This window comes from Streptomyces sp. NBC_00328 (assembly GCF_036139655.1).
In the GTDB taxonomy this organism is placed as follows: Bacteria; Actinomycetota; Actinomycetes; order Streptomycetales; family Streptomycetaceae; genus Streptomyces.
In genome coordinates this window covers 5,740,857-5,798,302 of sequence record NZ_CP108013.1, presented here as the reverse complement: position 1 = coordinate 5,798,302, position 57,446 = coordinate 5,740,857, and the positions used below count along the sequence as shown (strand labels likewise).

The 57,446-nt window shown below is 71.3% G+C and carries 49 protein-coding genes and 1 riboswitch (2 of these 50 cut by a window edge); of the genes, 26 read left to right on the top strand and 23 right to left on the bottom strand.

The genetic code is table 11. The features are described 5' to 3' along the window. The 4 genes in view from OG485_RS25455 to OG485_RS25440 are tightly spaced (each overlapping or abutting the next) and all read right to left on the bottom strand, a layout consistent with a single transcriptional unit that may run on beyond the window. Window positions 1-887: the 5' portion of a complex I subunit 1/NuoH family protein gene (locus OG485_RS25455; protein ID WP_328670861.1), read on the bottom strand. The gene continues 82 nt to the left of window position 1, outside the view; 887 of the gene's 969 nt are visible here — the first part of the coding sequence; its start codon is at window positions 885-887; the stop codon falls past the left edge of the window. Continuing rightward, window positions 884-2,197, bottom strand: coding sequence for an NADH-quinone oxidoreductase subunit C (locus OG485_RS25450; RefSeq protein WP_328670860.1), 1,314 nt, complete (start codon window positions 2,195-2,197; stop codon window positions 884-886). Before OG485_RS25450 ends, OG485_RS25455 begins: the two co-directional genes overlap by 4 nt. After that, window positions 2,194-2,841 carry an NADH-quinone oxidoreductase subunit B gene (locus OG485_RS25445; RefSeq protein ID WP_328670859.1) on the bottom strand — a complete coding sequence of 216 codons (648 nt, stop codon included), beginning with the start codon at window positions 2,839-2,841 and terminating at the stop codon, window positions 2,194-2,196. The genes OG485_RS25450 and OG485_RS25445 overlap by 4 nt, the downstream gene beginning before the upstream one ends. Beyond that, window positions 2,832-3,245 carry an NADH-quinone oxidoreductase subunit A gene (locus OG485_RS25440; RefSeq protein ID WP_326786120.1) on the bottom strand — a complete coding sequence of 138 codons (414 nt, stop codon included), beginning with the start codon at window positions 3,243-3,245 and terminating at the stop codon, window positions 2,832-2,834. The genes OG485_RS25445 and OG485_RS25440 overlap by 10 nt, the downstream gene beginning before the upstream one ends. A gap of 337 nt (window positions 3,246-3,582) precedes the next feature. Here OG485_RS25440 and OG485_RS25435 point away from each other — a divergent pair, with 337 nt between their 5' ends. The 5 genes from OG485_RS25435 (at window position 3,583) to OG485_RS25415 (ending at window position 10,660) form a co-directional block, all read left to right on the top strand. Continuing rightward, window positions 3,583-4,779, top strand: a complete 1,197-nt coding sequence (locus OG485_RS25435) for a sensor histidine kinase (RefSeq protein ID WP_328670858.1) — start codon at window positions 3,583-3,585, stop codon at window positions 4,777-4,779. Between the two features lie 175 nt (window positions 4,780-4,954). Further along, window positions 4,955-6,310: a sensor histidine kinase gene (locus OG485_RS25430; RefSeq protein ID WP_328670857.1), complete on the top strand. Its 1,356-nt coding sequence runs from the start codon at window positions 4,955-4,957 to the stop codon at window positions 6,308-6,310. 438 nt (window positions 6,311-6,748) lie between these two features. Continuing rightward, window positions 6,749-7,408 (top strand): response regulator transcription factor, encoded by a 660-nt coding sequence (locus OG485_RS25425; RefSeq protein ID WP_276313648.1) that lies wholly within the window; start codon window positions 6,749-6,751, stop codon window positions 7,406-7,408. 236 nt (window positions 7,409-7,644) lie between these two features. Next, window positions 7,645-9,588, top strand: a complete 1,944-nt coding sequence (locus tag OG485_RS25420; protein WP_328670856.1) for a 2-oxoacid:acceptor oxidoreductase subunit alpha — start codon at window positions 7,645-7,647, stop codon at window positions 9,586-9,588. Further along, window positions 9,581-10,660: a 2-oxoacid:ferredoxin oxidoreductase subunit beta gene (locus tag OG485_RS25415; protein WP_328670855.1), complete on the top strand. Its 1,080-nt coding sequence runs from the start codon at window positions 9,581-9,583 to the stop codon at window positions 10,658-10,660. Before OG485_RS25420 ends, OG485_RS25415 begins: the two co-directional genes overlap by 8 nt. Window positions 10,661-10,679: 19 nt before the next feature. Here OG485_RS25415 and OG485_RS25410 read toward each other — a convergent pair whose 3' ends face one another. Then, window positions 10,680-11,096, bottom strand: coding sequence for a winged helix-turn-helix transcriptional regulator (locus tag OG485_RS25410; RefSeq protein ID WP_328670854.1), 417 nt, complete (start codon window positions 11,094-11,096; stop codon window positions 10,680-10,682). A gap of 130 nt (window positions 11,097-11,226) precedes the next feature. Between OG485_RS25410 and OG485_RS25405 the strand changes: the two genes are divergently transcribed. The 3 genes from OG485_RS25405 (at window position 11,227) to OG485_RS25395 (ending at window position 13,983) form a co-directional block, all read left to right on the top strand. Further along, window positions 11,227-12,081 carry an SDR family oxidoreductase gene (locus tag OG485_RS25405; RefSeq protein WP_328670853.1) on the top strand — a complete coding sequence of 285 codons (855 nt, stop codon included), beginning with the start codon at window positions 11,227-11,229 and terminating at the stop codon, window positions 12,079-12,081. Window positions 12,082-12,270: 189 nt separating this feature from the next. Further along, a complete protein-coding gene (gene rarD / locus OG485_RS25400) occupies window positions 12,271-13,371 on the top strand; it encodes an EamA family transporter RarD (RefSeq protein WP_328670852.1) in 1,101 nt (366 codons plus the stop codon). A gap of 135 nt (window positions 13,372-13,506) precedes the next feature. Further along, window positions 13,507-13,983 carry a VOC family protein gene (locus OG485_RS25395; protein WP_328670851.1) on the top strand — a complete coding sequence of 159 codons (477 nt, stop codon included), beginning with the start codon at window positions 13,507-13,509 and terminating at the stop codon, window positions 13,981-13,983. Window positions 13,984-14,020: 37 nt separating this feature from the next. Here the strand turns inward: OG485_RS25395 and OG485_RS25390 are convergent, their stop codons facing one another. From OG485_RS25390 to OG485_RS25380, 3 genes are read right to left on the bottom strand one after another with little or no spacing between them, the layout of a single operon-like run. Then, window positions 14,021-16,075 (bottom strand): hypothetical protein, encoded by a 2,055-nt coding sequence (locus tag OG485_RS25390; protein WP_328670850.1) that lies wholly within the window; start codon window positions 16,073-16,075, stop codon window positions 14,021-14,023. Window positions 16,076-16,083: 8 nt separating this feature from the next. Beyond that, window positions 16,084-16,839: a hypothetical protein gene (locus tag OG485_RS25385; RefSeq protein ID WP_328670849.1), complete on the bottom strand. Its 756-nt coding sequence runs from the start codon at window positions 16,837-16,839 to the stop codon at window positions 16,084-16,086. A 14-nt stretch (window positions 16,840-16,853) separates the two neighbouring features. Then, window positions 16,854-17,888 (bottom strand): peptidoglycan DD-metalloendopeptidase family protein, encoded by a 1,035-nt coding sequence (locus OG485_RS25380; protein ID WP_328670848.1) that lies wholly within the window; start codon window positions 17,886-17,888, stop codon window positions 16,854-16,856. A gap of 266 nt (window positions 17,889-18,154) precedes the next feature. Here OG485_RS25380 and OG485_RS25375 point away from each other — a divergent pair, with 266 nt between their 5' ends. The 11 genes from OG485_RS25375 (at window position 18,155) to OG485_RS25325 (ending at window position 28,694) form a co-directional block, all read left to right on the top strand. Further along, window positions 18,155-18,682 carry a DUF6668 family protein gene (locus OG485_RS25375; protein ID WP_328674622.1) on the top strand — a complete coding sequence of 176 codons (528 nt, stop codon included), beginning with the start codon at window positions 18,155-18,157 and terminating at the stop codon, window positions 18,680-18,682. Then, entirely contained in the window at window positions 18,679-18,936 is a 258-nt protein-coding gene (locus OG485_RS25370) for a hypothetical protein (RefSeq protein WP_328670847.1), read from the top strand. The genes OG485_RS25375 and OG485_RS25370 overlap by 4 nt, the downstream gene beginning before the upstream one ends. Before the next feature lie 539 nt (window positions 18,937-19,475). After that, window positions 19,476-19,775 (top strand): hypothetical protein, encoded by a 300-nt coding sequence (locus OG485_RS25365; protein WP_103548357.1) that lies wholly within the window; start codon window positions 19,476-19,478, stop codon window positions 19,773-19,775. A gap of 39 nt (window positions 19,776-19,814) precedes the next feature. Further along, a complete protein-coding gene (locus tag OG485_RS25360; RefSeq protein WP_328670846.1) occupies window positions 19,815-20,585 on the top strand; it encodes a hypothetical protein in 771 nt (256 codons plus the stop codon). Between the two features lies 1 nt (window position 20,586). After that, window positions 20,587-21,726, top strand: a complete 1,140-nt coding sequence (locus OG485_RS25355; protein WP_328670845.1) for a hypothetical protein — start codon at window positions 20,587-20,589, stop codon at window positions 21,724-21,726. 67 nt (window positions 21,727-21,793) lie between these two features. After that, window positions 21,794-23,287, top strand: a complete 1,494-nt coding sequence (locus OG485_RS25350; protein ID WP_328670844.1) for an SCO6880 family protein — start codon at window positions 21,794-21,796, stop codon at window positions 23,285-23,287. Between the two features lie 50 nt (window positions 23,288-23,337). Beyond that, window positions 23,338-24,834 carry an ATP/GTP-binding protein gene (locus tag OG485_RS25345; RefSeq protein ID WP_328674621.1) on the top strand — a complete coding sequence of 499 codons (1,497 nt, stop codon included), beginning with the start codon at window positions 23,338-23,340 and terminating at the stop codon, window positions 24,832-24,834. Window positions 24,835-24,966: 132 nt separating this feature from the next. Further along, the gene (locus OG485_RS25340; RefSeq protein ID WP_328670843.1) at window positions 24,967-26,724 is read left to right on the top strand and encodes a type IV secretory system conjugative DNA transfer family protein; all 1,758 of its coding nucleotides are present in this window, start codon (window positions 24,967-24,969) and stop codon (window positions 26,722-26,724) included. A gap of 70 nt (window positions 26,725-26,794) precedes the next feature. Further along, window positions 26,795-27,244, top strand: a complete 450-nt coding sequence (locus OG485_RS25335; protein WP_328670842.1) for a DUF4913 domain-containing protein — start codon at window positions 26,795-26,797, stop codon at window positions 27,242-27,244. A 17-nt stretch (window positions 27,245-27,261) separates the two neighbouring features. Next, entirely contained in the window at window positions 27,262-27,573 is a 312-nt protein-coding gene (locus OG485_RS25330) for a hypothetical protein (protein WP_328670841.1), read from the top strand. Then, entirely contained in the window at window positions 27,570-28,694 is a 1,125-nt protein-coding gene (locus OG485_RS25325; protein ID WP_328670840.1) for a zeta toxin family protein, read from the top strand. Before OG485_RS25330 ends, OG485_RS25325 begins: the two co-directional genes overlap by 4 nt. A 68-nt stretch (window positions 28,695-28,762) precedes the next feature. Here the strand turns inward: OG485_RS25325 and OG485_RS25320 are convergent, their stop codons facing one another. Next, the gene (locus OG485_RS25320; RefSeq protein ID WP_328670839.1) at window positions 28,763-29,320 is read right to left on the bottom strand and encodes a hypothetical protein; all 558 of its coding nucleotides are present in this window, start codon (window positions 29,318-29,320) and stop codon (window positions 28,763-28,765) included. 406 nt (window positions 29,321-29,726) lie between these two features. On the opposite strand from OG485_RS25320, the gene OG485_RS25315 reads away from it, so the two are divergent. Then, window positions 29,727-32,174, top strand: a complete 2,448-nt coding sequence (locus tag OG485_RS25315) for a hypothetical protein (protein WP_328670838.1) — start codon at window positions 29,727-29,729, stop codon at window positions 32,172-32,174. 430 nt (window positions 32,175-32,604) lie between these two features. Continuing rightward, window positions 32,605-33,189: a flavodoxin family protein gene (locus OG485_RS25310; protein ID WP_328670837.1), complete on the top strand. Its 585-nt coding sequence runs from the start codon at window positions 32,605-32,607 to the stop codon at window positions 33,187-33,189. A 9-nt stretch (window positions 33,190-33,198) separates the two neighbouring features. Here the strand turns inward: OG485_RS25310 and OG485_RS25305 are convergent, their stop codons facing one another. The 3 genes from OG485_RS25305 to OG485_RS25295 are packed head-to-tail and all read right to left on the bottom strand — an operon-like array spanning window position 33,199 to window position 36,588. Further along, window positions 33,199-34,260 carry an ABC transporter permease gene (locus OG485_RS25305; protein ID WP_443048756.1) on the bottom strand — a complete coding sequence of 354 codons (1,062 nt, stop codon included), beginning with the start codon at window positions 34,258-34,260 and terminating at the stop codon, window positions 33,199-33,201. Further along, entirely contained in the window at window positions 34,247-35,290 is a 1,044-nt protein-coding gene (locus OG485_RS25300) for an ABC transporter ATP-binding protein (RefSeq protein WP_328670836.1), read from the bottom strand. The genes OG485_RS25305 and OG485_RS25300 overlap by 14 nt, the downstream gene beginning before the upstream one ends. A 32-nt stretch (window positions 35,291-35,322) precedes the next feature. After that, window positions 35,323-36,588 (bottom strand): LolA family protein, encoded by a 1,266-nt coding sequence (locus OG485_RS25295; protein WP_328670835.1) that lies wholly within the window; start codon window positions 36,586-36,588, stop codon window positions 35,323-35,325. A 367-nt stretch (window positions 36,589-36,955) separates the two neighbouring features. Here OG485_RS25295 and OG485_RS25290 point away from each other — a divergent pair, with 367 nt between their 5' ends. Next, complete coding sequence (locus OG485_RS25290; RefSeq protein WP_328670834.1) at window positions 36,956-37,543, top strand: hypothetical protein; 588 nt, start codon at window positions 36,956-36,958, stop codon at window positions 37,541-37,543. Window positions 37,544-37,746: 203 nt separating this feature from the next. Here OG485_RS25290 and OG485_RS25285 read toward each other — a convergent pair whose 3' ends face one another. Beyond that, complete coding sequence (locus OG485_RS25285) at window positions 37,747-38,757, bottom strand: polyprenyl synthetase family protein (protein ID WP_326786148.1); 1,011 nt, start codon at window positions 38,755-38,757, stop codon at window positions 37,747-37,749. 345 nt (window positions 38,758-39,102) lie between these two features. On the opposite strand from OG485_RS25285, the gene OG485_RS25280 reads away from it, so the two are divergent. Together OG485_RS25280 and OG485_RS25275 are read left to right on the top strand one after the other, a co-directional pair. After that, window positions 39,103-41,100, top strand: a complete 1,998-nt coding sequence (locus OG485_RS25280) for a CocE/NonD family hydrolase (protein WP_328670833.1) — start codon at window positions 39,103-39,105, stop codon at window positions 41,098-41,100. A gap of 659 nt (window positions 41,101-41,759) precedes the next feature. Continuing rightward, window positions 41,760-41,920, top strand: a riboswitch (cyclic di-AMP (ydaO/yuaA leader). A 3-nt stretch (window positions 41,921-41,923) separates the two neighbouring features. Then, entirely contained in the window at window positions 41,924-42,679 is a 756-nt protein-coding gene (locus OG485_RS25275) for a transglycosylase SLT domain-containing protein (protein WP_328670832.1), read from the top strand. Window positions 42,680-43,085: 406 nt separating this feature from the next. Here the strand turns inward: OG485_RS25275 and OG485_RS25270 are convergent, their stop codons facing one another. Further along, window positions 43,086-43,895, bottom strand: a complete 810-nt coding sequence (locus OG485_RS25270) for an HAD family hydrolase (RefSeq protein WP_326786150.1) — start codon at window positions 43,893-43,895, stop codon at window positions 43,086-43,088. Between the two features lie 610 nt (window positions 43,896-44,505). Here OG485_RS25270 and fahA point away from each other — a divergent pair. After that, complete coding sequence (gene fahA / locus OG485_RS25265; RefSeq protein WP_328670831.1) at window positions 44,506-45,735, top strand: fumarylacetoacetase; 1,230 nt, start codon at window positions 44,506-44,508, stop codon at window positions 45,733-45,735. A 264-nt stretch (window positions 45,736-45,999) separates the two neighbouring features. On the opposite strand, the gene recQ is transcribed toward fahA, so the two are convergent. Beyond that, on the bottom strand, window positions 46,000-48,009 hold the full coding sequence (gene recQ, locus OG485_RS25260; protein ID WP_328674619.1) for a DNA helicase RecQ: 2,010 nt from the start codon (window positions 48,007-48,009) through the stop codon (window positions 46,000-46,002). Window positions 48,010-48,299: 290 nt separating this feature from the next. On the opposite strand from recQ, the gene OG485_RS25255 reads away from it, so the two are divergent. Next, window positions 48,300-48,962: a hypothetical protein gene (locus OG485_RS25255; protein WP_328670830.1), complete on the top strand. Its 663-nt coding sequence runs from the start codon at window positions 48,300-48,302 to the stop codon at window positions 48,960-48,962. Window positions 48,963-49,022: 60 nt separating this feature from the next. Here the strand turns inward: OG485_RS25255 and nuoN are convergent, their stop codons facing one another. The 8 genes in view from nuoN to OG485_RS25215 are tightly spaced (at most 14 nt apart) and all read right to left on the bottom strand, a layout consistent with a single transcriptional unit that may run on beyond the window. Next, the gene (gene nuoN / locus OG485_RS25250) at window positions 49,023-50,681 is read right to left on the bottom strand and encodes an NADH-quinone oxidoreductase subunit NuoN (protein ID WP_328670829.1); all 1,659 of its coding nucleotides are present in this window, start codon (window positions 50,679-50,681) and stop codon (window positions 49,023-49,025) included. Further along, window positions 50,678-52,249, bottom strand: a complete 1,572-nt coding sequence (locus OG485_RS25245) for an NADH-quinone oxidoreductase subunit M (RefSeq protein WP_328670828.1) — start codon at window positions 52,247-52,249, stop codon at window positions 50,678-50,680. Before OG485_RS25245 ends, nuoN begins: the two co-directional genes overlap by 4 nt. Before the next feature lie 5 nt (window positions 52,250-52,254). After that, window positions 52,255-54,168 (bottom strand): NADH-quinone oxidoreductase subunit L, encoded by a 1,914-nt coding sequence (nuoL, locus tag OG485_RS25240; RefSeq protein WP_328670827.1) that lies wholly within the window; start codon window positions 54,166-54,168, stop codon window positions 52,255-52,257. A gap of 14 nt (window positions 54,169-54,182) precedes the next feature. Continuing rightward, entirely contained in the window at window positions 54,183-54,482 is a 300-nt protein-coding gene (gene nuoK / locus OG485_RS25235; RefSeq protein ID WP_009190046.1) for an NADH-quinone oxidoreductase subunit NuoK, read from the bottom strand. Further along, entirely contained in the window at window positions 54,479-55,294 is an 816-nt protein-coding gene (locus OG485_RS25230; protein WP_328670826.1) for an NADH-quinone oxidoreductase subunit J, read from the bottom strand. The genes nuoK and OG485_RS25230 overlap by 4 nt, the downstream gene beginning before the upstream one ends. After that, a complete protein-coding gene (nuoI, locus tag OG485_RS25225) occupies window positions 55,291-55,920 on the bottom strand; it encodes an NADH-quinone oxidoreductase subunit NuoI (RefSeq protein WP_328670825.1) in 630 nt (209 codons plus the stop codon). The genes OG485_RS25230 and nuoI overlap by 4 nt, the downstream gene beginning before the upstream one ends. After that, window positions 55,913-57,292, bottom strand: coding sequence for an NADH-quinone oxidoreductase subunit NuoH (gene nuoH, locus OG485_RS25220; RefSeq protein ID WP_328670824.1), 1,380 nt, complete (start codon window positions 57,290-57,292; stop codon window positions 55,913-55,915). The genes nuoI and nuoH overlap by 8 nt, the downstream gene beginning before the upstream one ends. Continuing rightward, window positions 57,289-57,446, bottom strand: partial view of an NADH-quinone oxidoreductase subunit G gene (locus OG485_RS25215; protein WP_328670823.1) — the 3' end only. The gene runs 2,347 nt beyond the window's last position; the window shows 158 of its 2,505 coding nt (coding positions 2,348-2,505); the start codon falls outside the window, past its right edge; it ends in the stop codon at window positions 57,289-57,291. Before OG485_RS25215 ends, nuoH begins: the two co-directional genes overlap by 4 nt.

Genomic DNA, 57,446 nt, shown 5'->3' with positions numbered 1-57,446 from the left:
TGGAGCTGGTCCTCGCGCAGGCGGGGGTAGGTGACGCGGAGCCAGATGACGACGAAGGCGAGGATCGCGGCCTTGAGGAGCGTCCAGACCCAGCCGAGGCCGTCGGCACCCCAGGGACCGTGCCAGCCGCCCAGGAAGAGGACGGTGGTCAGACCGCACAGGACGACGATTCCCGCGTACTCGGCGAGCAGGAACAGGGCGAAACGCAGGCCCGTGTACTCGGTGTACGCGCCGAAGATGATCTCGGAGTCGGCGACGGGCATGTCGAAGGGAGGCCGTTGGAGTTCGGCGAGACCGGCGACGAAGAACACGATCGCGCCGACGATCTGCCAGGGCAGCCACCACCACCGGAAGGCGTCCACGATGCCCGGGAGCGAGACCGTGCCGGCCGCCATCGCGACCGAGGCGGCGGTCAGAAGCATCGGGAGCTCGTACGCGAGGAGCTGGGCGGCGGTGCGCAGGCCTCCGAGGAGGGAGAACTTGTTGGCCGACGCCCAGCCCGCCATGAGCGAGCCGAGGACGCCCACGCCCATGACGGCGAGGACGAAGAAGATGCCCGCGTCGACGACCTCGCCGACCGCGCCCTCACCCGGGCCGATCGGGATGACGAGGAGGACCAGGAGGTACGGGAGGAGGGCCACCGCGGGGGCGAGCTGGAAGATGCGCCGGTCCGCGCCCGTGGGGACGATGTCCTCCTTCTGCGCGAACTTCACACCGTCCGCGACGAGCTGGGCCCAGCCGTGGAAGCCGCCCGCGTACATCGGGCCGAGCCGGCCCTGCATGTGGGCCATCACCTTGTGTTCGGTCTGACCGACGATCAGGGGGAACGTCAGGAACACGACGAAGACGACGAGGAGGCGTAGGGCGACGTCGAGAGCGTCGTTCACTGCGTACCTCCGGAGGGGTCGTCGGGGCTGAGTGGCTTCGGCCCGGGGGCCGGAGCGGGAGTGGCCTCGGGCTTCGGCTCGGGGGCCGGGGCCGGAGTGGCCTCGGACTCCGGCGTCGGCTCGGGCTTCGGAGCCTGTTCCGGCTCGGGCTTCGCGGCTTGTTCCGGCTTCGGCTCCGCGTCGTCGAACGCGGGCTTCGGCTGGTGCCACGGCGCATCGGAGCTGCGCGGTGCGGCTGGCCTTCTGACCGGCTTCGTCGCCGAGTCGGGCTCGGCTGCCGGCGAGGCGCTCGCCGGAGCGGCCGGTTCGGAGGAAGCGGCCGGTTCCGTGGCAGCCGCCGGTTCCGTCGCGGCCGTCGGCTCGTTCGCGGCCCCCGGTTCCGTCGCGATCGTCGGCTCGTTCGCGGGCGTCGGTTGCGGGGTGGGCGTCGGGGGCGGAGGGGGCGTCTCCTGGGCACGTTGGCTGGCGGAGCCCTGGCTCACGCTGCGCGATCGGCGTGCGGGGCGCGCGGCTTCGGCACCGGAGGTGGCGGCCGCGCCGGCGGCGGCCGCCGCGTCCGCTCCCGCAGCACCTGCGGACCCCGTCGCGGACGCCGCGGTGTCCGCGCCGGCAGAGGCCGCAGGTCCGGCAGGGGCGGTGGGCGTCTGGCCGGCCGAGCCCTCCCCCGCCGTACGGGCCCTGCGGACCGGACGGTCGCCGGCGGGGCGGGCCGCGCCACGGGCCGGGCGGGACGGAGCCGGGGGGAGCTGGCCCTTGAGAGGGCCCCACTCGTTGGGGTCGGGAACGCCGGGCGGGAGCATCTGGCGGCGCTTGGGGCCACCGTGCTCGGACTCGCCTGGCTCCTTCGCGCCCGGCCAGGCCTTGGCGACGCGGGCGGCCAGGACGAAGTCCTTGCGGAGAGGGTGGCCTTCGAAGCCCTCCGGCAGAAGCAGGGGGTCGAGACCGGGGTGACCCTCGAACGTCACGCCGAACATTTCGTGCGTCTCGCGCTCGTGCCAGGCGGCACCCGCGTAGACGGTGACCGCCGACGGGAGCGCCGGGGCGGTGTGCGGGACCGTCGTACGGACGAGGAGGCGGCGTACCGGGGACAGGGCCACGACGTGGGCCGAGACGAGAAAGCCGGTGCCGGGTTCGTCGACGGCGCTCAGCCAGTCGAAGTAGGTGCAGCCGAGGGTGTCGCGGGCCGTCTCCAGGGCCTCGATCCAGGACGCCGGCGGTACGTCGACCGTCAGGACCTCGTACGACTCCTCGGCCGTGGCGTCGGGGCCGAAGAGTTCCCCGGCGGGACCGGGAAGCCAGCCGACGGTCATCGGTCCTCCTCACCGGGGGCGGCCGCATCCGTCCCCGGAGCGCTCGTCACCGCAGGGGCCGGTGGCTTCACCAGGCCGCTCTGGAGCGCGGCGGTCGACGGGCGCGGCGCGTCGGACCCGTAGCGCTCCCCCAGCGATTCCCGGGCGATCTTCTCCTGGAGCTTGAGGATGCCCTGGAGCAGCGCCTCGGGGCGCGGCGGGCACCCGGGGACGTAGACGTCGACGGGGATGATCTGGTCGACGCCCTTGGTGACGGAGTAGGAGTCCCAGTACGGGCCGCCGCAGTTGGAGCAGGCGCCGAAGGAGATGACGTACTTCGGCTCGGGCATCTGCTCGTACAGGCGCTTGACGGCGGGCGCCATCTTGTCCGTGACCGTGCCCGACACCACCATCAGGTCGGCCTGACGGGGGCCCGGCGCGAACGGGATCACGCCGAGGCGGATGAAGTCGTGGCGGGCCATCGACGCGGCGATGAACTCGATCGCGCAGCAGGCGAGGCCGAAGTTGAAGACCCAGAGCGAGTAGCGGCGGCCCCAGTTCAGGACCACCTTCATGGGCTCGGGGGCGAGGCGGGCGAGCGCGCCGAGCCGCTTCGGCTCGGGCAGCAGCACCGGCTGGTCCGGGGCGGAGGGGGTCACGTCCATGTCAGGACGCCCTTCTTGTATGCGTACAGCAGGCCCACGGCCAGGAAGCCGAGGAAGATGAACATCTCGACGAGCGTCGCGGCGCCGTAGCCGGGAGCGGCGAAGACCGTGGCCCAGGGGAAGAGGAAGATCGAGTCGACGGCGAAGATGACGTAGAGGAAGGCGTACACGTAATAGCGGACCTGGGTGTGGGCCCAGCCCTCGCCGACGGGGTCGACGCCGCACTCGTACGTCAGGAGTTTCTCGGGGGTGGGGACCACGGGCCGCAGCAGGCGGCCCGCTCCGAAGGCGACGGCGACGAACAGCACGCCCACGACGGCGAGCAGCCCGACGACCGAGTAGGACTGGAAGTAGTCCGCCGCGACGACGGTTCCGGTCGCCGTGACAACGGTCGGTTCCGGCACGTCAGCCCCTCACTCCCTGACCTCGTTGCGCCCCGTCGTACGCCGTCGCGCACTCTGTGATGCGCCATGTTCGACGATCTGTACGGACGGGAGTCTAGGGCCTGCTAAAGAAAGCGTAAGCAGCCCGTCACACCTCGACCATCCCTCGACCACCGGGGACGCGTTCACGTCTCACGGTGTGAACGTGTCCCGGGAGTACCTCGGCGTCACGTCCGGCCATCGCCCCCCGGGCGGGGTGGGTTATCGCCGTCACCCCCGGGGGGGTGGGGTTATCCCCAGTGCATCGCGGCGGCCCACCTCATGGCGCGGCGGCGCGCCGCCGGGCAGGCTAGCGGATATGACCGAACGCATCCCGCCCGCCGATCCGTCGGACGCCCCGTCCGACGGTGACAGGCCGCCCGCCGTACGTATCGCCCTGGACCCGTGGACCTGGAAGGAGATCTCCCACCTTCTGGCGAATCTGCCGGCCTCGATCATCGGGTTCGTGTACGTGGTGACGATGATCGCCACGGGCGCGGGGCTCGCCGTGACCGTCGTCGGACTGCCCCTGCTCGCGGCCGGGCTGCGCGGTTCGCGGCAGCTGGGCAAGCTGGAGCGGGCGCGGGCGCGGCGGCTGCTGGGGCTGCGGATCGACGAACCGAGCCCGTTGCCGGTGCGTCGGACCGGCTTCTTCGGCTGGCTGTGGTCGAGCCTGAAGGACCCGGTGGGCTGGCGGGCGGTGCTGTACGGCCTCATACGGCTGCCCTGGGGCATCGTCACCTTCACGGTGACGCTCGTGTCGCTGTTCGTGCTGTGGCCGGTGCTCCCGTTCATCGCGCGCGGGCTGACGAACGCCGACCGGGCGATGGTGCGCGGGCTGCTGTCGCCCTCCGACGAGTTGGAGCGGCGCATCGCCGAACTGGAGTCGGACCGCGGGGTGGTGGTCGACACGGCCGCCGCCGACCTGCGCCGTATCGAGCGCGATCTGCACGACGGGGCGCAGGCCCGGCTCGTCAACCTCGCGATGGGGCTCGGCCTGGCGAAGGAGAAGCTCCTGGAGGACCCCGACGCGGCGGCGTCGATGGTGGACGAGGCGCACGGCGAGGTGAAGCTCGCCCTTCAGGAACTGCGTGATCTGGCCCGTGGCATCCACCCGGCGGTCCTGACCGACCGGGGTCTGGACGCCGCCCTGTCCTCGATCGCCTCGCGGTGCACCGTGCCCGTGAAGGTGAGCACCGAGCTGGAGACGCGGCCGGCCGCCGCCATCGAGGGCATCGCGTACTTCACCGTCTCGGAACTGCTCCAGAACGTCAGCAAGCACAGCGGGGCGAGGTCCGCGTCGGTCGACCTCTGGCGGTCGGACGACCGTCTGCTCATCCAGGTCCGGGACGACGGCCGCGGCGGGGCCGGCGTCGACGGCGGTACGGGCATGGCGGGGCTCGCGGACCGGCTCGGCGCGGTGGACGGACTGTTCATCGTCGACTCACCGGTGGGCGGCCCGACGGTCATCACGGCCGAACTGCCGTGGCGGAACCGTCAGAACGAGCCCGCGTAGCCCACGGCCGGTCCGCCGAGGTAGGGAAAACCCCCCGTTCAAGACGCCGATCCGCCGCATGTCCCGCGGACCTGCCAGGCGGCACGCTTGGAGGAGAGAAAGCAGCCGACGCGCGGACCGAGGCGCGCGCGGAACGCGACGAGGCACAGGACGAGACGAGAGAACGGACGAACCGATGGCCACGGAGTACGGACACGGATACGGGCACCGCGGCGGGTCCGGATTCGACGAGACGGGCGGCGCCGGGCGGCGGCACCGTCTCCCGGCCCCGCTGCGGGCGCCGTTCGAGGCCCGCAGCCTGCGCGAGTTCGGCTACGTGCTGCTGGGCCTGCCGCTCGGGATCCTCATGTTCACGTTCGCCGTCACGATGGTCTCGCTCGGCGCGGGCCTGCTGGTCACCTTCCTGGGCGTTCCGGTGCTCGCGGCCGCGCTGGCCGGCTGCCGCGGTCTCGGCTCGCTGGAGCGGGCGCGGGCGCGCGGGCTGCTCGGTGTCGAGGTGGCCGAGCCCGAGCCGCTGAGGACGAAGAAGCAGGGGGCGATGGCGTGGATGGGCGCCCTGCTCAAGAGCGGCACGTCGTGGCGGCACCTGCTGTACGCGGTGGTCCAGTTCCCGTGGTCGGTGTTCTCCTTCGTCGTCGCGGTGAACTTCTGGGTGTACGGGTGGGCGCTGCTGACGTATCCGCTGTGGTTCTGGGTCTTCCCGATGTACGGCGGCCAGGACGGACTCCAGCTGTACGGCGACAACACGCACTCGGTCTATCTGGACAACCCGTTCGAGATCGCGGTGACCGCCCTGGTCGGACTGCTCTTCACGATGGCGACCCCGTGGATCGTGCGGGCGCTGACGAGCGTGGACGGGCTGATGGTGCGCGGGCTGCTCGGCCCCTCGCGGCTGGCCACGCGCGTGGTGGAGCTGGAGTCCGACCGCGGGGTCGTGGTCGACACGGCCGCCGCCGACCTGCGCCGTATCGAGCGCGATCTGCACGACGGGGCGCAGGCCCGGCTCGTCGCCCTGGCGATGGACCTGGGGCTCGCCAAGGAGAAACTGGCCGAGGACCCCGAGGCCGCGGCGCGGATGGTGGACGAGGCGCACGGCGAGGTCAAGACGGCGTTGCAGGAGCTGCGGGATCTCGCGCGCGGTATCCATCCGGCGGTGCTGACCGACCGCGGGCTCGACGCCGCGCTGTCCGCGGTCGCCTCGCGGTGCACGGTGCCGGTGCGGGTGGAAGTGGATCTGGCGGCGCGGCCGGCGCCCGCGATCGAGGGGATCGCCTACTTCACCGTCTCCGAACTGCTCCAGAACATCAGCAAGCACTCCCGTGCGACGCGGGCGACCGTGGATGTGTGGCGGGTGGAGAACCGGCTGATGATCCAGGTCGGCGACAACGGGGTCGGCGGGGCCGCCGTCACCCAGGGGTCGGGCCTGGCCGGGCTCACGGAACGGCTCGACGCGGTGGACGGGATCCTGGTGGTGGACTCGCCGCCGGCCGGGCCCACCCTGATCACGGCGGAGCTGCCCTGGCGGGGCTGAGACTCCCGGCCGCACTCACGCGGGGACCCCGGTGCACACCACCGGGGTCCCCGGCTGTGTCGGGGCGGGAGCCGGGAACGGCCGGGTACTCACCGGGCAGCAGGCCCGCGTACCCGTCGGGGGTAGGGGGCGTGAGCGCCGGGCCCGCGTACCCACCGGGCAGGGGGCGTGAAGCACCGGGCCCGCGCACCCACCGGGGCAGGGGGCGTGAAGCACCGGGCCGCGTACCCCGCCGGAGGCGGGGGCGTGAAACCGGGGCCCGCGTACCCCACCGGGGTAGCCGCCCTCGCCGCCCCGGCCCCCTCTTCACGTCGCCCGGGCGCATCCGGGTCCGAATGCTGGAATGCTGGGGTCTGTCGTACGAGCGGGCACGAACCCGGTGGAGCCGGGGGCGGCCGGGGGCGGGCTCTGGGGGGCCGAGGAATCGTGGAGGACAGGGTGCGAGTCGTCATCGCCGAGGATTCAGTGCTGCTCAGGGAGGGCCTGACCCGGTTGCTGACCGACCGTGGGCATGATGTCGTGGCAGGGGTCGGGGACGGCGACGCGCTGATCAAGACCATCACCGAGTTCGCGGCGCAGGACGCGCTGCCGGACGTCGTCGTCGCGGACGTACGGATGCCGCCGACGCACACCGACGAAGGCGTGCGGGCGGCCGTGCAGCTGCGCAAGGCACACCCGGGACTCGGTGTGCTCGTGCTGTCACAGTACGTGGAGGAGCGGTACGCCACCGAACTGCTGGCCGGTTCGAGCCGCGGCGTGGGCTACCTGCTCAAGGACCGGGTGGCCGAGGTGCGCGAGTTCGTGGACGCGGTGGTGCGGGTGGCCCAGGGGGGTACCGCGCTCGACCCGGAGGTGGTGGCGCAGCTGCTGGGCCGCAGTCGCAAGCAGGACGTGCTGGCCGGGCTGACCCCGAGGGAGCGCGAGGTCCTCGGGCTCATGGCCGAGGGCCGGACGAACTCCGCCGTCGCCCGTCAGCTGGTGGTCAGCGACGGCGCCGTCGAGAAGCACGTCAGCAACATCTTCCAGAAACTCGGCTTGTCACAAAGCGACGGGGATCATCGGCGTGTTCTGGCCGTCCTCACGTACCTGAACTCGTGACGGACTGACAATCTGTCAGTTGCCGAGCAGAACCAAAGGATGAGCGAGGAACGTCGTACGAGGAAGGGGCCGGGGGCGGGAAAAATCGTGACACGTCAGGATGTCAGGACGTCTCAAAGCAACGTCCACGATGCGAATGGCCCAAGGAAGGCGACCCTTACCGACGTAGGGTTGGAAATGGAAGGGTCTGAGGGAAGGCCACTCCCGGACAGCCGCCTCAAAGGAGGTCCAGTTCAGTGACGAGCAAGGTCAGCAGCCCAACGGAACAGGCCGACGAAGCCGTCGTAGGAGAACAGCGCAAACCGCCGGGGGCGAAGGACGTCCGTCGGCTCGACCGGGTCATCATCCGGTTCGCGGGGGACTCCGGTGACGGTATGCAGCTCACCGGCGACCGCTTCACCTCGGAGACTGCCTCCTTCGGCAACGACCTCTCGACCCTGCCGAACTTCCCTGCCGAGATCCGCGCGCCCGCAGGCACACTGCCGGGCGTTTCGTCTTTCCAACTGCATTTCGCCGACCACGACATCCTCACGCCGGGCGACGCGCCCAACGTCCTCGTGGCCATGAACCCGGCCGCCCTGAAGGCGAACATCGCCGACGTGCCGCGCGGCGCCGAGATCATCGTCAACACGGACGAGTTCACCAAACGGGCGATGCAGAAGGTCGGCTACGCGTCCAGCCCGCTGGAGGACGGCTCGCTGGACGGCTACAACGTCCATCCCGTCCCGCTCACGACGATGACCGTCGAGGCGCTGAAGGAGTTCGAGCTCACCCGCAAGGAGGCCGAGCGCTCCAAGAACATGTTCGCGCTGGGCCTGTTGTCGTGGATGTACCATCGGCCCACCGAAGGAACCGAGAAGTTCCTTCGGACCAAGTTCGCCAAGAAGCCCGAGATCGCGGCCGCCAACCTCGCGGCGTTCCGGGCCGGCTGGAACTTCGGCGAGACGACCGAGGACTTCGCCGTCTCCTACGAGGTCGCGCCGGCGTCGAAGACCTTCCCGACCGGCACCTACCGGAACATCTCCGGGAACCTCGCCCTGTCGTACGGCCTGATCGCCGCCTCCCGGCAGGCCGATCTGCCGCTCTACCTGGGCTCCTACCCCATCACCCCGGCCTCGGACATCCTGCATGAGCTGAGTAAGCACAAGAACTTCGGAGTGCGCACCTTCCAGGCCGAGGACGAGATCGCGGGCATCGGCGCGGCACTCGGCGCGGCGTTCGGCGGTTCGCTCGCGGTGACGACGACCTCCGGCCCCGGCGTGGCGCTGAAGTCGGAGACGATCGGGCTCGCCGTCTCCCTCGAACTGCCCCTGCTCGTCATCGACATCCAGCGCGGCGGGCCCTCGACCGGCCTGCCCACCAAGACCGAGCAGGCCGACCTGCTCCAGGCCATGTACGGGCGCAACGGCGAGGCCCCGGTGCCGATCGTCGCACCGCGGACCCCGGCCGACTGCTTCGACGCGGCGATGGAGGCGGCCCGGATCGCGCTGACGTACCGGACGCCCGTCCTGCTGCTGTCGGACGGCTACCTGGCCAACGGCTCCGAGCCGTGGCGCGTCCCGGACACCGACGAACTCCCGGACCTGCGCGTGCAGTTCGCCCAGGGTCCCAATCACACGCTGGACGACGGCACCGAGGTCTTCTGGCCGTACAAGCGCGACCCCGGGACCCTCGCCCGCCCCTGGGCCGTCCCCGGAACACCCGGCCTGGAGCACCGTATCGGCGGTATCGAGAAGCAGGACGGCAGCGGCAACATCTCGTACGACCCCGCCAACCACGACTTCATGGTCCGCACCCGGCAGGCCAAGACCGACGGCATCGACGTCCCGGACCTCGAGGTCGACGACCCCGCCGCGGGCACCGGCAACGCGGCCGACACCCTTGTCCTCGGCTGGGGTTCGACGTACGGGCCGATCACCGCCGCGGTCCGCCGGCTGCGCACCGCCGGGGAGCACATCGCGCAGGCCCATCTGCGTCACCTCAACCCCTTCCCGCGGAATCTGGGCGCGGTGCTGAGGCGTTACGACAAGGTGGTGATCCCCGAGATGAACCTCGGTCAGCTCGCCACCCTCGTCCGGGCCAGGTATCTGGTGGACGCGCACTCGTACAACCAGGTCAACGGCATGCCCTTCAAGGCTGAGCAGCTCGCCACAGCTCTCAAGGAGGCCATCGATGGCTGACACGTCAACGGAAGGCCCGGGCACGATCGAGGCGCTTTCTCTCGTCCCCAAGGCCGAGGCCAGGCAGTCCATGAAGGACTTCAAGTCCGATCAGGAAGTGCGCTGGTGCCCCGGCTGCGGTGACTACGCGATCCTCGCCGCCGTGCAGGGCTTCATGCCCGAACTCGGCCTGGCGAAGGAGAACATCGTCTTCGTCTCGGGCATCGGCTGCTCGTCCCGCTTCCCGTACTACATGAACACCTACGGGATGCACTCCATCCACGGCCGCGCCCCGGCCATCGCGACCGGGCTCGCCTCCTCCCGCCGCGACCTGTCCGTCTGGGTCGTCACCGGCGACGGCGACGCCCTGTCCATCGGCGGCAACCACCTGATCCACGCCCTGCGCCGCAACGTGAACCTGAAGATCCTGCTCTTCAACAACCGGATCTACGGTCTCACCAAGGGCCAGTACTCCCCGACCTCCGAGGTCGGAAAGATCACCAAGTCGACGCCGATGGGTTCCCTGGACGCCCCGTTCAACCCGGTGTCCCTGGCGATCGGCGCGGAGGCGTCCTTCGTGGCCCGGACCGTGGACTCGGACCGCAAGCACCTCACCGACGTGCTGCGGCAGGCCGCCGCCCACCCCGGCACGGCCCTGGTGGAGATCTACCAGAACTGCAACATCTTCAACGACGGCGCGTTCGAGGTCCTCAAGGACAGACAGCAGGCCGAGGAAGCAGTCATCCGCCTGGAGCACGGACAGCCCATCCGCTTCGGCGCCGACGGCTCCCGCGGTGTGGTCCGCGACCCGCGTACCGGCGACCTCCAGGTCGTCACCGTGACCCCCGACAACGCCTCGCAGGTCCTCGTCCACGACGCGCACACCGCGTCCCCGACCACCGCGTTCGCGCTGTCGCGTCTCGCCGACCCCGACACCCTGCACCACACGCCCATCGGGGTGTTCCGCTCGGTCGACCGGCCGGTCTACGACACGCAGATGGCCGACCAGCTCGACGCCGCCATCGAGCAGAACGGCAAGGGCGACCTCGCGGCGCTCCTCGCCGGCGGCGACACCTGGACGGTCGTCGGCTGAACCCGTCCGCAGGCGGTTCTCAGGAGGCCCGGGGCCCGAGTCCCCGGGCCTCGTCGTACGCGCCGCGGGCCCGCTCGACATCGGCCATGCGCTCGTTGGTCCACAGCGCCAGCGACCGCACCTGCTCGGCGGCCTCGCGGCCCAGGTCGGTCAGGGAGTAGTCGACGCGCGGCGGAATGACCGGCTTGGCGTCGCGGTGGACGAGCCCGTCGCGCTCCAGGGTCTGCAGGGTCTGGGTGAGCATCTTCTCGCTGACCCCTTTCCCGACCCTGCCGATCGCCCGGCGCAGCTCGCTGAAGCGGTACGAACGCTCCAGGAGCTCGATCAGGACGAGGACGCCCCAGCGGCTGGTGACGTGTTCCAGGACCAGGCGGTAGGGGCACATCGCCTCGCCGGCGTCGTACCCGTCCGCTGCCTTGACGCTGCTTACGGCCATGCCAAAACCTTACTTCAGGGCGGGTACATTACGTCGAAGTACGTACCTTACTTCAAGGTGGGTACTTTCCAGCAGTTAGTGCAGCTCCTAGAGTGAGTGACATCCGCACCCCCACAAGGAGATGTACGCCATGAGCATCGTCGTCACCGGAGCCACCGGACACCTCGGCCGTCACGTGGTCGAGCAGCTGCTGGAGAAGGTCCCCGCCGAGGAGATCACCGCCGTCGTGCGGGACGAGTCCAGGGCCGCCGACCTCGCGGCCCGCGGCGTACGGCTCGCGGTCGCCGACTACAACACGCCCACGACCTTCGACGGCCTGTTCGCGAGCGGTGACAAGGTGCTGCTGATCTCGGGCAACGAGTTCGACAAGGGCCGCGTCGGGCAGCATCAGGTCGTCATCGACGCGGCCAAGGCGGCGGGTGTCTCCCTCCTCGCCTACACCAGCGCCCCCGGGAGCCTGACGGCCGCGCTGGCCGACGACCACCGAGCCACCGAGGACGTCCTGCTCGCCTCCGGACTGCCCTACACACTGCTGCGCAACGGCTGGTACCACGAGAACTACACCGAGAACCTCGCCCCGGTGCTCGCGCACGACGCCGTCGTCCAGGCCGCCGGCGAGGGCCGGATCGCCTCCGCCGCGCGCGCCGACTACGCGGCCGCCGCGGTCGCGGTGCTGACCGGCGAGGGGCACGAGAACAAGACGTACGAGCTGAGCGGCGACGAGGCGTGGGGCTTCGCCGAGTACGCCGCCGAGCTGAGCCGGCAGACCGGCAAGGAGATCACCTACAACCAGGTCTCCCCCGAGACCTTCGCCTCCATCCTGACCGGCGCCGGGCTGCCCGAGGCCTTCGCCGGGATCCTCGCGGGTGTCGACGTCTCCATCGGGAAGGGCGAGCTGGCCGCCACCACCGGCGACCTGTCCCGGCTCACGGGCCGCCCGACCACGCCGATCAGCGAGTCCGTCGCGGCGGCGCTGAAGGGCTGAGGTCCCGGCGGGCTCCGGGCGCCCGTCCCGCGCATCCCGCCTGTCATGACCGTATGGCGATACGGGCATGACAGGCGGGGGCGTGCGGCGCTACCTTCTTTCACGCTGCACGGAAGTTCCCCGACCGCACGGGAGCTCCGGAGCGCGGGACGCCACAGGCGTCCGAGACCGTGGGAGAAGGAGACGCCGGTGGCCGGGATGTCGAGGGGCGAGCAGCGCATAGGTCTGCTGAACGGCTTCGCGGCGTACGGGATGTGGGGGCTCGTCCCCCTCTTCTGGCCGCTGCTGAAGCCCGCCGGAGCGATCGAGATCCTCGCCCACCGGATGGTGTGGTCGCTGGCGGTGGTCGGGGTCCTGCTGCTGGTGACACGGCGCTGGGCCTGGGCGGGCGAACTGCTGCGGCAGCCGCGCAAGCTGGCGCTGATCACGGTCGCGGCGGCGGTCATCACCGTCAACTGGGGCGTCTACATCTGGGCGGTCAACTCCGGGCACGTGGTCGAGGCCTCGCTGGGCTACTTCATCAACCCCCTGGTCACCATCGCGATGGGCGTGCTGCTCCTCAAGGAGCGGCTGCGGCCGGTGCAATGGGCCGCCGTGGGCGTCGGCGCCGCGGCCGTCCTCGTCCTGACGATCGGCTACGGCCGGCCGCCGTGGATCTCCCTCTGTCTCGCCTTCTCCTTCGCCACCTACGGCCTGGTGAAGAAGAAGGTCAACCTCGGCGGCCTCGAATCGCTCGCCGCCGAGAGCACGATCCAGTTCCTGCCGGCGCTGGCGTATCTGCTGTGGCTGGGCTCGCGGGGCGACGCCACGTTCACCGCGCAGGGACCGGGGCACGCCGCGCTGCTCGCGGCGACCGGTGTGGTCACCGCGATCCCCCTGATCTGCTTCGGTGCCGCCGCGATCCGCGTGCCGCTGTCCACCCTGGGCCTGCTCCAGTACATGGCGCCCGTGTTCCAGTTCCTCCTCGGCATCTTCTACTTCCACGAGGCCATGCCGGCCGAGCGGTGGGCCGGGTTCGCGCTGGTGTGGCTCGCGCTGTCGCTCCTGACGTTCGACGCGCTGCGCGCCGCGCGTCGGGGGGTGCGCGCCCTGCGGGAAGCGGCCCGCGCGGACTCGGCGGCGACGGCCGCCGCGGGTACCGCCGCCGGCACCGGGGCGGTTGCCGTGGGTACCGCCGCCGAGATCGCGGAGGTCGCCGCTGTCGCCGCGGGTACGGCGCCCGAGGCCGCGGGAATCGCCGCCGACATCGCCGGATCCGCCGGTCAGGCCGGTACACGCGGCACCTCGTGACGAAAGGGCGGCCGTGGCCGCCCGTAGTCACGGCCGCGCCCGGGGCGAACCGGCGGGGCCCTCCCCCGTACGACATGAGGGCGGGCCCGGCGCGTGACCTTGCCCGCCCGCCGGACACCCACTATGAGTGGCTCCATGACGCCGACTCCCGTGCCCGCGCCCGCACCCGTCCACTGGAAACTCGTCATCGACTCCGCGGATCCGCACGCGCAGGCCGACTTCTGGTCCGCCGCGCTCGGGTACACGGTCGAGGACAACAGCGCCTTCATCGAGCGGCTGCTGAGCCTCGGCGCGCTGCCGGCCGAGGCCACCGTCGACTTCCACGGCCGCCCGGCCTTCCGGGACCTGATCGCCGTACGGCATCCCGATGACCCGTACGACGAGGAACGCGGTACCGGTCTCGGGCGGCGCCTGCTGTTCCAGCGGGTCCCCGAACCCAAGACGCAGAAGAACCGGCTCCACCTCGACCTGCATCCCGGCGACGGGCGCCGCGCCGCCGAGGTCGAGCGTCTGACGTCGCTGGGCGCCGGCGTCCTGCGAGAGGTGAAGGAACCCGCGGGCGAGTGGGTCGTGATGACGGACCCCGAGGGCAACGAGTTCTGCGTCAACTGAGGCCGGGGCGACGGCTCCGCCCCGGCCGCTCAGCTCCTCACTCACCGTGGGCGCGAGGCGCCCTGGCGTACGGGTTGTCCGCGGCGAGACGGGCTCGTTCCGCGAGGCGGACCATGCGGGTGCGGGCCGATTCGAGCTGTTCGAGGTCGTCGGCGGCGGGGCCGTCGTCGGCCGCGAGCTCGGTCCACAGTCCGATCAGGTCCCGCCCGAGGTGCAGGCCCTGGAGGGGATCGCGGACGGCGCGCCACGCGGCTGCCGCGCTCTGGACGTTGCCGTAGGCGGCCCCGGAGTCCCGGTGACGTCGGCGGACCCTCGCGAGATCCAGCGACAGATGGAACGACCTGAGCGCGTCACCGGCCAGGTAGGCGATGTACGCGGTCAGTTCGCGCAGCTTCAGCACCTCGGGGTGCTCCTGGCCCAGCGACTGCGCCGCCTCCGCGACGGCGCGCTCGGCCATGCCCGCGGCGGCCTCGATACGGCCCATCTTCACGGCCTCGTTGATCCGGGCGACGGGCTCGGCGAGGAACGCCGACGCGGCGTCCCGTTCCGCGGCCGGATCCTGCGGACTCGGCGCGAGCACCGCCTCGGCCACGGCGTCGAAGCCGCGGGCGGGGGTCGGCTTCGGGTCCGGTTCCGGCTCCGGGCCGAGCAGCGACAGGGCCTCCATCGCGGAAACGGGCTTCCGTTCCGGAGCCGCCGCCTTCGGCTCGGGGGCGCGCACCGGCTCCGGGGCCGGGGCCTCCGGGGCCGGGCCGGTCACCGGGGCCGGGCCGAACTCCCCCGTCGGAGCGGGCACCGCGGAGGCCGCCGACTCCGGCACCGCCCGCAGGACACGCGTCGACGCGGCCCCGGGCAGCGGCTTCGGTTCCGGTACCGCCCGCAGTGCGAAGGTGGACGGCGTGGGAGTACCGGGCACGGCGGGGTCGGCCGCGGGCACCTGGTCGGGGCCCGGGGCAGGAGCGACGGCACCACCGTTCGCCGGGCCGGCCCCCGTGCCGGCGCCCCTGGCGGGATCCACGGTGCCGACCGGATCGGCCATCGCCGCGGGGGCGGGGGCGGGGGCGGGCACGGGCATCGGCGCGGGCATCGGCGCGGGCGCAGTTTCCGGGGATACCGGCTGCACGGACTGCGGCTGCGGCTGCGGCTGCGGCTGCGGCTGCGGCTGCGGCTGCGGCTGCGGCACGAACTCGGCGGTCACGGCCGGCTCCTGCCTGCGCACCGGCGCGGGACGCGGCTCCGCGACGAACTCCGGGCGCACCGACGGCTCGGGCGCGGACGGTGCCATGGGCGGGTACTCGGGTGCGGGCGCGGGCACCGCCTCGGGCGTCGTGGCCGGGGCAGACGGTGTCCCGGTCTCCGGTCCCGGGAGCGGGTGCGCATGTGGTTCCGGCACCGCGCGCAGGAGGAACGTCGCCTTGTCCCGGCGCGGAACGGCCGGTGCCTCCGGGACCTCCGAAGCCTCCGGAGCGTGTACGGGTGGCTCGGCGGACAGCGGGACGGGCGGAAGCGGCGGAGCCGGCGCCTCCGGACGTCGCTGGGCGGGCGGCTCCGAGCGCTGTTCCCGAACCGGTGGCTGCGGGCGCCGCTCATGGGGCCGGGGCTCGGTGAAGGTGCGGGTCGGGGGGTGCGGGTGGCCCTCGGCCGGGGCGTGGCGGTGTTCCTGGGGCGGAAGGAGCGGGCGCCCCTCGGGCCGAGGCTCGCGCGCCTGCGCGGGAGGCGCGGGAGGTGCCACCCGTACCGGCTCCGCCGTATAGCGGCTGGAACCGTCGACGTGCACCTGGAGCGGTACGACGAAGCCGATGCGTTCGTCGTGGATGCTGGCCAGCACCGGGTGGCCGGTGGCGAGGGCGAGGCGGTGCAGGTAGTTCAGGATCGCGCCCTGGACCGTCTCGCCGGGCGCGGCCACGACCGGCATCCCGCCGACCGTGGCACAGCCCCGCACCCCGGCGGACCCAGGGGCCACCGCGGCGTCCGCGGACGCCGGTACGTGCACCTCGATCGGCGTCATCCCGGCGGTCGGCTGCCCCCCGGCACCGGCCGCCGAGCGCTGCCGCTTGAGTTCCCGCTTCTGTTCGCGGCTGAGTCGAGACATCGGTTCCCTCACGAAGGGGTGGTCGAGGACGGGTTCGAGGACATCATCGAGGCCGGGGGCGAGGCCGGCGTCGAGGACGGGGAGGCTGACGGCGGGGGAGGCGGGTCCGCCGCTTCCACAGTCATCACCTCGGCGATGTGCCACGGACGGCCGGCACCCGCCCGGGTGAGTTCGAGGTAGACGTTCGCGCGCGGCCCCGTGCTCGTCCAGCCGTCGCGGCCGTGGGCCGTGCCCTCCACGAAGAGAGCGCGGTAGGCCAGGACGGACGTGTCGGCGGGACCGTCGGCGTCGTCGTCCGCGGTCACGTCCACCGTGATCCAGGCCCGGTGGCCGGCCCAGGTGTTCCACTCGGCGCCCGCCCCGCTCGCGGGGTGGTACGACCGCTCGGCTGCGGCCTTGGACGCGGTGAACCAGCGCGCGGAACGCAGCACGGCGTCGTGGGGACCGTAGTCGTACTTCGTGTCATAGCCGTACGCCACCTCCGTCCACGCCTCCGATACTGCCGTCGCGTCCGTCCCGTCGACACCCGACGGGCTCGGCACGTGTGCGTCCGTGCCCAGCGGCCTGCCCGGCGGGAGGGACGCCTTCGGTGCCACGGACGGCACCACGGAGGGCGACGAACCCGGCACGCCCACGTCATCACGATGGTCCCGCAGGCCACAGCCCGTCAACGCCAGGACCCCGGCCACGGACACGACCGCCAGCGCGGCGAACGTCCCGCGTGCCCCCGTACGGACCATTGCGCCCGTCCGTGTCGTCCTCATACTCGCCTCCCTCCTCACTTCAGCCCCAGCCAGGGTGCCGGATCCACGTACGTGCCGTTCTGCTGGACCTCGAAGTGCGCGTGCGGCCCTGTCGAGAGACCGGTGGAGCCCACCTCGCCCACCTTCTGGCCGACCCTCACGTGCTGGCCGACGCGCACGCTGAGGCTCCGCATGTGGTTGTAGGTCGTCGAGATGCGGTCGCCGTTGATGGTGCCGTGCGAGATGACCACGCGGTAGCCGTAACCGTTGGACCAGCCCGCGAACGTGACCGTGCCGTCCCGGGCCGCCTTGAACGTCGTACCCAGCGGCGCCGCGAAGTCGATGCCGGTGTGCAGCTTGTAGACGTGCTTGATCGGGTGGAAGCGCATGCCGAACGGCGAGGTCACGCGCGGATGGCCGGAGAGCGGCATCGCCAGTTCCTGGCCGGCGGGAATCGTGCCCGGCGGATCGTCCACCGACTCGTACTTGGGTATCAGGGACTTGATGCGGGCGACGTAGTTCCGGGTCTCGGTGTACGGCGGCATGCCGTGGTACTGGTGCACCGCGCCGGGGCCCGCGTTGTACGCCGCGAGCGCGAGGTCGAGGGTCTCGCCGCTCGCCTCGCCGCGGTTCTTGTATCTCTCGACCGTCTTGGCGAGGGCGCAGTCGTAGCGGCCCTGGGCCATGATCGCGTCACCGGGATCGTACGGAGAGGCCCGGCCGTTGCCGTCGTCGTCCTCGCCCCAGCTCGGCCAGGTCCCCGGCATGAACTGCGACAGGCCCTCGGCACCCACGGGGGAACGGGCGTTGGGGTTCCAGCCCGACTCCGCCTCGATCTGCGCGGCGATGACCGCCGGCTTGATGACGTCGCACATGGCACCCGCCTTGAGCACCCAGGGAACGTAACTCGCGGGCACCGCACCGTCTTTCAGCCCCCCGCCCGCGCCATACCCCGGATCCTCCTCGCTCGACGCCCCGCTCACCGCGACCATCATGACCACCGGCATGAGCACGGCGGCCAGGCAGCCGCCCACCACCCAGGTCATGGTGGATCCGCCCCCGTTGGACATCGGCCCCCCTCAGCCTCATGTTCCGGTCGTGTACATGCTGTCGAGTCTCTCGGTTCCCACCCGATTCCCGCGTCACCACGGCGTCACAGACTCGTCCCAGGAACTCACGCCCCGTTACCCAACTCGCCCGGGCGCCGGGAGGATCGGTGCACCGACGACGAAAGAGAGCACCCATGCAGGGGATCGAGGGGGTGGCGATGCGGGCGAACGAGGGGGTGGCCGTGCGCGGGAGCGAAGGAGTGCCGCCGCGCGGGAGCGACGGCGCGATGCCGTACGGGAACGGGCCGGGCGGGCCCGGGATATGGATACGCGGGGCGGTCGGAGAACCGGAACAGCCGCCGCAGCAGTACGAGGAGGACCACCTGCTCGTCGCACGCGCACGGCAGTTCTCCTGGGTCGCCACGCACGGCGGAGCCGGTTCCTCCACGCTCGCCACCGTCTTCGGCGGCCATGACGCGGGCCGCGACTGGCCCCGGCCGGACCGGGACGAGCCGGCCTCGGTCCTGCTCGTCGGCCGTACGCACGCGGCGGGCCTGGACGCCGTGTCGCACACCCTCGACATCTTCCGCCGGGGCGACGCGCCGCCGGGACTCGATCTCGACGCCATCGTCCTGGTCGCCGACGCGCCCGGGCGGCTGCCGCGTCAACTCACCCAGCGCGTCAAGGTGATCAGCTCGGTCATCGACGTCTACCGGGTGCCGTGGATGCCGGCGTGGCGCACCGGAGACCTCACCGGACCGCTGCCCCGTGAGGCGGCCTCGCTGGCCCGGCTGACGGGAAGGACCGCGCCATGACCGCCCTGCATGCGCTCGCCGCCACCCAGCTGGCCGTGAACTCGAAGGTCACCGATGAGCTCGACAAGGTTCTCGGCTACATCGCCTGGCTCGTGACCGCCGCCGGTGTGGCGGGGCTGATGATCGTGGGCTCCCGGATGGCTCTGTCCGTCAAGACCGGCGAGTTCGAGGAGCACTTGAGCCAGTTCCTGATGGTGCTGGGCGCCTGTGTCATCGGCGCCACGGCGGGACCGATCGTCGGTTTCGTGCTCTGAGCCGTCCGCCGCCCGGCGGAGGCGACCCGCCGCACGGCGGACGCCGCCCGGCGGAGACCATCCACGTCCGGCCGACGCCATCCACCTTCCCGCGGACACCATCCACCGTCCGGCATGCGCCATCCGCCTTCCCGCGGACACCACCCACCCCCGGCGGACGCCGTCTGCCGTCTGCCAGATACCGGATACCGTCCGACGCTCGCGCGCGTCGCGGAGGTCCTCCGAGGCGCCATCGCATCTGATGGCGCCTCAGTTTTTCTCGCGCCTCCCACCTCGTCCTTCATGACGGTCTCTTCCCGTCTGTCACGGACACGTCACCGACAGGTGCTGGATTCCCACATCGCTTGGCCCCGGCCCATAGAAGTCGCCAAGCTCACTGTGCACCGGGAACCCAGGGCGTCCCACGGATCTTCACCGCCCTCAAGTACCGCTCACGGCAAGCACGTACCGCTCGTACCGAGCAAGTGCCGCTAAGACCCGGCCAGTTCCGCACCGTCCAGGACGCGTGCGCGGGCGGCCGGCCACATCGGGGAGAGACCATGTTCAAGGCGATAGCAGCCCAGGCCCACCGTGCCGTCTATCTGGCGGACGGGAAGATCCCCAGCCCCAACCGCGACGCGCCGAACGAACTGACCGGCAAGGTCGACACCGTCCTCGGCATCCTCGCCTGGGCCGGCACCGCGGCGGGCGTCGCGGGTGTGCTCATCACCGGCGCCATGATGGCGATCTCGATGCGCCGCGGCGAGGGATCCGAGCACATGGGCCGCCTCGGCATGGTGCTCGGCGGCTGTGTCCTGGTGGCCACCGCGGGCCCCGTCGTCACCTTCGTCTTCGCCTGACCGACGCCTCGTCAGAGCCTGAGCGAAGGGAGCGCAACCATGCTGAACTCCGGTCGGCCCCAAGGGGGCAGCGGGGAGTGGGAGCAGCCGTTCTGGCAGCAGCGGAGCTGGGTCCTGTCGGCCGGGTTCCTGCTGGTGCTGCTCGTGCTCGCCGGTGCCACGATGCTCAGCGGAGGCAACGGGACACCGGCCGACGCGTCGGGCGGCGGCAAGCCGGCCCCCTCCGCGGACGCGGACCGGGACCGCGGCGGGCGGGCGGACGCCCGCCCCGCCGGCTGCCGCACCGACGACAGCGACCAGGCCAAGCCCACCCGGGCCCCGAAGGACTTCAAGTGGAAGGCCGACGGGACGGGTCTGGTGCCGGTCTCGGGAACGGTGGGCCCTCTCACGTTCGACGGACCGGTCTGGTCCTGCTTCGCCCACACGCCGATGGGCTCCGTCATGGCCGCCCACACCATCACCGACCATCTGAGCTTCTCGGGCTGGCGCGAGGTCGTCGACCGGCAGGTCGTCCCCGGCGCGGGCCGCGACGCCCTCGTCGCGAGCCGTGCCGCGGCGGGCGACAGGCCGGCCTCGGGCGAGGCCGACGGCGGCGGCTACGCCGGCTTCACCGTCCTGTCGTACGACAAGGAGAAGTCGACCGTGATGTTCGTGGTGCGGGTCCCCGGCAAGGGCTCCTACGGCACCGCGTCGGTGACGCTGCGCTGGCTGGACGGCGACTGGAAGCTCTCGCCGGACGCCGACGGGACCGTCTATTCGGGCATGTCGCAGATCAGCGGCACCAAGGGCTTCGTCACCTGGGAGGCGTGAGATGGCTTGTTCCTGGCGGATCTACGACTGTGTGATCGACGAGGTCGGTTCGCAGTTCACCGACGGTGCCGTCGTCGCCTTCGCCAAGGCGATCGGCGACGCGACCGCGGAAACGCTCAAGGCGCTCAACGGCGTGTGGCTGAACGTCGACGGGGGAGACACCACCGGGCCCATCGCCAAGATCGAAGCGGAGGTGGACTGGATCGTCGGCTACGTGGCCGTGGCCTCGCTGCTGGTCGCGGCGATCCGCATGGCGCTGGAGCGCAAGGGCCAGCCGATGAAGCAGGCGTTCATGGGGATGTGGAAGGTCATCCTCGTCGGAGCGGTCGCGGTGACGGTGGTCCAGGCACTCACCCGTGCCTCCGACCTGTACGCGCAGGACGTGTACAACAAGGCCGCTCTCGGCGACAAGGCGAAGACGATGCTCGGTGTGCTGGCCCTCGACCAGCCGGGCCTCATCCTCGTCTTCGGCCTGCTGGTGATGCTGTCGTGCTTCGTGCAGATCTGCCTGATGTACATCCGCATCGGCGTCATGATCACACTCGTCGGCACACTGCCGCTGGCCGCGGCCTCCTCGATGACCGGGTGGGGCGAGGGCTGGTGGAAGAAGCACATCGGCTGGCTCGCGGCCTGGCTGCTGTACAAACCGGCGGCCGCGCTGATCATCTACTCGGCCACGTCGATGACCGACGATACCGAGAACCTCAGCGGTACCAAGAAGCTCGACCAGACCATCGCCGGCCTCGGCATGCTGATCCTGGCGGTGTTCGCCCTGCCGGCCCTGCTCAAGCTGATCGTTCCGGCGACCGCGGCCCTGGGCGGCACCTCGGGCGGCACGGTCACCGTGAACGCGGTCAACAACGTCGCCACCGGCGCCGTCAGCATCGCCGCGGGCAGTGCCGGAGGCGGTGGCGGGGGCGGGGGCGGTCCGCAGGGCTCGCCGTCAGCGGGCGCCGGAGCTCCGGCGGGCGGAGGCGCGGCGGCGGGCGGTGCGGCCGCCGCGGGCGCGGGCGCGGCCACGGGCGGCACCACCCTCGCCGTACAGGCCCTGGCGGTCGCCGCGCAGACCGGTGTCGCGGCGGCGAGCGAGGTGGCCAACTCCCTGAACGACAACGACGGGATGAAGGGCCACAACCAGTAGGCGGCCACGAGGCCGCGGAACTCCCCCAGTCACGTATCCAGCGCTTCGAGCCGGAAGAAGGAACCCCATGTCCACCGACGCCATGACGCGTCCCACGTACGGGAACTGGCGCAGGCCCCGCCGTCCCGGACTCGGTCCGCTGGGTCTGCTCGGCACCGTCGTCGCCTTCGGCGGACTGCTGGTGGCGCTGCTGGCTTCGCTGGTCTCGCTGAGTGCCGCGATCGTCGTCCTCGTACCGGTCGGGCTCTTCCTCGCCCCGCTGGCGCTGCGCACGGTCGACGGCCGCAACGTCTACCAGGTCCTCGCGATCCGGATCGGCTGGGCGCGGCGCAAGTCGGCCGGTTCGCACACCTATCTCTCGGGGCCGCTGTCCAAGCGCCCCGGCGGCCGCTACCAGCCGCCCGGACTGCTGGCGCGCACCCGGATGCACGAGGGCCGCGACGCCTACAACCGTTCCTTCGGCGTGCTGCACCACCCGGGCCGCGGCCTGTACACGGTGGTGCTGGCCTGTGAACCGGACGGCGGCTCGCTGGTCGACCCCTCCCAGGTCGACATCTGGGTGGCCTCCTGGGGCGACTGGCTCGCGCGGCTCTCGCACGAGCCGGGCCTGCGCGGCGCCCAGGTGGTCGTGGAGACCGCCCCGGACACCGGGACCCGGCTCGCGGCCGAGGTGCTCCCCCGGATCTCCCCGGACGCGCCGGCCGCCGCGCGCGCCGTGATGGAGGAGGTCGTCGAGCGCTATCCGTCGGCGTCCTCCGAGATGCACACGTACATCGCCCTGACCTACGGCCCGACGGGCGGCCCCAGGCGGAGCACGGACGACATCGTCACCGATCTGTCGATGCGGCTGCCCGGACTGCTGTCCGGACTGGTCGCGGCGGGCGGCGGCAGCGCCTACCCGATGCCCGCCGACCGGCTCGCCGAGATCGTCCGGGTGGCGTACGACCCCGCCATCGCCCCCGATGTGCTCAGCGCCCGCGCCGAGCACGCCACGACCGGAGTGGAGTGGGGAGACGCGGGCCCGGCCGCGGCCGTGGAGACCGTCACCTCCTACAAACACGACTCGGGTGTCTCGCGCTCCTGGATGCTGACGCTCGCGCCCCGCGGCACGGTCCGCTCCAGCGTGCTGCGCGGGCTCCTCGAACCGGCCCCGGGCACCCGGCGCAAGCGGGTCTCCCTGATCTACCGGCCGATCGACCCGGCCACCTCCGCCCGCATCGTCGAGTCCGACCGGCGCACCGCGCACTTCATGGCGGGCTCGCGGCGCGGTCTCGTGCAGGCGCGGGCCAGTTCGGAGATGCAGGCCGCCGAGCAGACCGCGGCCGAGGAGGCGGCGGGCGCGGGGCTCGTGGAGTTCTCGCTGATGGTGACGGTCACCGTGGACGACGAGGAGCAGTTGCAGGACGCGGGCATCACCGTGCGCAACCTCCAGGCCTCGTCCCGCATCCTGATGCGCCCCGCCGACCGTATGCAGGCCGCGGCCTTCACCTGCACGCTGCCGGTCGGCCTGCTCCCGTGGGAGCACACCCTCGTTCCGTACCAGATCAGGGAGGCACTGTGAGCAGGCGGCAGGCACAGGGGACACGGGGCGCCCCGGCGACACCGGGCGTCCTGGGAGCACCGGCCACCGCGCCGCCCCGCGGCTGGTACGGCCCCGCGGGCGGCCAGGTCGGGCATGTCGACCCGCCCGCGCTGTGGCGCGCGACCACCGTGCAGGCGTGCGGGCTGTGGCCGTTCGCGGCCGGCTCCGGCGCGCCGATGACCGGGGTTCCGCTCGGACAGCATCTGCACACCGGGGCGACGGTGTGCGGCGACCCCATCTCCTGGTTCACCCGGGCCCGTTACATCTCCAACCCGTCGCTGTTCATGCTGGGGATGCCGGGCCTCGGCAAGTCGACCCTGGTCAACCGCATGCTGATCGGCATGTCCGCCACGGGCATCACGCCTCTGGTCCTCGGCGACCTGAAGCCCGACTACGCCGACACCGTACGGGCGCTGGGCGGCCAGGTGATCTCCATCGGACGCGGGGTCGGCGGCATCAACGTCCTCGACCCGGGCGCGATGGGCGAGGCGGCGGCCCGGATCGGCGGCGAGCGCGGCCGGATCCTGGCCGCGGAGGCGCACGGCCGGGTCCTGAACATGGTCGCGGCGCTGATCACCATCGTGCGCGGGCGTCCGATGGACGACCACGAGCAGTCGGTGCTGTCGGCCTGTCTGCACCATCTCGCGGAGCGTACGAAGCCGGGGCGGCCGCCGCTCCTGCCGGATCTGCTGAAAGTGCTGGACGAGGGGCCGGACCGGGTCCGCGCGGTGACGCTGGACCGCGGGAACGTGGCCCGCTACCAGGAGGCCGTGGACCCGCTGCACCGCTCGCTCCTCGGTGTGCTCGACGGCCCGCTCGGCGACACCTTCGCCACCGAGACGTCCACCCGGATCAACCCGTCGTCGCCGGCGGTCTGCGTGGACATCTCCCGGATCGGCGAGGCGGACACCCAGCTGACGGCCGCGGCGATGCTCGCGGCCTGGTCGGACGGGCTCGGCACGGTGGCAGCCGCGCACGCGCTCGCGGACGCCGGACTCGCCCCGCAGCGCTGGTTCTTCACCGTCCTCGACGAACTGTGGCGCCCCCTGCGGGCGGCCTCCGGCATCGTGGAACGGATCGACGCGCTGACCCGGCTGAACCGCTCGCTCGGCCTCGGCGACGCGAAGATCACCCACACGCTGAAGGACGCCGAGGCCCTCGGCAGCGAGTCCGACCGGGCGAAGGCGCGGGGCTTCGTGGAGCGGGCGGGCATGGTCGTCTGCGCCGGTCTTCCGCGGTCGGAGATGCGGGAACTCGGCCAGATCGTCGGCATGTCCGAACGCGAGATCGAACTCGTGTCCTCGTGGTCGTCCCCGCCCGGCTGGGCCAGCACCGGCGGCAACGAGGAGCCGCCGGGACGCGGACGCTTCCTGATCAAGGTCGGCGGCCGTCCCGGCATCCCGATCAAGGTGTCGATCACCGACACCGAACGCGCGCTGCACAACACGAACACCCGCTGGTCGGAGGCGGGCAAGCCGTCCCTGCACAAGAATCCCGGCCCGGGCTCCAGCCCGTCCGGGACTTGAGGGCGGAGGGGAAATTCCAGCCCGTCCAGCGTTCGAGGACCCGCGCGGAGCGCGGCGGGGGCCGGGGGCGCCCCCGGGTAGGGGACGGGTAGGGGCGGCGGGGGCGAGAGACATCCAACGGGGGGAGCAGAGATGAGCAGCACACGCAGGACAGGACCCGGAGCCGGGGAGGACCTCCTCCCCTGGATCGTGCCGGGGGCCGCGTTCCTCATCGGCACCGTGTTCCTGGGGGCATGGCTGGGCGGAACACTGGGCGCGGCGGTGAGCGGCGCCGGCTGGCATCCGCCACCGTTCGCCCTGTCCACCCTCTCGACCCTGGTGAAGGACGGCCCCGGCCCGCTGTGGCCGACGGCCTCGCCCACCGCGCTCGCCGCGGGCATGGCCACGGTCTTCGGAGCCGTCGTGGCGGCGATCACCGTCCTGATCGCGCTCGTACGACGCCGGCTGACCGCGCCCACCGGTCTCGCGGGCCGCAAGGAACTGGCCGGTCTCCTGCCCAAGGGCGCCGCGCGGCGGGCCCGCGAGCTCCGGCCGGGACTGGCCAAGCTGGGCAAGGTCACCGCGGACGACACCGGGAACCTGATCGGCGACCTGGAACCCCGCGGCCCGGAGCTGCGCTCCAGTTACGAGGACGTCGAGCTCGATCTGATGGCGCCCCGCGCGGGCAAGTCCACCGGCATCGCGGTCCCGCGCGTCCTGCGGGCCCGCGGCAGTGTGCTGGTGACGTCGAACAAGGCCGACGTGTACAGCGTGACGCGGGCGGAACGCGAACGGGTGGGCCGGGTCTGGACGTTCGACCCCCAGGGCATCGCCCACACCCCGCGCGGCCTGTGGTGGGACATGCTCGCGGAGGCGGCCACGATCGAGGGCGCCCGCAGGCTGGCCGGGCACTTCGTCGGCGCGGTCAACGACGACGCGTCCCGTCGCGACTTCTGGATCTCGGCCGCCCAGAACACCCTCACCGCCCTGTTCCACGCGGCCCACCGTGGCGGGCGGCCGATCGGCGAGGTACTCGCCTGGCTGGCCGACCCGGCCGACCGCACCCCGGTCGACCTGCTGCGCGACGCCGGGATGACGGCACTCGCCGACCAGTTGCAGGGCACCGTGCTGGGCGCGGTGGAGACCCGGGACGGCATCTACGAGACCAGCCGCCAGTGCGTGGCCTGTCTGCTCGACCCCGCGATCGCCGCGTGGGTGACCCCGGACCCCGCACTGCCGCAGTTCTTCCCCGGCCGCCATGTGCTCTCCGCCGACACGCTCTACCTGCTCTCCAAGGACGGCGGCGGTTCGGCCGCCGGGGTCATCGCCGCGGCCGCGGACTCCGTACTGCGCGCCGGAGTCGTCGCCGCCGAACGGATGGGCGGACGCCTCGAACCGCCTATGACGGCGGTACTCGACGAGGCGGCGAACGTCTGCCGGATCTCCGATCTCCCCGACCTGTACTCGCACTTCGGCTCACGCGGTATCAACATCGTGACCCTGCTCCAGAGTTACCGGCAGGGCTCACGGGTCTGGGGCGAGGCGGGCATGGACGCGCTCTGGTCGGCCGCGACCGTCAAACTGCTCGGCGCGGGTCTGGACGACGCCGACTTCGTGGAGAAGATCTCCCGGCTGGTCGGTGAGCACGACGTGTCGACGGTCAGCTGGTCCAGGAGCAGGGACGGGCGGTCCCGGTCGACGTCGTACCGCCTGGAGCGCATCCTGCCCGCCGACCGCATCCGCGCGCTGCCCAAGGGCACCGCCCTGCTCCTGGCCACCGGCATCAGACCCGCCCTGGTCCGGCTCCGCCCCTGGTACGCCGAACCGGGCGCCGACCGCATCGCGACGGCGGCCCAGGCGGAGGTGCGGGCCATCACCGCCCGCGCGGCCGAGAGGATCACGACCCGATGAGATCTGCCGCCCCAGCGGTCCCCGGCGGCCGAGGCCCGATGACGTCCGCCGCCGCAAGGAAGTGTTCTCGATGACGACCGTCCCGGCCGAGCAGCAGCCCGCCGACGCCCCGCCGTTCATCCTCTTCCTCGACGGACCCGAGTACGCCGAGGAGATGAGCCGGCTGGCCGTCTGGGTGAGCGACCTGCTCCTTCCCGTCTACGGCCGCGAGGTCACCTCGCAGCAGCCCTGGTGCCCCCGCTGGTGGGAGCACCCGGAGGCGGTCGCCCGGCTGCACGGACTGTGGCTGGCCTGGCAGGAGCACACCGACCCGGCGGCGGGCGCGTCCGGGCCCGCCGTATGGCACCGGGACCACCTCGGCGCCGTACTGTCCGAACTGCGCTCTCCCAGCGGCCCGTTCGCGGGCTGCAAAGGCGGAAGCCACCGCCCGAAGACGCCGCCCGCGGCCGAGTCGTACGAGGATGCTGTCGCCGCGTCCCGGCAGATCGACCCGGATCCGTACGAGACCAGTCTCTGGTAGACGAGGAATACCCCGCCATGAACGAAACCCCCGCACCCGGCACGTCCGCCGCCGACTCGGCTCCCTCCCTGCGCGCCTACCTCGGCCTCTACGCCGCCGGATTCGTGGAGCGCGAGCAGATGATCACGACCGTCGCCGCCTGGCCCTTCGAGACCGAGGAGGGTCTGGACGAGGGCCACCCCGAGCCGACCCACCAGGACAACACGCTCTCCGTGCTCGCCGCGGCGCGCCTGCTCGGGCAGGTGACCCGCGAGGACGTGGAGGAGATCCAGCGCAGGATCGACAGCCGGCCGGACGGCCCGGCGGACGGGGTCGAGCGGCGGCCATGACCACGGGCGAAAGGCCGGAGGCGGGTCTCAGACCCGAATACCGGGCGCTGTACAGGGAGTTGCAGACCCGGATGTCACCGGGCGGCGATCTCGCGCCGGGCGGCACGGACACGTTCGGACAGTTCCGGCGCGGTGCGCTGTGGACTCCGGAACGCGAGCGGATGCACTCCGCGATCCTGGAGGAGTTCACGGCGCGCTGCGCGGGCCTGCCGCGCGACGGCCATGCCGCCCTGCTCACCGCCGGGGCGCCCGGCGCCGGGAAGGGCGGCGCGCTGCGCGGGCTCGGCGAATGGCAGGGGCGCGACGACGAACTGGGGCGGGCTCTGAAGCGGGCGCACGGCATCGACGTGCGCGACTACGTGGTCCTGGACCCGGACGCCTTCAAGGTGGCGATCTTCGAGCACGGAGGATCGCCCCATCTGCCCCCACACGCAAGCGAGTTGTCCGACGGGCGACCGGTAGCGCCTTCCGAGACGGCCTCGCTCACCCACCGCGAGTCGGCGTTCCTCCAGGACGTCTTCGAGCAGTGGGCCCGCGCCGGGGGCTACAACCTCCTCTACGACGCGACCCTGCGCGACCAGCGCTGGAACGAGAAGCTCCTCGGCGATCTGCGCGCCGACGGCTACGACCGGCGCGTCCTGCTCTCGGTCGAGGTCCCCGTCGAGCAGTGCCTCGCCCAGAACGCCGGCCGCTGGCAGCACGGCCGCACGGAATTCGACGCGGGCCGGGACCGGTACGGCGGGCGTATGGCCCCCGAGGTCATGATCGAGGACCTGTACGCGCGGAGCACCTCGGGGCGTGGGTTCTCCGTCGGCCGCGAGAACGCGGAGAAGCTGGTGGAGGGAGGGCTGGCCACCGCGCTGATCACCTCGGAGCGGGGTGTGTTCGCCGCCGGGCGGCCCACGGGCGCGGCCCCGGTGTCCGGGCTCGGCGCCTCGCCCGCCCGCCAACAGGGAGATGCCACGATCCGGGTCGCCACCGCGGCACGTCTGCGGTCCGGCGCCGGAAGCACCGCCCCGGCGGCCGGACGGACACCGGGTGCGCCGGGCACGCCGGGCGCCGCGGCTCCGGCCGCTTCCGCCGTACCGCGCGCCGCGCCCCGGCCCCCGCGAACGCCATGAGCGCCGTGAGCCCCGCGAACGTCGTGAGCGCCGTGCGCCCGGTGTGCGCCGGGAGCGCTGTCGAGGGGCTAGGCGCCCGGCTGCGGGCCGACGTGGTCGACGCTCTCCAGGATGCGGCGCTTGCGGGCGATGTTCTCCAGGAGTGCGGCCCGCTCGAAGCGGTGCGGGGTCCTGTCGTACACCTCGCGGCCGCGCTCCGAGGTGAACAGCTCCTCCGGAACGCCGTCGGCGCCCAGCGGAAGGAACTTGAGGACTTCCTCGACCGCCGCGAGCGCGAACGCGGAGCCCTCGCGCTGCTGACGGCGCTCGGCGGGCGGGGTGTGCAGCAGCCTCAGTCCCGTGTCCGTGGCGACCTGGTCGCTGACCCACAGGAACTCCCCGGGGTCGATGATCCGCGAGGGCTCGGACCCGCCGAACGCCGGTGGCGCGGGCGGGAGTTCGTCGGTGAGCCGAAAGGCGAAGGAACGGGCGCGGCCGCACTGGGGGCAGACGCCCTCGTACACCGCGACCAGGCCACCGTCACGCTCGTCGAGACGGTGCTCGCGCTCGAAGCTCTCCGCCCCGCACGCGCACGCGTGCAGGTCCATGTAGAGGTGTGCTTCCTGCGTCGAACGGGCGATCAGCATGCCGAGATCTTACGTGCCACGAGGCCGTTCAAGGGGGAAAGTGCCAGTGGACCAGGAACCGCTCGACCGCGGGAACGCCGGCCGTTCCGACCGGGCGGACGCCCGGCGCGATGCCCGGGGGAATCGTCGGGGGGATGTCCGAGGCGATGCCCGGGCGGATCCTCGGGGGGATGTCCCGGGGGATGCTCCGGGACCCGTCCGGGGGAATTCTCAAAGGGGTGCCCCAGCTGAGGCCTGGGGGGAGGTCCGCTCGGGCCTCTCCGGCGCGGGCACGGCGCCGCGCGCGGAGCCCGTCGTCATCACCGCGACCGACGTCGCGGGCAGCCGCTTCGTCTCGGGCACCGGCGCCGCGCCCGATCCCGGGCGGCAGGCGGCCGTCATCGCGCAGGCGGAGAGCACCCTGCCGATGGTGGTGCGGAGCCTGTACGGGCAGCGGCTGAGCTCGGCCGAGCTGCGGTCCGGCGCCGCGGGCGACCGCTTCTTCGCGCTCACCGACGACCGGGGCAGGGACCTCACCCTGCGTCTGGACGCCGTTCCGCTCCCCTCCGGCACGGTCGCGCGGACCCACGTCAACACCACCTCGGACCAGCACGTCGTCCAGCTCTCCGACCGGATGGACCCGCGCCAGGTGGGCCGGGCGCTGAGCCACGAGGTCGGCGAACTGCTCGCGGTGCGCGACCGGGCGGCCCGTGCCGCCGCCGGTGACCCCGAGGTCGCGGGCGTCGCGCCGAACCGTGCCGAGCTGCTGGCCCGCGGCGGGCTGGGGAGCGCGGACCGGCGTCTGAGCCTCACCGAGGAGGACCTCGGCCGGGTCGGCGAACTCAACTACCTGGCCGCCCGCATGAACGACGCCACCCTCGATGCCACCCAACGCGCCGAATCCCGGAGTGAGTTGTCGGCGCTCATCGACCACGCCGGGCTGCGGCCGCAGGCCCCGGCCGACTCCGACCGCTTCGCGCCCGAGCTCCAGGCCGCCGATGTCCGCCGTGACATCATCGACCCGCACCTGACCCCGATGGCGGCCGGCGCCCTGCGCGAACTGGCCGTCCCCGTCGAGCGGTTGAACGCGGCCGATGTCGCCGAACTACGGGAGTTCCGGTCGCGGGCCGAACACGCCCGCCCCCTCGGGGTGTCCGCCCACGCCCCTCCCCTGCCGGGGTTCCGGCCCGACGGCTCCCCCGTCCCCCGCGAGGAGCTCGCCGCGGCGGCGGCCCAGGCGGCCGACCAGCGCACCCGGGCCGGTGCCGCCACCCTGGCCGAGCTGCGCGCGGAGAGCGCCACGACCGGCGAGTGGCCCACCCGCCAGGTCGTCATCGGCGGCGGCGCCAGCCTCGTCGGACGCGACCCCCAGGCCCTGCTCGTCGACGCCCGCGGCCGCTGGCACCTGGACCCCGGCCAGGGCATCGTCCAGTCCCCCGACCAGACGAGGGACATGCGGGCCAACGGGCTCGGCGACGCCCACCAGTTCGCCGACCCGACCGCGCGGGTGCCGCGCGACGCCGTACGCCTGTGGGAGGACCAGCTCGCCGTGCGCGGTCCCCTCGTCGACGGGACCGCGGCGCTGGTCCCGGGGCAGGACGGTCACCTCTACGCGCACATCCGGCCCGGCGACGGTTCCCCGGACGTCTATGTGAAGGTCGAGGGCACGCCGACCGTGGCCACCGGGCTGCCGCCGGAGATGGTGCCGGGCGTCGACCGCCGGGACGCGGTGAATCTGCCGGAGGCCCTCGACTCCGTACGCGGACAGCTCCCCGCCGACTCACCGGCGCACGCCCGGCTGACCGGGGAGGTCAGCGCGGAGCGGGCACTCCAGGTGTTGCGGGAGGAAGGCGTGCTGGACGGGCTGCGCTCGGGCGGCGCGGCGCGGGGCGCGCTCCAGACCCTGGACGCGACCGCCCAGTGGGAGCGGGCGAGGGCCGCCGCGCCCGGACGGGTCTTCATCGGGGACGAGATCGCCGAGAACCGTTTCGACCCGCATGCCGCGGGTGCGGAGGGCGCCCCGAAGACGTGGCTGGTCGCGGGCGCCGGCGGCACGGGCGTGGCCAACGCCGAGATCATCCTGGAGGCCGACCCCGAGGCACGGGTCACCGTCTACGGGCCGAACCTTCCTCCCGCGCTGGAGAACCAGGTGCAGTTCACCGCGCTGCGGGAGCGGTTCGTCCGCGAGTACGGCGGTGACGGCCGCCTCACCATCGACATCCACCCCGACAACCGGGTGGGTGCCGTGCGGATGTCCACCGGGCCCGACGGAAAGCCGCGGTTCCGGGAGGGGCGGGTGGAGGCGGAGGCGTATGTGGCGAGCCTCGGGCGGACCGCGCCGATGCCGGAGGCCCTCCAGGAGCTGAGCGAGCGGACCCGGGCCGGGGGCGGGCAGGTGCGGGGGGATCTGATGTTCGACCGCGACCGGCAGTACCTCGGTTACGGCGTCACCTTCGAGGCGGGGGGCAGGCAGCACCGCGTCGAGGTGACCGGTGCGGCCTCGCAGTTGCTGCCCCGCGACGTCTTCCCTCGGGACACCCAGGCCGCTCTGGGTGCCATGGCCGCCCGCCAGGTGCCCTCCCAGAGCGGCAACGCGGCTCCGGGTTTCGCTCCTGTGGCCCAGCAGACGGCCCGGCTCGCGGAGGCGCGTGCGCAGGGGACGGTGGAGCGGCACGCGTCGGTTCCGGAGAGCTGGCGCAGGCCCGCTGTGGCGGGCGCGACGACGACCACGCCGTCCGGTGGGCCCACGAACCCCGTGGCGAGCGCGGCCCGCCTCCAGTCCGGCCGGGGTTCCGCTGCCCCGGGCGGGGGCGTGCCCGGCTCGGCACCGGGTCCGGCACCTCGGGTGCAGAGGCCTCCACGCCCGGGTCGGTGAGACACGCTTGCGCTGGCGTCTGCGGTGCGGGTTCGGTGGGTGGGTCGGGGCCGTGCCGGTACATCCGCCCGTCGCGGTTGGATCAGACGTGGGTTTTGTAGGGAGCCGCTGCTCGATCCGGACGTAAGCGACGGGCATCTGATGTACCGGCACGGCCCCTCCCGTGCGCGGCCGACTGCGGGCACATCGTGGTGGCCAGTCCAGGTTTCAGCCCCGGCCTGGGAAGTTTCAGCCCCTCCGGCGATTGAGGAGCGGGGTCTGGGGCGGAGCCCCAGGGTGGGACGGGTAGGGGCGGAGGGGGCGAAAGAAGGTTTTGGTGGGGCGGAAGCACCCGCCTGGGGTCGGTGAGGGGCCCCGCCCTGGACAGGTGCATGCGTGTGCATATATTGTTCACGCGTGTAATCGACGTCGGCGTATCTCCGGGGGAACCGTGACCCGCACATTCCTGTTCGTGCTCGGCAGCAGCCGCCCCGGCGGCAACACCGAGTCGCTGGCCCGCAAGGCAGCCGAACAACTGCCCGCCGACGTGGAGCAGCGCTGGCTGTCCCTGGCCGAGCACCCGCTCCCCGACTTCGTGGACCTGCGCCGGGACGGCGACCACGTACGCCCTCCCGCCTCCAGTTCCCAAGCCCTCCTGCTCGACGCCACCCTCGCCGCCACCGACATCGTGATCGCCTCACCGCTGTACTGGTACTCGGTGTCCGGACTGACCAAGCGCTACCTGGACTACTGGTCGGGCTGGCTGCGCACTCCCGGCGTCGACTTCAAGGCCACCCTGGCCGGGCGCACGCTCTGGGGCGTCACCGCGCTCGCGCACGAGGAGCAGGAGGTCGCCGACCCGCTGGTCGGCACGCTGAACCACTCGGCGGCCTACATGAAGATGCGCTTCGGCGGGGTCCTGCTCGGCAACGGCAGCCGGCCCGGCGACGTGCTGAACGACACCGAGGCGCTGACACGCGCGAAGACCTTCTTCGCCCAGGAGGCACCGCTCGCACGTTTCCCCTACGAGCGCTGACGCGGCCGTTCAGGCGGTGATGTCCTTCGTCGTGAACCGGGCCCACGCGGCCGACCCGAACACGGCGACGTACAGGCCCTGGATGCCGAGGTCGCGGACCAGGTCGTCCCAGTAGACGGGGTCGCGCATGAGGTCGGCGAAGGACAGCCAGTAGTGGGAGAAGAAGTACGGCTGGAGTGCGTGCAACTGGGGAATCTGGTCCAGGATCTGGACGGTGATCAAGAGGCCGACCGTCGTCGCCATGGCCGCGATGCCACTGTTGGTGAGGGTGGAGACGAACAGGCCGAGCGCGGCGACACCGGTCAGTGACGCGGCGACGACCAGGGCGATGAGCAGCGCTCTGCCGAGCCCCTCGGCGAAACCGATGCGGGTTCCGGAGATCGTGGTCAGCTCGCCCAGCGGGAACAGCAGGGCGCCGACCGCGAACGCCGAGAGCGCCACCACCAGGGTCGCCACCAGGCAGAACGTCATCGTCGTCGCGTACTTCGTGAGCAGCAGCCGCGTGCGGCCGGCGGGCGCGACGAGAAGATAGCGCAGGGTTCCGGCGTTGGCCTCGCCGGCGATCGCGTCGCCCGCGATGACGCCGATCGCCATCGGCAGGAAGAACGGAAGGGTCGCGGCCAGCCCGGTGAACACCAGGAACAGCCCGTTGTTGGTGATCTGCGCGATGAACGCGGGACCCTCGCCGCCGCCACCGCCCGCGGTCGAGCCGCCGCTCGTCTCGACCCTGACGGCGACGCCGATGAGGACCGGCACGGCCGCGAGCACGCCGAGCAGCGCGATCGTGCGCCACCTGCGGAACGTGGTGACGAGTTCGTCGCGGAAGAGTCCGAGTGTCCACAGCGGGCTCGGCCCGCGGACGGCCCCCGGCTCCGGCGACGGTGACGGTGACGGTGACGGTGACGGTGACGGTGACGGTGACGGTGCAAGTGACGGCGCCGTGGCCATTCCTGTCGTCATCCCCGTCCCTGTCCCTGTCCTCGTCCCTGTCCCCGTCGCGGTCGCCGTCGCCGTCGCGGCCTCGGTCGCGGCCTCGGCGTCCCGCTTCGGCAGATGTTCAGCCCGCGACATCGAAACCCTCCCCGGTCAGCGCCACGAACGCGTCCTCCAGCGAGGCCCGTTCGACTCCGAAGCCGCGGACCCGGACGCCTGCCAGGACCAACGCCGCGTTCAGTTCGGCGAGTTCACGGCCGGGCGGCTCCGCGGTCACCCCCGTCTCGGTCACGACGAGATCCATGACGCCCTGCTCCTTGAGGATCCGGGCCGCCTCCCCGGTGTCCGGCGTGGTCACCACCAGCCGGCCCCGGGCTCCGGCCGCGAGGTCGGCCACCGGGCCCTGGACGATGAGCCGCCCCTGGGCCATCACGGCCGCGTGGGTGCAGACCTGCTCGATCTCGTCGAGGAGGTGCGAGGAGAGGAAGACGGTCGTGCCGTCGGAGGCCAGCTCTCTGACCAGCGAACGGATTTCGCGCATGCCCTGGGGATCGAGACCGTTGGTCGGCTCGTCCAGGACGAGCAGCCGACGGGGCTGGAGCAGCGCGGCCGCGAGTCCGAGCCGCTGCTTCATGCCCAGCGAGTACGCCCTCGCCTTCTTTCCCGCCGCGGCGGTCAGCCCGACCCGGTCCAGCGCGGTCTCGACGCGTGTCCTGCGGGTCCGGGGATCGGCGGTCGGGTCGGCGGCGTCGTACCGGACGAGGTTGTCCCGACCGGAGAGGAAGCCGTACAGGGCGGGGCCCTCGATCAGCGCCCCGACGTGCGGAAGCACGGCGCGCGCCGACCGGGGCATGGGCCGCCCCAGCACGCTCGCCGTGCCCGACGTCGGCTCGATCAGGCCCATCAGCATCCGGATGGTGGTGGTCTTGCCGGAGCCGTTCGGCCCGAGGAAGCCGAAGACGCTGCCCGCCGGGACGGTGAGGTCCAGGCCGTCGACGGCGAGCTGTCCGCCGCGGAACCGCTTGCTCAGCGCGCGGGTGGCGATCACCGCGTCCTCGGCGGACACGGCAGCGGCGGACACGGCACCGGCGCTCCCCGTCCGCCCTGCGGGGACGGCGGCGCCCTCGGCCTTCGCCGGATCGGGCTCGTCGGCGGACAGCTCCTCCATGGACTCCCTCGGTTCGGTTCGCCCGGCCGCGTCTACTGGGCGGCGTCGGCCGCCTTCACCAGCGCGGCCTTGGTGACGGCACCGGCGTACACCTTGCCGTCGTCCGTGATCAGCGCGTTGACGAGGCGGGTCGAGAAGACCGTGCCCGAGCCGAACGTGCCGGTGACGTGGTCGCCGAGGGAGTTCAGGAACCCGTCGACGTCACTGTTGCCGGTCGAGCCGGACGCTCCGGACGGCATGCCCTCGCCACCGGTGTCGAGGACGACGATCGAGTTCCAGCCCTCGCCGATGGTCTTCGGACCGCCGACGCCGTCGGCCGTTCCCTCATGTCCCTTCGGCCACGCCTTCTTCAGATCCTTCGGCTCGTCGCCCTTCGACGTGCCGCCCTTCGCGCCCTTCAGCTCGTCGCCCTCGGTGACCTTCGCGCCCTTCGGCGGGGTGAAGGCGAACGTCGACGCGGCCGGCCGGGAGAAGTCGACCTGGGTGAAGCCCGCGTCCACGACGGCCGCGCCGCCGCTCGCCGGGGTCAGCGTGAACTTCAGCGGCAGCCCCGTCTTCGCGTCCACCGCGATGCTGATCGCGCCGACCGTGGTGCCTGACTGCCGGGGCTTGATGACCAGCTTGTAGGCGTCGCGGCCCGCGACGTGCGCGGTGCCGTCGACGCTCACGGAGGTCGTGTCGTCCACGGCCTTGAGAGCCTCTTCGGCGAAGTCCTTCGGAGTGGCCGGGACATCCCGCGGCGCCTTGCCCTTGGCACCCTCGCCGGCGTGCCCGGACTCGGCGGACGTCGAGTGGAAGACCTCGTTCGACTTGCTGTCGTACCCCCACACGTCCTTGCCGTTGTGGATGACGCTGTACTCGGCGGCGTTGTCCAGCAGGGAGACCTTGCCCCTGTCCGGGCCGTCGGCCGCGACGCGCAGCGTGTGCGTGCCCGAGGCCAGTTCGAGGAGCTTGGACTGCGGGTCGGCGGAGGAACCGCCGTGCCCCTGGGCCGCGCCGGACAGCAGGCCGCTCTCCAGACCGCCCAGGTCGGGCAGCCCCAGATCGGTGCTGATCTTGACCGTGCCGGAGAGCTGCTGGACGTCCGACTCGGCGATCTTCTCGATGAGTTGCTGTGCGGTGACCTTCGGCAGGTCGGGGTCTCCGGAGTCGGCGAGCGCCGGAACGAGTCCGATCGTCGCCGCCGCCACCCCCACCACCGCGACCGGAACGACGTACCGCGCGGCCTTGCGTCGCCCGGCGAGCCTGTCGTCGGCCTCCGCGGCCCTCGCGCTGTCGTCGGATTCGTACGGTGCCATGTGTGCGTTACCTCCGTCGTCGGCGGCGGCCCTGCCCTCGTTCCGTGCTCCACCCCTAAGCCGCCATTCTCACCCGGACCGGTGAGGAGTGGTGTTCTCCATCTGACCAAATTCGCGGGATGAAAGCGTCAGCCCCCGGGCTCAACTCCTCGTAGTCCTGCGGTATGACGTGACAGGGCGGTGCCTACCCCGACCCGTAGGGGTCGCTCGTAGGGGTCGCTCGTGGGGGTCGTACGTGGGGGGCGTACGTGGGGAACCCGGCCTAGAAACTAAATATGGCGACATTTCGAGTAAAGAACGGCTCGAATCCGTACGTACAGGTGGCAGCGATCGGAGCACCCAGCACTCCAGGGATCGAGGAATCGCCATGATCGCCATCAGGTACGTCGCGGGATACGCGGCCACGGGCACCGCCGTCCTGGCGCTCACGCTCGCCGGATGCGGAGGGGGCGGCGGAGGAAGCAGCGGCGGCGGCAAGAGCGGGACCAGCTCCTCGCAGAGCAGCGGCGGCACGACACAAAGCGGCACCACGGGATCGGCGACGTCCATGCTGACCACGGCCAAGGTCGCGAAACTGGGCACGGTCGTCACCGACGACAAGGGGTACGTCCTGTACCGCTTCGACGCGGACTCGGCGAACCCGACCAAGGTCACCTGCTACGACACCTGCGCCACGGTCTGGCCGGCGACCACGGCCCACGGCGGGGTGACCACGAAGGGCATCGACAAGAGCCTGGTCTCCACGGTGAAACGCGCGGACGGCAGCACCCAGGTCACCCTCGCCGGCTGGCCCCTCTACCGGTACGCCAAGGACGACGAGCCGAAGGAGGCCTACGGCCAGGGAGTGGACGGAACGTGGTTCGCGGTGACACCGAGCGGCGCGAAGATCACCACACCCGCCTCGACGTCGCCGACACCGGCCACGACGAGCACGGGAGGCGGTGGAGGCTACTGACAGCCGCCCCGGCAGGGGCCGGTCCTGGCCTGGCCGGTACGGGGCCGGTCCCGGACCGGCGGATACGGACCGGCGGATACGGACCGGTTCCAACCGGTCGGCGACCGGTGGCACCTGAACCGGCGTCTCAGCCGGCCCATGTCCGGTGGCACGCGAGCCGGCGTCCCAGTCCGCCCGCGACCGGTGACACCCGAGCCGGCGTCTCAGCCCGCCCGGTGCACCACGGCGTCCACCAGCTCGACCAGCGCGGCCTTCGAGTCGCACTCACGCAGCGGGGCCAGCGCGGCGCGCGCCTCCTCCGCGTAGCGCACGGTGTCCCGGCGCGCCTGCTCCAGCGCGGGGTGCTCCCGCAGCCGGGCCAGCGCCTCCGCGTGCCGCGCGTCGTCCGTCAGGTCCGAGTCGAGCAGCTCGCACAGCGCGATGTCCTCGGCGAGCCCCAGCCGCTCCGCGCGCTCGCGCAGCCGCAGCACCGGCAGCGTGGCGATGCCCTCGCGCAGATCCGTCCCCGGCGTCTTGCCGGACTCGTGCGAGTCGGACGCGATGTCGAGGACGTCGTCCGCGAGCTGGAAAGCGACGCCCAGCCGCTCGCCGTACTGCGTGAGCACGTCCACGACCGTCTCGTCGGCGCCCGACATCATCGCGCCGAACCGGCACGCGACGGCGACCAGCGACCCGGTCTTGCCGCCGAGCACGTCGAGGTAGTGGTCGACCGGATCGCGGCCGTCGCGCGGACCCGCGGTCTCCAGGATCTGCCCGGTCACCAGCCGCTCGAACGCCTCGGCCTGGATCCGGACGGCCTCGGGCCCGAGGTCCGCCAGGATGTACGAGGCGCGGGCGAAGAGGAAGTCACCCGTGAGGACGGCCAGCGAGTTGCCCCAGCGCACGTTGGCGCTGTCCACCCCGCGCCGGACCTCGGCCTCGTCCATCACGTCGTCGTGGTACAGCGTGGCGAGGTGGGTCAGCTCGACGACCACGGCCGAGGGCACGACACCCGGCGCGTAGGGGTCGCCGAACTGCGCGGCGAGCATCACGAGCAGCGGCCTGAACCGCTTGCCGCCGGCCCGCACGAGGTGCTGGGCGGCTTCCGTGATGAACGGGACCTCGCTCTTGGTGGCTTCGAGCAAACCCTCCTCGACAGCCGCCAATCCGGCCTGGACATCGGCTTCGAGAGCCTGGTCCCGCACGCTCAGCCCGAACGGCCCGACGACGGTCACGAGAGGTTCTCCTGTCTGCTGACGATCACATGGCGAACTCGGTCGATCATTTGGTCGATGACACGGTTTGTCGATGTGTCGCTGCCATCACTCAAGTCAGCGTATCCGGTCACGTTTCGATCACCACGAGCGCCCACCGTCCCCCGGTCCACTTCGCTCCGCCAGGTGGTGGGCGCGAGTACACCCGGAAGGCACACGGGAAGCACCTGCGTGCCCCAACGGCGGGTACCCCGGCTCACGGGCACCACCCCACCACCGACTGTATGTTCATGATCAGATGATGTGAACCGACTTGCGATGACTTGCGATGAAATGACCGGCATTACGTCCTCTGGGGTGGCGCTCATGCACATCCGTACGTCCTTCCCTTACGAGACCACTCACGAGGACGTCCTCATCCCTCTCTCGGACGGCACCCGTCTGTACGCCCGGATCTGGCGGCCGCTGACCGAGGAGCCCGTACCGGCGCTCCTGGAGTACCTCCCGTACCGCCTGACCGACTGGACGGCCCCGCGCGACCAGCAGCGCCATCCGTGGTACGCCGGGCACGGCTACGCCTCCGTCCGCGTGGACGTACGCGGCCACGGCAATTCGGAGGGAGTGCCGGGGGACGAGGACACGGGGAACGAGCCGGACGACGGGGTGGAGGTGGTCTCCTGGCTGGCGGCCCGGCCCTGGTGCACCGGCCGGGTCGGCATGTTCGGGATCGCGTGGGGCGGCTTCGACTCCCTCCGGACCGCGGCCCGCGCGCCCGAGCCGCTCAAGGCGATCGTCACGGTCTGCTCGACCGACGACCTCTATGACAACGACGTGCACCATGCGGGAGGTTCCGTCCTCGCCGTCGACACGCACGCCCGGTCGGCCCGACTGCTCGCCTTCGCCGCCCGCCCGCCGGACCCCGCGCACGTGGGCGAGGGCATGTGGCGGAGCATGTGGGAGAAACGGCTGGAGGCGATCCGCCCCGCCGCGCCCACCTGGCTGGCACACCAGACCAGGGACGCGTACTGGCGCCACGACAGCCTCCGCGAGGAGTACGGGGCCATCCGCGCCGCGGTCCTCGCGGTCGGCGGCTGGCACGATCCGCATCGCGACACGGTGCTGCGCCTGGTGCGGAACCTGCCGCCTGATCGCGTACGAGGTCTCATCGGCCCCTGGTCCCGCCAGTACCCGGACCGGGGCCTGCCGCCCGGACCGGCGATCGGCTTCCTCCAGGAGACGCTGCGCTGGTGGGACCACTGGCTCAGGGACGAGGAGACGGACGCGCTCTCCGTCCCCCTTCTGCGCTCGTACGTGATGGACGCGCACCCTCCGGCGACGGTGTACGCGCGGATCCCCGGCCGCTGGGTGGGTGACCCGGCCTGGCCCTCGCCCTCGGTGACCCCGGTCGCGTACGCGCTCCAGGGCGCCCCGCTGCCGGTGCGCTCCCCGCAGCACACGGGGGTCGACGCGGGCCGGCTGTTCCCTTCCGGCGACGACGCCGACCTGCCGCCGGACCAACGGGAGGAGGACGCCCGCTCGGCCTGCTTCGAGTTCGAGGTGCCTGAGGAGACCTGGGTACTGGGCCGGCCCCGGGTCAATCTGCGGCTGACGTCCGCGTCACCCAGGGGCCAGGTGATCGCCCGGCTGTGCGACGTGGCCCCGGACGGAGCGTCGACGCTCGTCACCCGGGGCACCCTGAACCTCTCGGCGCGCCGGGGCCCCGACCGGGCGGTTCCCTGGGAACCGGGTACCACGGAGAACGTGGTGTTCGACCTGACCGCCATCGGCTACGCGTTCCCGGCGGGCCACCGGATCCGGCTGGGCGTCTCCTCCGCGTACTGGCCCTGGATCTGGCCCCAGCCGGGCTCGGAGGAGGGCTTCACCCTGGAGCCGATCGGCAGCGTCCTGGAACTCCCGGTACGGGCAACGGAGTCGGACCCCTCGGTCGCCTTCGAGGAACCGGAGCAGTTCGCACCCCTCGGCGTGACCGTCTCGGCGACCCTGGACGAGCCCCGCCCCCGACGCCTGGTCCTGCGCGACGTGGCCGCGGAGACCTGGCGTCTTGAGGTGGACCCGGGGCGCGGCGGTACCCGCGTGTACCCCGACGGCCTCGAATGCACGGAGGAGGCCCGGGAGACGTACACGATCGACACCTCGGACCCGCTGTCCGCCCGCGCCCACTCGGCCTGGTCGATCCGACTGCACCGCCCGGACCTGCCGTGGGACGCCCGCGTCGAGACGGTCTCCGCCATCACCTGCGACGCACAGGACTTCGTCACGACCGACGAACTCGTCTGCAAGGACGGCGACGAGGTCGTCTTCCATCGAACCTGGGAGAAGCGCATCCCGCGCACAGCCGGCTGACTGGGCCCGCCGGCACGGGAGTTCACTCCCTCGGACCGCTGCGCATCCACACGCGCCCCAGGCCCGGGCCGGCGCGACGCGCTCATGGCGCGGGCCCCGGCGTATCGCCGCGCCCCGGACGGCGGCAGGACACTCTCGCGCCGAACACCGGTGGCGCGAGGCGCACTTCACCGCGCACCGGCCCGGGTTCGGAACCGCGTCGGGGCGGCTTCGGTCCACGTCCGGGCGGCTTCGGCTTGCGTCCGGGCGGCTTCGGCTCGCGTGCGGGAGGCGCGCCCGCCACCGGGCGGCCACGTTCCCCGATGTGTCCCGCGCCACAATTCCCGCCGCGCCAGGGGCCTCTCGGTACCCCGCGAAGGGCTCGGCGGCGGCTTCCACCGCAAGGACGATGCCCGAATTACCCCTCATGCCGCCTTGATGCTCTTTGGTCTCGTGAGTTGGGTCACCGGCGAACCGGACTCCCGCCGCGCGCCCTTCGCGACCCAACCCGTTTGCCAAAGGCAAGTTGAGGATCTAATTCCGGCGCAATCGGACTTTTTACCCGTGCATTAACCAGGAGAAAGCGATCTTCGCGGTCAAATCTCATCTTGTTTCGGACATGTGCTCTCGCATACGTTCTGGTCGACCCCGGGCGGATCGCCGAATCCTGCCGCCGCCCGGCAACCCATCGACCCACGCACGGCAGGAGCGGGGGAACCACAGGTAAGCCGCCGATCCGGGCACACCGGACCGGCTTGGGGTGAAGCCGCGCCCACAGCGCGGCCGGGCATCTCCCGCCCGAACCCGACAGCTCACCTCGCAGGCGTCGGAGAGGAAATTCGTCATGCCCGTACGAGGCAAGCACCGCCGCATGAAGACCAACGTCATCACCCGGGGCATGATCGCCGCCGGAACGGGCGGCATCGCCCTCGCCCTCCCGCTCGTGAGCGCGACCGGCGCCAGCGCCGCCACCCCGGCGCAGGCCCCGCAGGCCGCCCACACCGCGGTGATCCCCAACGTGCAGCTCGTCACCTACAAGGTGGTCGCCGGCGACACGCTCTCCAAGGTGGCGCAGAAGTACCCCAAGAGCGGCGGCTGGAAGAAGCTGTACGCGGCGAACCGCGCGGTCATCGGTGACAACCCCGCCCACCTCCGTCCGGGCCTGAAGCTGACCGTGGGCACGAAGACGCTGAAGTCGACGACCGTCCGCACCACGGCGAAGGCGACCGCCGCCGTCGCCAAGTCGACCACCGTCACCCAGGCCGCCGCCAAGACGTACTCCAACAACCTCGACGGCTGGATCAAGGAATCCCTGGACGTCATGGCCAAGGCCGGCATCCCGGGCAGCTACGACGGCATCCACCGCAACGTGATGCGCGAGTCCTCCGGCAACCCCAACGCCATCAACAACTGGGACTCCAACGCCGCCGCGGGCATCCCCTCCAAGGGCCTGCTCCAGGTGATCGACCCCACGTTCCAGGCGTACCACGTGGCCGGCACGTCGTGGAACATCTACGACCCGGTCGCCAACATCACCGCGGCCTGCAACTACGCGGCCGACAAGTACGGCTCGATGGACAACGTCAACGGCGCCTACTGATCGCACCCCGCACCCCGTCTTCCTCCGCACCCGCCGACGGCGCCTTCCCGGCCCGTCGGCGGGTGCGTTGCGGTCCCGTCGGCCGGTGTGCGTCCGCGGGCGCGGCGGCGGGTGCGCGTCCGTGGGCACGGCGGGCGGGTGCGCTCCGAATGTGTCGGCGGGTGTGCGTTCGTGGGTGCGCCGGGCGGGCGTGTCGGCGGGTGTGCGTTTGCGGGCGCGCCAGGCTGGGGCGCCTGCGCCGCTAGTGCCGCGGCAGGCAACGTTTGCCCGTCAAGGAGCGGCGCCCGGTGCGTGCTCTCGGCGTGCCGGCCGGAAGTCCTCGTACTGGATGTACTTGGGCTTTCGGCCGGTGCGGCGAGAGTGCGTGCCGGGAGTCGCGACGGGGCGAACGTTGCCTGTCGCGGCACTAGAAGCCGAAGAGGCGCTCCAGCACGACCGCGATCCCGTCGTCCTCGTTCGACAGGGTGATTTCGTCGGCCACCGCCTTCAGTTCCGGATGGGCGTTGGCCATCGCCACACCTCGGGCCGCCCAGTCGAACATCGGGATGTCATTGGGCATGTCACCGAAGGCGAGCGTCGCGTCCGGCGTGAGCCCGAGGTGCGCCGCGGCGAGAGCCAGGCCCGTCGCCTTGGTCACCCCGCATGGCTGGAGTTCGACGGTGCCGGGTCCGGACATGGTGACCGTCGCCAGCGAACCGACCACTCCCCGTGCCGCCGACGCCAACTCGTCGTCGGACAAGGAGGGGTGACGGAGCAACACCTTGCTGATCGGCTCCGCCCAGAGGTCGTCCCGGCGCGGCACCCGCACCGCGGGCAGGGTCGGATGCGGCATGACATAGCCCGGCTCGATGAGCGTCAGCCCGTCCACGCCGTCCTGGTCGACCGCCGCGTACAGCAGCCCGACCTCCGCCTCGATCTTGCCGAGCGCCGTCTCCGCCAGTTCCCTGTCCAGGGTCACCGACCACAGCATGCGGTCCGCGCCGGCGTCGTACAGCTGCGCCCCCTGCCCGCACACCGCCAGTCCCTCGCCGCCGAGTTCGTCGAGAAGCGGTCGCACGCGTGGTGCGGGTCGGCCCGTGACCACGAGATGCCGGGCACCTGCCCGGGTCACCTTCGCCAACGCGGCACGTGACCGGTCGGAGAGTGTGTCGTCGCCGCGCAGCAGCGTTCCGTCCAGGTCAGTGGCGATGAGTGAATATGCAGTCGGAGCGGCCATGATCCGAAGAATACGGATCGAACGACTCATCGGCCCGGCCTGAACCGGACGACGTCCGGTATCCCGTCAGCAACGCCGTTCACCGCACGGTGGTAAGCGCGTTGCGACCGCTTCGGATCACCCACGCTCCACTTCCGTCCACACCGACTTTCCCGCACACGACCGACCACATTTCCCCAACACCCCCTGGACAAAGGCCAACTCGCCGACAGGCCACCTCGGCCGCCGTACCGCACCACGCCGGCCACCGGGGCCGGACATCGGCAAGTCCGTTCACGGACAAGCCCGTTGGGCCGGGCAGAGACGAACTCCTCCCGCCTTGGGAAGTGCGCCACGGAAGCGTACGAGACAGCCGCGGGCAGCCTCGGGCAGCCGCGAGCAGGTCCGTGAAGCGCGGCCACGGAACCGAGAAGCGGCACCCGTCACCCGGCTTCGGCGCACCCGCCGCCCAGCGACCTCCGGCTCCGCGCGGGACCAATACGGACATTGCAAACCCTTTAGGCCCTGCCGCAGCGGGGACACTCCCCCGTAACGTGTGCCCGACCACATGAAACGCGTGGAACGCATGGATCACATGGCGAGTACGAATCCGAAAGCGAGGCACCAACCGATGCCCCCCTTCGATGTCCCCGAGGGCGACCCCTTCGGCCCGCACAACCTGCCGTACGGCGTGTTCTCCCTGACCGACCCGGCCGGCGACCCCGAGCGACGCGTCGGCGTACGGCTCGGCGACCACGTGCTCGACGCGGGCGCGGCGGCCCGCTCCCTCGGCTCCCCTTACGCCGGGCTGCTCGCGCAGCCGACCCTCGACCCGCTGCTCGCCGCGGGCCGCACCGCCTGGTCCGACGTCCGGCGCGCGCTGACGGCCTGGGTGACCGTCCCGGCCCACCGGGAGACCCTCGCTCCCCATTTCCACCCGCTCACCGACGTGACGCTGCACCTCCCCTTCACCGTCGCGGACTACGTCGACTTCTACGCCTCCGAGAACCACGCCCGGAACGTCGGCCAGATCTTCCGTCCCGATGCCGCCGACTCCCTCACCCCGAACTGGAAGCACCTGCCGATCGGCTATCACGGCCGCTCCGGCACGGTCGTGGTGTCCGGCACGGATGTCGTCCGCCCGTCGGGCCAGCGCAAGGCCCCCGCGGACGCCGCCCCGGTCTTCGGCCCCTCGGTCCGCCTGGACATCGAGGCGGAGGTCGGCTTCGTGGTCGGCACCCCCTCGGAACAGGGCCGTCCGGTGCCCCTGGGCGACTACCGCGACCATGTCTTCGGCCTCTGCCTGCTCAACGACTGGTCGGCGCGCGACGTCCAGGCCTGGGAGTACGTCCCGCTCGGCCCCTTCCTCGGCAAGTCCTTCGCCACGTCCGTGTCGGCGTGGATCACCCCGCTGGACGCCCTCGACGACGCCCTGGTGGCCCCGCCCGTCCGCACGCACCCCCTCCTCCCCTATCTCGACGACGCCTCCGAGGAACCGGGCGGCTACGACCTCCGGATCTCCGTGGCCATCAACGGCCACGTCGTCTCGGAACCCCCCTTCTCCACCATGTACTGGACGGCCGCCCAGCAACTGGCCCACATGACGGTCAACGGCGCCTCCCTGCGCACCGGCGATCTGTACGGTTCCGGAACCGTCAGCGGCCCCTCCGAGGGCGAGCGCGGCTCGCTGCTCGAACTCACCTGGAACGGGCGCGACGCCCTCGAACTCCCCGACGGCAAGCGCACGTTCCTCGAGGACGGCGACGAGGTCACCATGACGGCCTGGGCCCCCGGTCCGGGCGGGACCCGGGTGGGCCTCGGCGAGGTCCGGGGCCGCATCACACCGGCCGTCTCCCAGTAGGACTCTCCTGGGCAGGCCCCTTCAGGAGGCTCCGGCAGAAGCCTTCGGGGATACCTTCGGGATACCTCGGCAGAGGTCCGACAGAGGCCGGAGGCGCCTCGGCCGAGGGTCCCGCGGAGGTCTTCCGGCGGGAACGAGTCCGTGTCACGGTGGCCAGGATCCTGGCCACCGTGCCCGGCGGGCCCGGCTGGCGCGGCTGGCCCGGCAGGGACGATGGGGTCGGCGGGGCGTCGCCCCCGTTCCCGGTCCTCTGCCTCGGGCGGGCTACATCCAGTCCTCGGGCTCCGGCTCCTGGTCCAGCTCGGGCCAGTCCGGGTCCGGTGCCGAAGTGGCCGCCGCAACCGGCGCCGCCTCGGGTCTGCCGCCGTCTCCCGGGGCCCCGGGCGTGCCGTCGGCGAGCGAGGCGAGCACCCCGATGACACCCTCCCCGTAGGTCGCCAGCTTCTTCTCGCCCACCCCGCTGATACCGCCCAGCTCCTTCACAGAGGTGGGCCACACCGTGGCGATCTCCCGCAGCGTGGCGTCATGGAAGATGACGTACGCCGGGACTCCCTGTTCGCGCGCCTGCTCCGCCCGCCAGGCACGCAGCGCCTCGAACGCGGGAACGAGCTCCGCGGGCAGTTCGGCCACCGCCGCCTTGGCCTTGCGCTCACCCTTGGGTGCCGACGACCGCGACGTGACCGGCTTCGGCGCCTCCTTGCGCAGCAGCACGTCGCGCTCGCGCCGCAGCACGGTCCCGCTCTCGTCGGTCAGCACCAGCGTGCCGTACTCGCCCTCGACCGCGATCAGCCCCTGGGCCAGCAACTGCCGTACGACACTGCGCCATTCGGACTCCGCCAGCTCCTCGCCGATACCGAAGACGGACAGCTGGTCATGGTCGAACTGGATCACCTTGGCGGTCTTGCGCCCCAGCAGGATGTCGACGATCTGGCCCGCGCCGAACTTCTGGCCCCGCTCGCGCTGGAGGCGTACCACCGTGGACAGCAGCTTCTGTGCCGCGACCGTGCCGTCCCAGGTCTCCGGAGGCGTCAGACAGGTGTCGCAGTTGCCGCAGTCCGGTGTGTCGGGGTCCTGGCCGAAGTAGGCCAGGAGCTGGGAGCGCCGGCACCGGACCGTCTCGCACAGGGCGAGCATCGAGTCCAGATGGGCGGTGGCCCGGCGTCTGAACGCCGCGTCACCCTCCGAGCCCTGGATCATCTTGTTCAGCTGGACCACGTCCTGAAGGCCGTACGCCATCCACGCCGTGGAGGGCAGTCCGTCACGGCCGGCGCGGCCCGTCTCCTGGTAGTAGCCCTCGACCGACTTCGGCAGGTCCAGGTGGGCGACGAAGCGGACGTCCGGCTTGTCGATGCCCATGCCGAAGGCGATCGTGGCGACCACCACGAGGCCCTCCTCCCGGAGGAAGCGGGACTGGTGCGCGGCACGGGTGCCCGAGTCCAGGCCCGCGTGATACGGCACCGCCTCGATGCCGTTGCGGGCGAGGAACTCGGCGGTCTTCTCCACGGAGTTGCGCGAGAGGCAGTACACGATGCCCGCGTCGCCCGCGTGTTCCTCGCGCAGGAAGGACAGCAGCTGCTTCTTCGGGTCGGCCTTGGGAACGATCCGGTACTGGATGTTGGGTCGGTCGAAGCTCGCTTCGAAGTGGCGGGCCGCGGGCATGCCCAGGCGCTGGGTGATCTCCTTGTGCGTCGCGCGGGTGGCGGTGGCCGTCAGCGCGATGCGCGGGACGTCCGGCCAGCGTTCGCCGAGCAGAGAGAGCGCCAGATAGTCGGGACGGAAGTCGTGGCCCCACTGGGCCACACAGTGTGCCTCGTCGATCGCGAAGACGGAGATCTTCCCGCGGGACAGCAGGTCCAGCGTGCTGTCGAGACGCAGCCGCTCGGGGGCCAGGTAGATGAGGTCGAGCTCTCCGGCCAGGAACTCCGCCTCGACCACGCGCCGCTCGTCGAAGTCCTGTGTGGAGTTCATGAACCCGGCACGCACGCCCAGCGCCCGCAGCGCGTCCACCTGGTCCTGCATGAGCGCGATGAGCGGGGAGACCACAACGCCCGTACCCGGTCTGACCAGGGAAGGGATCTGGTAGCAGAGGGACTTTCCGCCACCGGTCGGCATCAGGACGACGGCGTCACCGCCCGCCACCACGTGCTCGATGATCGCTTCCTGCTCGCCGCGGAAGGCGTCGTACCCGAAGACCCGGTGGAGAGCGGCCAGTGCCTCGCTCCCGCCCAGCGTCTCCGTCGCGTCCGCTTCGGTCATCACACCCGTCCCGCCCATCTTTTCGTCCCCCGTACGTCGCGCCTCGACCACTGCGTCCACGATAGGGGTCCGCGCCGACAGTCCGAGAGTTGTCCACAGGCTGCGAGGGACCGGCTTCCCTACGTATCGGCGCTCGTCCCGTCTCACTCCGCCGCACGGCGCGCTCCGACGGGGTTCAACCCGTTGGCCCCGCTTGCATGGCGGCGCTTCGGGACCGAGGGTCATGCTGCTCGGGCGGGAGGAGGGGGCCCGCAGCCGACGGACCCGTGCAGTCCGTACGCCTCTCTCGTTTCCCTAGGAGTCCTCGCATGTCCCAGCGTCCCCTCCGGACCGCCGTCACCCTCGTGACAGCCGCCGCAGCGTCGCTCGCCCTGTCCGCCGGCCCCGCCCCGGCCGCGGACCGCCCGGCCGACCCGAAAGCGTTGCGGGATCTGGCCAAGGCGTACCTGGCCAGCGTGAAGTACCTCGACGAGAAGGTCGCCCTCGCCGACGGATACGTGCCTCGCCAGTGCTCCTCGGACCCCGCGGGGCACGGCAGCATGGGCTACCACTACTTCAACGAGTCCCGCTACGGCTCACTCGATCCGGCGAAGCCCTCGGCTCTCCTGTTCGAGGACGGCAAGGACGGAAAGCGCAGGCTCGCCGGGGTCGAGTGGATTGTCCTGGACTCGGACCAGAACCTGAAGACCAGCAAGGACCGGCCCTCGATGTTCGGCGGCCAGAAGTTCGAGGGTCCGATGCCGGGTCACTACCCGGGTATGCCGGTCCACTACGACCTGCACGTCTGGCTGTGGAAGCAGAACCCCAACGGGCTGTTCGACCGCTGGAACCCCAGGGTGAAGTGCCCAGCCGCCCCGGCGCACACCGGCAAGTCCGACACGCCCCACACCGGCAAGTCGGGCACGGTCCACACCGGCTCGCCCGGCATGGCCCACACCGGCTCCGCGGGCACGGCCCACACCGCCCACTGAGAACGGCTCGGGCCCCGCTCCCCCCGAAGGGAGCGGGGCCCGAGCCGAGCGCCGTACCGCTCAGCGCACGAAGACCCCCGCCTGGCTCGCCAGGTTCAGGAAGTACTGCGGCGCCACACCGAGCACCACCGTGACGGCCACACCCACCGCGATCGCCGTCGTCGTCAGTGGCGACGGCACGGCGACCGTCGGCCCCTCCGGCTTCGGCTCGCTGAAGAACATCAGCACGATCACGCGGATGTAGAAGAACGCCGCGATCGCCGACGAGATCACACCGACCACGACCAGCGCGCCCGCGCCGCCCTCGGCAGCCGCCTTGAACACGGCGAACTTTCCGGCGAATCCCGAAGTGAGCGGGATACCCGCGAAGGCCAGCAGGAAGACCGCGAACACCGCGGCGACCAGTGGGGACCTGCGTCCGAGACCGGCCCACTTGGACAGGTGCGTCGCCTCGCCGCCCGCGTCCCGTACGAGCGTGACGACGGCGAAGGCGCCGATCGTGACGAAGGAGTACGCGCCCAGGTAGAAGAGGACCGACGAGACACCGTCCGGCGAGGCCGCGATGACACCCGCGAGGATGAATCCGGCGTGTGCGATCGACGAGTACGCCAGGAGCCGCTTGATGTCGGTCTGGGTGATCGCGACGATCGCGCCGCCCAGCATGGTGACGATCGCCACGGCCCACATGACCGGCCGCCAGTCCCAGCGCATACCCGGCAGGACGACGTAGAGCAGACGCAGCAGCGCGCCGAACGCCGCCACCTTCGTCGCCGCCGCCATGAAGCCGGTGACCGGGGTCGGCGCGCCCTGGTAGACGTCGGGCGTCCACATGTGGAAGGGCACCGCTCCGACCTTGAAGAGCAGGCCCATGACGACCAGCGCCATACCCATGAGCAGCAGCACGTCGTTGCCCATGGTGCCGGCGAGAGCCGGGTCGACGTTCGTGACCGTGCCGTCGACGACGTGCGCGATGGTCGCGTACGACACCGAGCCGGCGTAGCCGTACAGCAGGGCGATGCCGAAGAGCGTGAACGCCGAGGCGAAGGCGCCGAGCAGGAAGTACTTGACCGCCGCCTCCTGCGACATGAGCCGCTTGCGGCGGGCCACGGCGCACAGGAGGTACAGCGGCAGGGAGAAGACCTCCAGCGCGACGAACAGCGTCAGCAGGTCGTTGGCCGCGGGGAAGACGAGCATGCCGCTGATAGCGAAGAGCAGCAGCGGGAACACCTCGGTGGTGGTGAACCCGGCCTTCACAGCGGCCTTCTCGCTGTCGCTGCCGGGCACCGACGCGGCCTGCGCGGCGAAGGAGTCGACCCGGTTTCCGTGCACCTCCGGGTCGAGGCGCCGCTCGGCGAAGGTGAAGACGCCGAGGATTCCGGCGAGCAGGATCGTGCCCTGGAGGAACAGGGCCGGTCCGTCGACCGCGATCGCGCCCATCGCCGCGATGTGCGCCTTCGTGGTTCCGTATCCGCCCGCCGCGAGCGCGACGACCGCGGAGAAGGCCGCGGCCAGCGCGACGACGGCGACGAACACCTGTGCGTAGTAACGCGACTTGCGCGGCACGAAGGCCTCGACCAGAACTCCGACGACCGCCGCGCCGAGGACGATCAAGGTGGGCGACAATTGCCCATATTCGATCTTCGGTGCATCGATCTTGGAGATCGGCTCGGCCGCGGTCGCGGCTGTTGTCCACAGGCTGTGGACGGCTGATGCGCTCACTTGGCCGCCTCCACCTCGGGCTGGGGGTCCGTCTTGTGTACATCTGACATGGTCTGCTGGACCGCTGGGTTGACGATGTCGGTGAGCGGCTTCGGGTAGACGCCCAGGAAGATCAGCAGAGCGATCAGCGGGGCGACGACCAGGAGCTCGCGCACCCTGAGGTCCGGCATCTCGGCCACCGACGCCTTGACCGGGCCCGTCATCGTCCGCTGGTAGAGGACGAGGGTGTAGAGCGCGGCGAGGACGATGCCGAAGGTGGCGATGATGCCGACCACCGGGTAACGGGTGAACGTGCCCACCAGGACCAGGAATTCACTCACGAAGGGCGCGAGACCCGGGAGCGACAGCGTCGCGAGGCCACCGATCAGGAAGGTGCCCGCGAGCACCGGGGCGACCTTCTGCACTCCTCCGTAGTCGGCGATGAGACGCGAGCCGCGCCGCGAGATCAGGAATCCGGCCACCAGCATCAGGGCGGCGGTCGAGATCCCGTGGTTGACCATGTAGAGCGTCGCGCCGGACTGGCCCTGCGTGGTCATCGCGAAGATGCCCAGGATGATGAACCCGAAGTGCGAGATCGACGCGTAGGCGACCAGCCGCTTGATGTCCCGCTGTCCGACCGCGACCAGCGCCCCGTAGACGATGCTGATCAGCGCCAGTACGAGGATCGCGGGCGTCGCCCACTTGCTCGCCCCCGGGAAGAGCTGGAGGCAGAAGCGGAGCATCGCGAAGGTGCCGACCTTGTCGACGACCGCCGTGATCAGCACGGCGACCGGCGCCGTGGCCTCGCCCATGGCGTTGGGCAGCCAGGTGTGCAGCGGCCACAGGGGCGCCTTCACCGCGAACGCGAAGAAGAAGCCGAGGAAGAGCCACCGCTCGGTGCTGGTCGCCATGTGCAGCGAGCCGTCGGCCCGCGCCTGGACGATCTCCTGGAGCGAGAAGCTTCCGGCGACCACGTAGAGGCCGATCACGGCGGCCAGCATGATCAGGCCGCCGACCAGGTTGTAGAGGAGGAACTTCACCGCGGCGTACGAGCGTTGTGTCGCCGCCGCCTCGTCGCCGTGCTCGTGGGCACGGTCCCCGAAGCCGCCGATGAGGAAGTACATCGGGATCAGCATGGCTTCGAAGAAGATGTAGAAGAGGAAGACGTCGGTGGCCTCGAAGGAGATGATCACCATCGCCTCGACGGCCAGGATCAGGGCGAAGAAGCCCTGGGTGGGACGCCAGCGCTTGCTTCCGGTCTCCATCGGGTCGGCGTCGTGCCAGCCCGCCAGAATCACGAACGGCATCAACAGCGCGGTGAGCGCGACGAGCGCCACCCCGATGCCGTCCACGCCCAGTTGGTAGCGCACCCCGAAGTCCGGGATCCAGGCGTGGGATTCGGTGAGCTGGTAGCGGTCGCCGCCGGGGTCGAAACGCACCAGGGTGACCGCGGCGAGCACCAGCGTGCCGAGGGAGACCAGCAGCGCCAGCCACTTGGCCGCGACGCGCTGCGCGGCCGGCACGGCGGCCGTGGCGATCGCCCCGAGGGCCGGGAGCGCCGCCGTCGCTGTCAGCAGAGGAAAGGACATCGGTATCAGACCGCCCTCATCAGCAGGGTCGCGGCGACGAGGATCGCCGCACCGCCGAACATCGAGACCGCGTAACTGCGCGCATAGCCGTTCTGCAGCTTGCGCAGCCGCCCGGAGAGGCCGCCCACGGAGGCCGCCGTCCCGTTGACGACTCCGTCGACCAGGGTGTGATCGACGTAGACCAGGGAGCGGGTGAGGTGCTCACCGCCGCGTACCAGCACGACGTGGTTGAAGTCGTCCTGGTACAGGTCGCGCCGGGCGGCGCGGGTGAGCAGCGAGCCACGCGGGGCGACGACCGGGACCGAGCTGCGTCCGTACTGGAGGTAGGCGATGCCGGCGCCGACGACCAGCAGCACCATGGTGGCCACGGTGACCGTGAGGGCGCTCACGGGCGAGTCGCCCTCCGAGTGCCCGGTGACCGGCTCCAGCCAGTGCACGAAGCGGTCGCCGATGCTGAAGAAGGCACCCGCGAACACCGACCCGAAGGCCAGCACGATCATCGGGATCGTCATGGACCTGGGCGACTCGTGCGGGTGCGGTTCGTGCCCCTCGGCGTCGGGCTGCCAGCGCTTCTCCCCGAAGAAGGTCATGATCATCACGCGCGTCATGTAGTACGCGGTGATCGCCGCGCCCAGCAGGGTCACGCTGCCGAGGATCCAGCCCTCGGTGCCGCCCTTGGCGAAGGCCGCCTCGATGATCTTGTCCTTGGAGAAGAAACCGGACAGGCCCGGGAAGCCGATGATCGCGAGATAGCCGAGGCCGAAGGTCACGAACGTGATCGGCATGTACTTCCTGAGGCCGCCGAACTTCCTCATGTCGACCTCGTCGTTCATGCCGTGCATGACCGAACCGGCGCCGAGGAAGAGCCCGGCCTTGAAGAAGCCGTGCGTCACCAGGTGCATGATCGCGAAGACGTAGCCGATGGGGCCGAGGCCCGCCGCCAGCACCATGTAGCCGATCTGCGACATGGTCGAGCCGGCGAGCGCCTTCTTGATGTCGTCCTTCGCGCAACCGACGATCGCACCGAACAGGAGCGTGACCCCGCCCACGACGGTGACGACGAGCTGTGCGTCCGGTGCCGCGTTGAAGACGGCGGCCGAGCGCACGATCAGATACACGCCCGCGGTCACCATCGTGGCGGCGTGGATGAGGGCCGAGACCGGGGTCGGGCCCTCCATCGCGTCCCCGAGCCAGGACTGCAGCGGCACCTGGGCCGACTTGCCGCAGGCCGCGAGCAGCAGCATCAGCCCGATGGCCGTGAGCTTGCCCTCGGTGGCGTCCCCGGCGATCCCGGGGTGTCCCTCGGTGCCGAGCAGCGGCCCGAAGGCGAAGGTCCCGAAGGTCGTGAACATCAGCATGATGGCGATGGACAGGCCCATGTCGCCGACACGGTTGACCAGGAAGGCCTTCTTGGCGGCGGTGGCCGCGCTGGGCTTGTGCTGCCAGAAACCGATCAGCAGGTACGAGGCGAGACCGACACCTTCCCAGCCGACGTACAGCAACAGGTAGTTGTCGGCGAGGACGAGCAGCAGCATCGCCGCCAGGAACAGGTTCAGATAGCCGAAGAAGCGGCGGCGGCGCTCGTCGTGCTCCATGTACCCGATCGAGTACAGGTGGATCAGCGAGCCGACGCCGGTGATCAGCAGGACGAACGTCATCGACAACTGGTCGAGCTGGAAGCCGACGTCCGCCCGGAAGTTCCCGACGGCGATCCAGCTGAACAGATGCTGGGTGAAGGTCCGGTCCTCAGGACCCTTGCCCAGCATGTCGGCGAAGAGCACGACGGCGATCCCGAAGGAGGCGGCCGCGAGCACGGTACCGATCCACTGGCCGACGGCGTCCAGCCGCCGTCCGCCGCACAGCAGTACGGCCGCTCCGAGCAGAGGCGCCGCGATCAGCAGCGCAATCAGGTTCTCCACGATTCAGCGACCCCTTACAGCTTCATCAGGCTGGCGTCGTCGACCGAGGCCGAGTGGCGGGAACGGAACAGCGACACGATGATCGCGAGCCCGACCACGACCTCCGCGGCGGCGACGACCATCGTGAAGAAGGCGATGATCTGGCCGTCGAGATTGCCGTGCATCCGGGAGAAGACGACGAAGGCGAGGTTGCAGGCGTTGAGCATGAGCTCGATGCACATGAACACCACGATCGCGTTCCGTCTGATCAGGACACCGGTGGCGCCGATCGTGAACAACAGAGCGGCGAGGTAGAGGTAGTTGACCGGATTCACTTGGACGCCTCCTCCGGCTTCGTGCGCTCCAGGCGCTCCTCGGCACGCTGCTCCAGCGCCTTCAGATCCTTCAGCGCGTCGGCCGACACGTCACGGATCTGCCCGCGGTCGCGCAGCGTCTTGCTGACGGTCAGCTCGGACGGAGTGCCGTCGGGGAGCAGGCCGGCGATGTCCACCGCGTTGTGCCGGGCGTAGACACCCGGAGCCGGCAGCGGCGGGAGGTGCTTGCCCTCGCGCACCCGCTGCTCGGACAGCTCGCGCTGGGTCCTGGCGCGCTCGGTGCGCTCGCGGTGGGTGAGCACCATGGCGCCGATGGTGGCCGTGATGAGCAGCGCGCCGGTGATCTCGAAGGCGAACACGTACTTCGTGAAGATGAGGGCGGCGAGGCCCTCCACGTTGCCGTTCGCGTTGGCCTTCGCCAGGCCGTCGAAGTCCTGGACGGACGCGTTGCCGATACCGGCGAACAGCAGGATGCCGAAGCCGAGTCCGCAGAGCAGGGCCAGCCAGCGCTGCCCCTTGATGGTCTCCTTCAGCGAGTCCGCCGCGGTGACACCGACGAGCATGACGACGAAGAGGAACAGCATCATGATCGCGCCGGTGTAGACGACGACCTGGACGATGCCCAGGAAGTAGGCGCCGTTGGCGAGGTAGAACACCGCCAGGACGATCATGGTTCCGGCGAGACACAGCGCGCTGTGCACGGCCTTGCGCATGAAGACGGTGCACAGGGCGCCGATCACCGCGACGGTGCCGAGAACCCAGAACTGGAAGGCCTCTCCGGTGGAGGTGGAGTACGCGGCCAGGCCGGTCATGCCTCCGCCCCCTCTCCGGCGGGCCCGCCCGACGGACTCGCCGAGGGATGCAACTCGCCCTTGGAGACGGCCACCTGACGCTCGGTGCCGGGTGCAGCCTCGGTGACCAGACCTCGGTAGTAGTCCTGCTCGTCCGTGCCCGGGAAGATCGAGTGCGGTGTGTCGACCATGCCGTCCTGGAGCCCGGCGAGCAGCTGCTCCTTGGTGTAGATCAGGTTGGCGCGGCTGCTGTCCGCGAGCTCGAACTCGTTCGTCATCGTCAGCGCGCGCGTGGGGCACGCCTCGATGCACAGGCCGCACAGGATGCAGCGGGCGTAGTTGATCTGGTAGACGCGGCCGTAGCGCTCACCCGGGGAGTAGCGCTCCTCCTCGGTGTTGTCCGCGCCCTCCACATAGATGGCGTCCGCGGGACAGGCCCAGGCGCACAGCTCACAGCCCACGCACTTCTCCAGGCCGTCCGGGTGGCGGTTGAGCTGGTGCCGGCCGTGGAACCGCGGTGCGGTGGTCTTCTGCTCTTCCGGGTACTGCTCGGTCAGCCGCTTCTTGAACATGGCCTTGAAGGTCACGCCGAAACCGGCGACGGGGTTCTGGAAACCAGGTTTGGTCTCCTTCGGCTCCTCAGCCATCGGACCCCTCCTTTCCGTCACGAGATCCGGTGACGGGTCCGTCACTCGCAGTATCGGACCCGCCACTGACAATCAGCTCCCGCTCGCGGCGCGGACGGCGCCGCGGTACCGGCGGCAGCTCCTGGCCGGGCAGTGGGGGCACGGGGAATCCGCCGGCCATCGGGTCGAAAGCGGCGGGCTCGGCGGGCGTCTCCTGGCCCTCCTGGCCCTGCTTGTCGCGGAAGATGTCCGCCACGAACGACAGCAGCAGGAGGACGAGGACACCTCCGCCCACGTACAGGGCGATGTCCGCGAAGTCGTAGTTCTCGTTGCGCAGCGTCCGTACCGTCGCGACGAGCATCAGCCAGACCACGGAGACCGGGATGAGCACCTTCCAACCGAGCTTCATCAGCTGGTCGTAGCGGACGCGCGGCAGCGTGCCGCGCAGCCAGATGAAGAAGAACAGCAGGAGCTGCACCTTCACCACGAACCAGAGCATCGGCCACCAGCCGTGGTTGGCGCCCTCCCAGAAGCTGCTGATCGGCCAGGGCGCACGCCAGCCGCCCAGGAAGAGCGTCGTCGACACGGCCGAGACCGTCACCATGTTCACGTACTCGGCGAGCATGAACAGCGCGAACTTGATCGACGAGTACTCGGTGTTGAAGCCGCCGACGAGGTCGCCCTCGGACTCCGGCATGTCGAAGGGGGCCCGGTTGGTCTCACCGATCATCGTCACGATGTAGATGAGGAACGAGACCGGCAGCAGGACGATGTACCAGCGGTCCTGCTGCTGCTCGACGATCGTCGACGTCGACATCGACCCGGAGTAGAGGAACACCGAGGCGAACGCGGCACCCATGGCGATCTCGTAGGAGATCATCTGGGCGCAGGAGCGCAGACCGCCCAGCAGCGGATAGGTGGATCCGGAGCTCCAGCCGGCGAGCACGATCCCGTAGATGCCCACCGAGGCCACCGCGAGGATGTAGAGCATCGCGATCGGCAGGTCGGTGAGCTGCATCGTGGTGCGCTGACCGAAGATCGAGATCTCGTTGTCCGCGGGCCCGAAGGGGATCACCGCGATCGCCATGAAGGCCGGGATGGCCGCGACGATCGGCGCGAGGACGTAGACCACCTTGTCCGCGCGCTTGACGATCAGGTCCTCCTTGAGCATCAGCTTCACACCGTCGGCGAGCGACTGGAGCATGCCCCAGGGCCCGTGCCGGTTGGGGCCGATGCGCAGCTGCATCCAGGCGACGACCTTGCGCTCCCACACGATGGAGAAGAGCACGGTCACCATCAGGAAGGCGAAGCAGAACACCGCCTTGATGACGACCAGCCACCAGGGGTCGTGGCCGAACATCGAGAGGTCTTCAGCGGCGAGGTACGGCGTCATGCCTCCACCTCCTTGGGGGCCTCGGCGGCGATCGTCGCCGGGCCGATGCGGACGAGTGCGCCGGGCAGCGCCCCGGTGTCGGAGGCGACGCCCCCTCCGGTCGAGTTCAGCGGGAGCCAGACCACGCGGTCGGGCATCTCGGTGACCTGCAGCG

Coding starts and splice junctions, on each gene's coding strand:
- OG485_RS25360 (WP_328670846.1), top strand. CDS start 19,815: ATGCTGAACTCCGGTCGGCCCCAAGGGGGCAGCGGGGAGTGGGAGCAG.
- OG485_RS25405 (WP_328670853.1), top strand. CDS start 11,227: ATGAGCATCGTCGTCACCGGAGCCACCGGACACCTCGGCCGTCACGTG.
- OG485_RS25270 (WP_326786150.1), bottom strand. CDS start 43,895: ATGGCCGCTCCGACTGCATATTCACTCATCGCCACTGACCTGGACGGA.
- nuoH (WP_328670824.1), bottom strand. CDS start 57,292: ATGACGCCGTACCTCGCCGCTGAAGACCTCTCGATGTTCGGCCACGAC.
- OG485_RS25330 (WP_328670841.1), top strand. CDS start 27,262: ATGAACGAAACCCCCGCACCCGGCACGTCCGCCGCCGACTCGGCTCCC.
- OG485_RS25280 (WP_328670833.1), top strand. CDS start 39,103: ATGCACATCCGTACGTCCTTCCCTTACGAGACCACTCACGAGGACGTC.
- OG485_RS25335 (WP_328670842.1), top strand. CDS start 26,795: ATGACGACCGTCCCGGCCGAGCAGCAGCCCGCCGACGCCCCGCCGTTC.
- OG485_RS25350 (WP_328670844.1), top strand. CDS start 21,794: ATGTCCACCGACGCCATGACGCGTCCCACGTACGGGAACTGGCGCAGG.
- OG485_RS25410 (WP_328670854.1), bottom strand. CDS start 11,096: ATGGCCGTAAGCAGCGTCAAGGCAGCGGACGGGTACGACGCCGGCGAG.
- OG485_RS25305 (WP_443048756.1), bottom strand. CDS start 34,260: ATGTCGCGGGCTGAACATCTGCCGAAGCGGGACGCCGAGGCCGCGACC.
- fahA (WP_328670831.1), top strand. CDS start 44,506: ATGCCCCCCTTCGATGTCCCCGAGGGCGACCCCTTCGGCCCGCACAAC.
- OG485_RS25245 (WP_328670828.1), bottom strand. CDS start 52,249: ATGTCCTTTCCTCTGCTGACAGCGACGGCGGCGCTCCCGGCCCTCGGG.
- OG485_RS25395 (WP_328670851.1), top strand. CDS start 13,507: ATGACGCCGACTCCCGTGCCCGCGCCCGCACCCGTCCACTGGAAACTC.
- OG485_RS25315 (WP_328670838.1), top strand. CDS start 29,727: ATGGTGGTGCGGAGCCTGTACGGGCAGCGGCTGAGCTCGGCCGAGCTG.
- recQ (WP_328674619.1), bottom strand. CDS start 48,009: ATGGGCGGGACGGGTGTGATGACCGAAGCGGACGCGACGGAGACGCTG.
- OG485_RS25275 (WP_328670832.1), top strand. CDS start 41,924: ATGCCCGTACGAGGCAAGCACCGCCGCATGAAGACCAACGTCATCACC.
- OG485_RS25365 (WP_103548357.1), top strand. CDS start 19,476: ATGTTCAAGGCGATAGCAGCCCAGGCCCACCGTGCCGTCTATCTGGCG.
- OG485_RS25380 (WP_328670848.1), bottom strand. CDS start 17,888: ATGTCCAACGGGGGCGGATCCACCATGACCTGGGTGGTGGGCGGCTGC.
- OG485_RS25430 (WP_328670857.1), top strand. CDS start 4,955: ATGGCCACGGAGTACGGACACGGATACGGGCACCGCGGCGGGTCCGGA.
- OG485_RS25450 (WP_328670860.1), bottom strand. CDS start 2,197: ATGACCGTCGGCTGGCTTCCCGGTCCCGCCGGGGAACTCTTCGGCCCC.
- OG485_RS25300 (WP_328670836.1), bottom strand. CDS start 35,290: ATGGAGGAGCTGTCCGCCGACGAGCCCGATCCGGCGAAGGCCGAGGGC.
- OG485_RS25320 (WP_328670839.1), bottom strand. CDS start 29,320: ATGCTGATCGCCCGTTCGACGCAGGAAGCACACCTCTACATGGACCTG.
- OG485_RS25340 (WP_328670843.1), top strand. CDS start 24,967: ATGAGCAGCACACGCAGGACAGGACCCGGAGCCGGGGAGGACCTCCTC.
- OG485_RS25435 (WP_328670858.1), top strand. CDS start 3,583: ATGACCGAACGCATCCCGCCCGCCGATCCGTCGGACGCCCCGTCCGAC.
- OG485_RS25445 (WP_328670859.1), bottom strand. CDS start 2,841: ATGGACGTGACCCCCTCCGCCCCGGACCAGCCGGTGCTGCTGCCCGAG.
- OG485_RS25385 (WP_328670849.1), bottom strand. CDS start 16,839: ATGAGGACGACACGGACGGGCGCAATGGTCCGTACGGGGGCACGCGGG.
- OG485_RS25290 (WP_328670834.1), top strand. CDS start 36,956: ATGATCGCCATCAGGTACGTCGCGGGATACGCGGCCACGGGCACCGCC.
- OG485_RS25230 (WP_328670826.1), bottom strand. CDS start 55,294: ATGACCGGCCTGGCCGCGTACTCCACCTCCACCGGAGAGGCCTTCCAG.
- OG485_RS25390 (WP_328670850.1), bottom strand. CDS start 16,075: ATGTCTCGACTCAGCCGCGAACAGAAGCGGGAACTCAAGCGGCAGCGC.
- OG485_RS25375 (WP_328674622.1), top strand. CDS start 18,155: ATGCCGTACGGGAACGGGCCGGGCGGGCCCGGGATATGGATACGCGGG.
- OG485_RS25325 (WP_328670840.1), top strand. CDS start 27,570: ATGACCACGGGCGAAAGGCCGGAGGCGGGTCTCAGACCCGAATACCGG.
- nuoI (WP_328670825.1), bottom strand. CDS start 55,920: ATGGCTGAGGAGCCGAAGGAGACCAAACCTGGTTTCCAGAACCCCGTC.
- OG485_RS25355 (WP_328670845.1), top strand. CDS start 20,587: ATGGCTTGTTCCTGGCGGATCTACGACTGTGTGATCGACGAGGTCGGT.
- OG485_RS25415 (WP_328670855.1), top strand. CDS start 9,581: ATGGCTGACACGTCAACGGAAGGCCCGGGCACGATCGAGGCGCTTTCT.
- OG485_RS25255 (WP_328670830.1), top strand. CDS start 48,300: ATGTCCCAGCGTCCCCTCCGGACCGCCGTCACCCTCGTGACAGCCGCC.
- OG485_RS25295 (WP_328670835.1), bottom strand. CDS start 36,588: ATGGCACCGTACGAATCCGACGACAGCGCGAGGGCCGCGGAGGCCGAC.
- OG485_RS25370 (WP_328670847.1), top strand. CDS start 18,679: ATGACCGCCCTGCATGCGCTCGCCGCCACCCAGCTGGCCGTGAACTCG.